Consider the following 57,671-nt stretch of genomic DNA (forward strand, 5'->3'; position numbering starts at 1 on the left):
TAAACGAGCACCCATATTTCAGTTACCTCAGTAGATGCATTCTCCGTATTTACTTATCTTTACATAATTAGGTTTTTTCGCACCTACCTACTTACCCCTGAATGGAAGATGCTGCTGAATGGACGGCAACCAAGCTTGAACCTTGGAGTACGGGCAACTGTAGGGGTTCGATTCCTCCATCTTCCTCTTTTTCCACCTGAAGCCGAAAAGCGAGGCGCTGTGCTGATAACACAGAAATAGGAGGGGCAGTACCTCCCTGGTGGATTTATATCTAGTGTTGGTGTTACAAAGCTTGCGATGTAATACGATCGCACTTGCTCATTTCTTTTTCAAATTAACTAGGGTGGTTGGCATACCGGCTGTGCAGCGGGCTTTTAACTCGCAGAAATAGGTTCGACCCCTATACCACCCACTAAACAATTAAAAATTTAAAATTTAAAATTCAAAATTAAGAAATGCAATCTTAGTTAGCCTTTTGGCAATTGCTAATATGTAGCTTGAATGCAAGTTGGGTTATGAATAGCAACTAGCGATCGCTAGTTCAGAATGTTGCAATAGTATATCTTTATCCAGAGCACTTACGGGATATTGCGGTGTTACTGCCAGTAGTTTCTCAATTCTTTCTCTGGCTGCTTCTACGACTGCTTCATCTAAGCTACCGTTACTGAGCGAATCAGCAAAATCCTCAGCAATCCGATAAGTTCTTTCAATAGATGATGAATTAATATTACGCGAAACAATAAACAAGTCACAGCCTGCATTAAATGACCGCGCCACAGTACCAGCTTTCATAAACATATCTGAGATCGCTTTCATATCCAAATCATCAGATACAACTACTCCCTCAAAGCCAAGTTCCTTTCTAAGTATGGTTTTGAGGATAGCCTGGGAAAGCGTTCCTGGTACATCAGGATCTATCTTGGGAAATAAGATATGGACAGTCATAATCAAAGGAATCTGTACTTCGATTAAAGCTCTGAAGGGTATGAGTTCTCGAAGTCGCAGGTCTTCTAGAGTTAAATTCAGTATTGGTAACTCAATGTGAGAGTCTTTGCTGGTGTCTCCATGTCCGGGGAAGTGTTTAGCGCATCCCAAAATTCCTGAATCTCGAAGTCCAAGGTAGTAATCACGGGCACCCTGAGTAGCAGTTTCGGAAGTGTTACCAAAGGCGCGAGGCCCAATCACGGGGTTGTCGGGATGGGAAAAAATATCTGCTACAGGTGCCCAAGATAAATTTATTCCCAGTGATTTTAGTTCTACCGATGTGGCTTTTGCTACTTCATAAGCGTGGGATCGCAGTAAAAAAGCATGAGGAAAGCGGGTAATTGGCGGTGGTGTACGAATGACACGACCTCCTTCATGATCGAGAGTCATGAACATAGAATCACGTTCAGTATATTCTCGTATCTGTTTATTCAAATCCTTGAAACTTTCCAGCCAAACCTGATATGGGGTGCCATCCAAAAAGTTCTTAGCAAAAAAGATTGCCCCAATCGGTTTTAATTCATTGAGTGCGCGTTTATCGTCATCGCTTAATGTCGTGCCGGAAATACCTAAAATTAAGTGATGTCCAAAGCGCCTTAGCTCCTGCGATACACCCATAATCTTTTACCTATTAAGTTGTGCGGTAAACAACTTGGTTGTTCAATTTAGAGGACATAAACATTTATCCTACACCCTTATAGGGAAAGGAAAGTTTTCTTTAAGTAATGCCTCAAACATTTCCTGAGAGCAAATACACAAATTAGCAAAGAAATCAACTACTTTAAGACAACTTTTAAAAATAGCTATTTTCAGTCAAAGGAAATACTTTTGTTTCCCTAAATCACTTGCATGTAAATATAGATAAAGCGCACACCGCAAAGCTATTGCCAACAATGGTATTGGCAATTTGCTTGGGCAAGTGCGCGTAGGTAAAATTCCCTTTGGCAAAAGTTTTTTGGGGAAGCGATCGCACAATAACTGCCAAATGTAACGGATTGCAACGTATAATGAGAACGATAAAACGGTTAAGAAATATTGAAGAGCAGTAGGGTTACATGCGAGTAGCGATCGCGGGAGCGGGACTAGCAGGACTTTCCTGCGCGAAATATCTTACAGACGCAGGTCACACACCCATTGTCTTGGAACGTCGAGACGTTCTAGGCGGTAAAGTGGCCGCATGGAAAGATGCTGATGGAGACTGGTACGAAACAGGTCTGCACATCTTTTTTGGCGCATATCCCAATATGTTGCAGTTATTCAAAGAACTGGATATTGAAGATCGATTGCAGTGGAAAGAACACACAATGATCTTCAACCAACCAGATGCACCAGGTACTTACAGCCGCTTTGATTTCCCAGATTTGCCGGCACCAATTAATGGTATAGTGGCAATTCTGCGAAACAACGACATGCTGACATGGACAGAAAAAATCCGCTTTGGCATCGGATTATTGCCGGCCATGATTCAGGGGCAAAAGTACGTTGAAGAAATGGACAAATATTCCTGGACAGATTGGCTGCGTAAACAGAATATTCCAGAACGGGTCAATAAAGAAGTTTTTATTGCCATGGCCAAGTCACTGAATTTCATCGGGCCAGATGAAATTTCAGCAACCATTCTTTTAACTGCCCTCAATCGTTTCCTCCAGGAAAAAAAAGGCTCGAAAATGGCCTTTCTGGATGGTTCGCCAACAGAACGATTGTGTCAGCCGATAGTAGATTACATCACCGAACGCGGTGGAGAAGTCCGCTTGAATGCCCCTTTAAAAGAAATTTTGCTAAACGCCGATGGTAGCGTCAAAGGATACTTGATGCGGGGGTTGAATGGAGACGAAGATGAAGTTTTCACGGCGGATTTGTATGTATCTGCCATGCCTGTTGACCCTCTGAAGGTAATTTTGCCAGCACCTTGGAAAGAAATGGAGTTTTTCCAAAAGCTAGATGGGTTAGAAGGCGTGCCTGTGATTAACGTGCATTTGTGGTTCGATCGTAAACTTACGCAAATTGATCACTTGCTATTCTCGCGATCGCCCCTCCTAAGCGTTTATGCTGATATGAGCAATACCTGCCGTGAATACGCCAACCCCGAACGCTCGATGCTGGAATTAGTTCTGGCCCCGGCAAAAGATTGGATTGCCAAATCCGATGAGGAGATTGTGGCTGCCACTATTGCCGAGTTAGAAAAACTCTTCCCCGACCACTTTGGGGGAGACAATCCAGCAACATTGCTGAAATCTCATGTGGTGAAAACGCCCCGTTCAGTTTACAAAGCGACCCCTGGTCGTCAACAGTACCGTCCCTCGCAAACAACCCCCATTAGTAACTTCTATCTCAGCGGGGATTACACCATGCAACGCTACCTAGCCAGTATGGAAGGTGCCGTACTTTCTGGTAAGCTGACAGCGCAGGCGATTTCTGAGGCCCTCCCGGTAGCAAATTCCTCAAACCTGCAAACGCTCACCCGACCGCCCGCAACGAATGCTGCAACTGCCTGATTCCCCGCCGCGCATGAAAACGCTGGTCTCTGTAGACGAGTCATACAAACTTTGTCGGCATCTCACAGCAAAGTATGCCAAGACTTTTTACCTGGGTACTTTGCTGATGAGTCCGGTAAAACGTCAATCTATTTGGTCAATTTACGCTTGGTGTCGCCGTACAGATGAATTGGTGGATGGCCCCGCATCTGCTATTACCACGCCAGAAACCCTAGACCTATGGGAACAGCAGCTGGAATCGATTTTTGCGGGGCGTCCATTAGAAAATTACGATGTAGCTTTAGTTGATACCCTCCAGCGCTTTCCGATGGACATTCAGCCATTTCGGGATATGATTGCCGGTCAGCGTATGGACTTATATCGCAGTCGTTATGAAACCTTTGAGGATTTATACCTCTACTGTTACCGCGTTGCTGGCACTGTTGGCTTAATGTCAACATCAGTTATGGGTGTGGATAACACCATATATGCAGCACCGTGGCAACAGAACAAACAACCTTATGTTCCCATAGAAGAAGCGATCGCTCTCGGAATTGCCAATCAACTCACCAACATCCTGCGGGATGTGGGAGAAGATGCCAAACGGGGACGGATTTACATTCCCCTTGAAGACTTGGCAAAATTCAATTATACCGAGCAAGACTTCTTCAAAGGTGTGGTAGACGATCGTTGGCGGGCATTGATGCGCTTTCAAATTGACCGCGCCCGCCAATTTTACACCACATCCGACCAGGGAATTACTTATTTAGCATCCGATGCCCGTTGGCCTGTGTGGGCAGCATCAATGCTGTACGGTCAAATTTTGGAGGCGATTGAACGCAACGATTACGATGTATTCAGTCAGCGAGCTTTCGTTCCCCAGTGGAAAAAGTTACGCACCTTGCCCGTAGCTTGGATGCGATCGCAAGTCCTTTAAGAAATTAGTCATTTGTCCCTAGTCCTTAGTCCTCAGTGTTTTATAAATAACCAAAGACTAATCACAAATGACCAATGACAAATGACTATTGACTCTTACTGCCAAGTCTGGTAACATTGATATTCGTGAGTCAGGAGAGGTGGCTGAGTGGTCGAAAGCGGCAGATTGCTAATCTGTTGTACGGCAGGCAACTCCGTACCGAGGGTTCGAATCCCTCCCTCTCCGTTTTTCAGCTTTTGATACACGGAGAATATTCTGTGTACAAAAAAAATTACTAATATCGGCGTAAATATTTCTACTCCCAAAGATGGATGATATGATTTATCCTTTGGAGTCTTGATAAGATCCAGCTAAGTTACAAACCTAGTTTGGATCTTATTTTTAGGCTCCTAAATATCTGAGGAGTGAGAGTAATTTATGATAAAAATTAGTGCCGCCTTAAGTTTAAGTATAGCTACCCTTGCGGCTGGGTTTCTACTTGGGGCTTGTAGTGATAACAGTAACCCCAACGGCACAGCTAACAACGGAAGTACCGCTACCCCAGCGACAAACTCAACTACTACAAGCAGTGCTAAAGGACTAAAAATTGGTTCTCTGTTACCGACGACAGGCGACTTGGCTTCTGTAGGACAGCAGATGCTAGGTTCCATCCCTTTACTGGTCGATACGGTTAACGCTTGCGGTGGGGTGAATGGCGAATCAGTTACCTTGGTGCAAGTAGACGACCAAACCGACCCGAAAGCTGGAGCTGCTGGTATGACTAAACTAGCAACTTTAGATAAAGTAGCAGGTGTAGTTGGTTCCTTTGCCAGTAGCGTTTCTAGTGCAGCAGTCTCCATTGCCACCCCGAATAAAGTAATGCTGGTTTCTCCTGGTAGTACCAGTCCCGTCTTTACCGACAAGGCTCAAAAAGGCGACTATAAAGGCTTTTGGGCACGTACAGCTCCCCCCGATACCTACCAAGCACTAGCTTTAGCCCAACTTGCCAGAAAAAAAGGTTTCAAGCGAGTTTCTACAGTCGTAATTAATAATGACTATGGCGTAGGCTTTGAAAAAGCATTCGTGCAAACTTTTGAAAAATTGGGTGGAACTATAGTTAATAAAGATAAACCTGTGCGCTACGACCCAAAAGCCCAGACATTTGATACAGAAGCGGCTGCTGCTTTTGCTGGGAAGCCAGATGCAGTTCTGGCTGTACTCTATGCCGAAACTGGTAGTCTGTTCTTGAAAGCCGCTTATCAGCAAGGTGTGGCGAAGGGAGTACAGATTCTGCTGACAGATGGGGTAAAATCTCCTACTTTTCCCGAACAAGTTGGCAAAGGCGGTGATGGTAAATATATTTTAACAGGAGCGATCGGTACAGTACCGGGTTCCGATGGTAAAGCATTAGAAGCTTTCAACAAGCTGTGGAAGGATAAAAAAGGTGGTGCGCCAGGGGAATACGCTCCTCAAGCTTGGGATGCAGCAGCTTTATTGACATTGGCGGCGCAAGCTGCTAAAGAAAATACAGGCGTTGGCATAGCCAGCAAAATCCGGGAAGTTGCTGATGGGCCTGGCACAGAAGTTAGCGATGTCTGCGAGGGACTGAAGTTACTTAAAGATGGTAAAAAGATTAACTACCAAGGAGCCAGCGGCAACGTAGATGTTGATGCTAACGGCGATGTCGTCGGTGTGTACGATGTTTGGACAGTAGGAGATGATGGCACAATCAAGGTGATTGACAAAGTTACCCCTAAGTAGAAACTTAGGAGTTAGGAGTGATGAGTTATAAATTTAATCAATTGAATCTTAATAACTCCTAACTCCTAACTCCTAACTCTTAACTATTTAATCCCACTGAAGTTGTAACCAACTCCTAACAACAAGCCCACATCAGTTTGATCGAAAAAACCGGCATTGATAGCAGCTGTTGCCGTAAATTGAGAAGTTAGAGGCACATCAATGCCACCAGTCACCAAAAAGGCAAATTTTGAATCATCACCAGTTTTGTAAGCTGCACCCACTCCGACGTAAGGTGCGATCGCTAATGGTTCGCTAAAAGCATCTGCTGATTTAAAGGTAAAATCGTAGGTGATCGGAAGTAGAACTGTGGTGTTGTCCCCAAATATGGCTGAGGGTCGCACTGATATAGAATTTGTCAGTCCGATTTTGCTGACTACTGCAAAGTTACCATCGCCCAAAGATGTGTCACCACCATTCAAACCAATGTTAGCCGCGACGCCAAGATAGCTACTACCACCACTGGTAGTTCTACCTAAATCAATATCAGATTGCGCCACTCTTATAGCAGATGGTTGAGCAGTTGTTTGAGAAGTCGGTTGTACAGGTTCAGAGGTGAGGGTTGCAGATGAGGTCGCCACTGTGCCTGGAAAGGGTATGGGTGTTACATTGGCGTTTTCCTGTATCGCAGTGTTGGGCGATTGCTCTACCTTAGTTAAATTTGTGACTGTAAAAGTTTCAGTTGTTTCTGTAGAGAGATTTTGGCTAAACTCGTTGGGAGACGCTACGGTTGCGGAAGGTTCAGTTAATGGCTGATTGCTCGACTTGTTTACTGTCTGGGCGCTTGCAGATAAACCGCTACTCAGGAATGTAAGAGCAGCTAAACTTGGCAACCAAAAAACACCTTTACGAAGAAAAATAGTATTCACGTTCACTCCTAAAACAATGTTGCCACGAAAAATAAAGATTTTTGTTGATTTAAGTCAACAAATTTGGGCAATATTCAAAATTTAACATCAAAAAATCGGTTTTTGCATTCTGACTTTACTTGATTTCTCTAGTTAATATTTACTAAAAAAAAATTAAATTTTATAGCAATCCTGAATCACTCATGAGAAACAAGAATACTCAACAACTTTTACAAAATCGGGGATTTGTGAGTTGCAATTTTCACAAATTAAATAGAATTGATATATTTATTTTAAATATCCTTAATTTGATAGATGACAAATAGTCTCTTTGCTTAAAACTAAGATAGTGTTTGTTAAGGAGGCGATCGCGACCTCTCCTAATGCAGAGAAGAAGTTTTTTAGCATAGTTGTCTTACCGCCAAAGGCAGCTAAATTGTGAAGTGATATTACGAAGCTTGCAAAAATATTTAGAAATTGCCTAGAAGGCAAACATAGTTCTAACGTAGAACCTATTAGGAGAGACTGGAGGCAAATGTGATGAGCGAAAATAATATTCAAAAGTATCGGTTTGTCTGTACCCTGACTTTCGGTGATATCTACGGCCAAATAATTGTTTGGTTGATTACGATTACCTTAAGTTTGGCATCAGCTTTGGCACTGATGGGTGCCAAGCGGCCCGTATACGCTTTAGCAACAGCGGGTCTCGTCGTTCTGCTATCGCTACCTTTCTTGTTGTTTGCGTTTGTCACTACCTTGTTAAATCATATTGAAGTTAGTCCTGTAGGGCCGGGAACCAAAATGGAACCTATACCAGGTAATGTATCTCAACAACAACCTGTACAAGCAACTAGCTAAAGAGTTAGGAGTTATGAGTTATGAGTTATAAGTCACTCTATTTGTGCCATAACTCTTTGTTTTTAACTTTTCACTCCTAATTTAAAAATTTGTTATAACGTCCCTGTCTGTAGGCAGGGAATTTTTTTGTAGAGATGCTACTGTTACAACGCACTAGCTGATTAATCACCTCTCTACAATAGAACAGCAGTGGTTTGCAATCAGGGGGCTAATTATGCTGGAACACGATGTGATTATTGTCGGGGGTGGATTGGCGGGATGTCGCGCTGCTGTAGAAATTGCCCGCACTGACCCTAGTTTAAATATTGCTGTGGTTGCCAAAACTCACCCAATTCGTTCTCACTCGGTTGCGGCTCAAGGTGGTATGGCTGCATCGCTGAAAAATGTTGATTCAGAGGATAGCTGGGAAGCACACGCTTTTGATACTGTCAAGGGTTCTGATTACTTGGCAGACCAAGATGCCGTAGCAATTCTCACCCAAGAAGCGCCAGGTGTGGTGATTGACTTGGAACATCTCGGCGTTTTGTTCTCTCGCTTACCCGATGGGCGCATTGCCCAAAGGGCTTTTGGCGGACATTCTCACAACCGCACTTGCTACGCCGCTGACAAAACCGGTCACGCGATTTTGCACGAATTGGTTAACAATTTGCGGCGTTATGGGGTGCAAGTTTATGAAGAGTGGTACGTGATGCGTCTCATTTTGGAAGAAAATGAGGCCAAGGGTGTGGTCATGTTCCATCTTTTGGATGGACATATAGAGGTGGTGCGGGCAAAGGCAGTGATGTTTGCCACAGGGGGCTATGGTCGCGTTTATAACACTACTTCTAATGATTACGCGTCTTCGGGTGATGGTTTGGCAATGACTGCGATCGCAGGTTTACCCCTCGAAGATATGGAATTTGTCCAGTTTCATCCCACTGGTTTATATCCGGTAGGGGTGCTGATTTCAGAAGCAGTACGGGGAGAAGGGGCGTATCTAATTAATAGTGAAGGCGATCGCTTTATGGCGAATTATGCACCCAGTCGCATGGAACTAGCTCCTCGTGATATTACCTCACGAGCGATCGCTTACGAAATTCGCGCTGGACGTGGTATTCATCTCAATGGCAGTGCTGGTGGCCCCTTTGTCTATCTGGATTTGCGCCATCTAGGCAAAGAAAAAATTATGAGTCGCGTTCCCTTCTGCTGGGAAGAAGCCCATCGTTTGGTAGGTGTTGATGCGGTAACTCAACCGATGCCAGTCCGTCCGACAATTCACTATTGTATGGGTGGTATCCCAGTTAACACCGATGGGCAAGTCCGCAGTAGTGGTGATGGTTTAGTTGATGCTTTCTTTGCTGCGGGTGAAACATCTTGTGTTTCTGTACATGGTGCAAATCGTTTGGGGAGTAATTCCCTGCTGGAGTGTGTAGTTTATGGTAAAAGAACTGGAGCTGCGATCGCCAAATTTGTGCAAAAACGTAAGTTACCCTCTGTAGATGAGCAACGGTATGTAACAGAAGCCCAGCAACAAATTCAATCTTTGCTAGAACAACCAGGACAGTACCGCATTAACCAAGTCCGTGAAGCTTTTCAGGATTGTATGACTGAGTTCTGTGGTGTTTTCCGCACTGAGGCATTAATGACTGAAGGTTTGCAGAAACTAGAGGAAATACAACAGCGATATCCACAAATTTATTTAGATGACAAAGGTAGTTGCTGGAATACGGAACTTGTAGAAGCCTTAGAATTGCGAAGTTTGATGGTAGTGGGACAGACTATTTTGGCATCAGCCCTAAATCGCCAAGAAAGTCGTGGCGCTCATTTCCGCGAAGATTATTCCGAGCGAGATGATGCTAACTTTCTCAAACATACAATGGCTTACTATTCTCCAGCAGGAATTGATATTCAATATCGACCGGTGGCGATTACTATGTTTGAGCCAAAAGAGCGGAAGTATTAGTAAAGTATGAACTATGAAGGATAAAATACCATATCCTTCATAGCTTTACGTGTACAAATCCAGCATAGTTGAATCACTGAATAATAATTTTATGTTGTAATTTACTGCCTAATTTTTAACTATTCAAACCAGATGTTAAAAAATACAAGTAAGTTTGTAGGAGAAAAACAATCTACATTTATTTTTGTAAAAACTCTAGAATGATATATTTCAAAGCGGCATAATTATTTTATATATTGTTATCTAATACCATTTTGAACGCCAAATTAATTATGCTTTCAGAAAATATTGTCAAATTAAAGCAGAAAATAAACTCATTAGGTGCTTCATATCCTTTAGATGAAGTGAAACCAGATTTTGTTGATAAAGTTCAATTAGAATCAAATAATGATGATTACTTCAAATGTATTTTTAAGAAGATGTCTGGCTTGATAAATAAATGTGCTACACGTATTAGTAACTATAAATCTATAACTGAATTAAAAAGCGAAGATTATGAACGGATAAATGAATTAAAAAATTTGTACTCAGAGGCTTATATTTATTCAAAGCTAAAATCCTGGTTGGCTATTGAAAAAGTTCCAGAAACTTTACAGAGAACACCAGACTTCAAAGTTACATTTCGTGGTTCGCCCATTTATATCGAGATTAAATCTTTAAATATGGCTGATGGCCAACTTAAGCATATAGAAATTATGGATAAAGTATCTAAAATGAAAATTGATTTAGAAACACAGAAAAAAAGCGGTAAAGCAATTGCTATATCAGAAACAATTATTCAACCATACTATAAATCGGGTAATCCTTATAACGCTAAATCTACAAAAATGATGATCGAAACTCTCATAGATAAAATTACGAACAACCTGAAACAAGAACAATTCAATCAAGGTGATACTTTGCTTTTGGTAGATATTGCTACTCAACTACCTGTTCCTCATCCTGAAAGCGCAATTCGTGAAAATTATGAGATACATAGCAATAAAGTGAGCGGGGTTTTGTGGCATACAGCATTTGGTATTATGAATAGCACAATTTATCCATTTCCTGCACTTGAGGATGATTCTGAAACTGAATATCTAAGTTCAGAAGGTATTTTGAATACTCATCCTTATATTAAAGGGTTGATCTTTCATATTGATGAAAATTTTTATGCCTTAGCTAAATCAGCAGACGAGAATCTTAGAGCGATTGAACTCATTTCTTATCTGTGTCCTAAAACTACCGTGTTAAGTCTACACAGTCAGTAGATTAACTCAAGGAACAACGAAATCCAACGTTATTACCGTTGGTATTTGTGAGAAACGAGCGCATTACACCCTAAAATCACACCTACAGAATGTAGGATTTAGAAGTAAGTGCGAAGATATTTTCTGTATGCAGTAAAATTCTGACTATAAAAACAAGATTTTTATTTAAAATATGATGGATTCACAAACTTGGTATATTGTCAAGCGTTCTGCTGGAAACTGCGAAATTATCGCCAGCGACCAAGTTGGCGATGATAATCTAGAAATTATAGAACAGTGGGGGCCTTTTAGTTCGCAAGAAGAAGCGATCGCTCGACGTGTCGGACTTATTAGGGCTGGAAAGTGCAAACCAGTTTAAGTTAGTAGTTAGAAGTTAACAGTGATGGACTTTATTCCTAACTCCTCACTATTCACTCCTAACTTTATTCCTAACTCTTCATTTTTCTGCTGTAGGTGTCCCCTGAGCAGCAATTTTTTTACCTATCACTTCCACCGCTTTAGCGAATTGAGGGTCTGCAAGAGTCGCAAGTTTGTCGCGTTCGTGGAGCCACAAATCTTCCATCTGCTTTTTGCTCAAATCCACCTTCACATCTGGCGAAATGCCTTTGTGATTGATATCTGTACCATTGGGAGTATAGTAATGAGCAATTGTCACCGCTAATCCTGAGCCATCTTCCAGGGGACGCACCGATTGCACTAGTCCCTTACCAAAGGTTTGAGTACCGACCAAAGTAGCACGCTTATTATCTTGCAAAGCCCCTGAGAGGATTTCACTAGCACTAGCTGAACCTTTATCTACCAGCACCACCAATGGTTTAGTTGTCAAGGCTCGTCCGTTTGCCTCTTCCTTTTCTGCCTCACCTTGGCGTTCAACAGTGGAGACAATCTTACCTTTATCTATCCACATCCGGGCAATATCCACGCTGGAGAACAGTAACCCGCCTGGATTACCACGCAGATCGAGAATATATCCAGCGACCTTTTTGCTTTCTAAATTTTTGATGGCGGTTTGCATTTCTTTACCAGCATTGGCACTGAACTGGTTCAAGCGGATGTAACCAAGATTTCCTGCTGGGGTTTTCTTTTCAGAAAACTTAACTGGATGGATTTCAATTCGCGCCCGTTTGATATCAAACTGTTTTGTCTTACGGTCGCGCAAAATTGTCAAGCTGACTTGAGATCCTGCTGCACCTCTGATTAAGGATACTGCCTGATTAGTATCCATCCCCTTAGTATCTTTGCCGTCAATTTTGAGAATGATATCTTTTGCCAAAACACCAGCTTTAAAGGCTGGTGTATCTTCGATTGGTGCAATTACAACCAATTGCTTGGTTTTTTCATCCTGGCTAATCGTGATGCCAATACCTGTCAATTCTCCAGAGGTATCCACTTGCATATTCTTGAATTCCTCTGGACTCATAAACCGAGTGTATGGGTCATCTAGCTTTTTGAGCATTTCCCGAATGGACTTATACGCATCTTGCGGATTACTGTAGGACTTGCTCAAGTATTCCTTACGAACAGCCTGCCAATCTACCTGATTAAAAGTACCGTCTACATATTGGCGTTGAACAATTTGCCAAACTTCATCTACTAGTTCTTTGGGACTTGCTTTAAATAAAGCCTGACCTCGCGAATGAATGCCAAGGCTAGTAACAGCGATCGTGGAGAGTGTCACTGCCGTAGCACCCAAAACAAGCCTACTTTTTGTAATCACCATAATGACAGCTGCGTCAGAGGGAAAATATATAGTCAGTATGCTCAATCTAACACAGGCTACCACTGTACAGACCGAGTATCTATCCTTAATTTAAACAAAATACTTGACAATCCGGCGAACTTGATGGCTAAAAGATACAAAGTTTTTGGGTATGGGGCATAAGAGGCAGAGGAGCAGAGGTGCAAAGGGGCAGAGGAGAAAAAACTTACTGCAACTTCTCCTCTGCTCCCTTACTCCCCTGCTCCCTTACTCCCCTGCTCCCCTGCTCCCCTGCTCCCTTTAAGGTTCTACCCAGCGTTCATCTGCCTTAATGAGGTTAATTAATTCCTCTACACCTTTATCTTCTGGGACTTTTTTAATTTCTTCTCTACCACGGTACAAAGAAATATAACCAGGTGTTTTGCCAACATACCCATAGTCGGCATCTGCCATTTCTCCGGGGCCATTGACAATACAACCCATAACTGCAATGTCTAGCCCAGTTAAGTGTTTAGTAGCTTCCCGGACTTTGTGCAGCACTTCTTCTAGATTAAACAAAGTGCGTCCACAGGAAGGACAAGCGACGTATTCCACCATCGTTTTTCGCAATCCCAAAGCTTGGAGAATGCTGTAGCAGACGGGGATTTCTTTTTCTGGTGCTTCTGTCAGTGAGACGCGGATTGTATCGCCAATGCCATCAGCAAGTAACGTGGCAATACCAGCTGTAGATTTAATTCGCCCGTATTCGCCATCACCGGCTTCTGTAACACCTAAATGTAATGGGTAATCCATACCCAGCTCATCCATGCGCTTGGCGATGAGGCGATAGGCGGCTACCATCACCGGGACTCGTGAGGCTTTCATGGAAATTACCAAGTTGCGGAAATCTAAAGATTCACAGATGCGGATGAATTCTATGGCAGATTCCACCATTCCTTCGGGCGTGTCACCGTAAGTAAATAGCATTCTCTCAGCAAGGGAACCGTGATTTACCCCGATTCGCATCGATTTACCTTGATCGCGCAAAGAAACTACTAGAGGTTCTAAGGTTTCGCGGATTTTATCGCCAATTTCGTCAAATTCGCTTTTAGTATATTCAGTTCGATTGATGTTTGGCTTTTCAAACACATACAAGCCTGGATTAATCCGCACTTTCTCTATATGCTTGGCAACTTCCACGGCGATTTTCAGCCCATTGTGATGGACATCAGCCACAATTGGCACGTCTTGGTAAGTTTTAATTAATTTTTGTTTAATTTCTCCTAAAGCTTTAGCATGAGCCATACTTGGCACTGTGACGCGGACAATTTCGCAGCCAATTTCGTGCAGACGACGAATACCAGCTACAGAACCATCTATATCAAGAGTGTCTTCGTTAATCATTGACTGCACCACAACGGGGTAGCCGCCGCCAATAGTGACATTTCCTACCTTTACGGGACGGGTTTTACGCCGCTTGATGGTTGTATCAAAGGTGGCTTGAGGTGATGTGATGCTTGAAGTGTTTACTGTGGGCAGAGTTTGCATAACCTGATTCGGTAAATTTGCTGTTGCTCAAATATCAGATTTAATAAATCTCTGTTTCCCAGATTGCCACAGCTAGGGCTTTTTTGGACGATTACTATAGAAAAAAATGGAAAATAATACAGGCAAAGAAATAAAGAGCATTTGAAGAGTTTTGCTCATTTGTAAAGATATTTTGCTTAAAAATCCTTTTAATTGAGTAGCTGGAGTGCGATCGCGCAACGTTCAGTAGGAAAGCTTAAGGAAGCGATCGCCTTATTACTGAGTTATCAATATTACTTATAATCTAGGAACTCCATGACCCAATCTGCAATACTTGTAATTCACTCAATTCCTGATAGTGCAGCTTTAATTACAACTGTACTCTGTGAGTATCCAATTCCTAAGCCTCATAGGTGTAAGCGATGGAAATTAATACAAATGGTGAATAAATTATTGATCGTCATCATCAAAAGTTAATTCGTCACTATCTAAATCTAATATATAATCAATTTTTTCAGGATCTTCAACGTTATGTAGTTGATTTTCTTCAATTCTCTTTTCTGGCATGATAGTGTTGCAGAAAATAGCGCCCTGCAAGTCTGTATATCTCAAATAAGTATCTCGCAAGTCTGTATTTGTGAGGTTAGCATTCCTTAAGTCTGTGTGTATTAAGTTAGCACCTCTTAAATTACTGCCACTCAGATTTACACCTTGCAAGTCAAGATTCCTGAGATTACAACCGCTAAAATCTAGTCTACTTAAGTCAGCACCGGGATATATGCGAATTACACCTGGTGGATCATTTGCTGCTGTGTCTTTAAAACCACGAGAATTATAGTAAATAGCGTCAGTTAAATTTGCTTTACAGTTATTTATTTCATTGGTATCATCAACATATAAAACAGTACGCTTAAGATAAACTTTTTTCAAGTAATGCTTAAATTCGACTACAAACCAACTATCAATATTTGCTTTTTCCCAGTTAGTATCACTGAGATTTACACCCTGCAAACCGATTTCTCTTAATAGAGCTTGACTCAAATCAGCACCAGTTAAATTAGAACCTATAAAAGATGACTGAAATGCATCCATAGCTCTTAAGTTAGCACCTGTTAAATTGCATTCATCAATGCGAGTATGATCTAGGTTTACTCCACTTAGGTTAGCTTCTTGCAAATTGCTAGAAATGATGTCAGCATAGCCTAAATTGACATTACTTAAATTCGCCTTGCTGAGGTTGACACCATACAACTCAACACCTTTTAGTTTGACACTACTTAGGTCAACTCCTGAAAAATCTCTCTCACCTGCGGCATAGCGTTTGAGTAATTCATCTCGATTCATAAGAGCGATAACTTCGTTAAGCTTTGCTAACGCTAAATTTATTTAATAATACAAATATACTATTAAGGAAGGAAAATGAGGAGCGATCATGCTAGAAAAAACATCTACATTCCAGAAAGCCATAGAAGCAGTAGAAGCATTAGATCCAGAAGCTCAGGCTATTCTTGTAGATATTATCCAAAAGCGCCTTAAACAACAGCGAAGGGATGACTTATTAAAGGCGGTTGCAGAAGCTCGTGAAGCCTATGAGAAAGGGGAAGTACGTAGTGGAACTGTTGCTGATTTAATGGCGGAGTTAGATGATTGATGCAGCTGCTATGGAGTGCAAGATTTATTTGAGATTTTAAGCGTTTAGCCCATCGAAATCCAGAATTACGCTCTGTAGTTGAGCAAAGATTACAACAACTTGCTGAAGATCCGTTTTACCCTAGCTTGCGTACTCATAAACTTAAAGGTGATTTATTGGGTACATGGGCTTGTTCCATAGACTACAGCAATCGGATTCTATTTGAGTTTGTTCCTCATCCCGATTCTGGGGAATTAGTGATTTCTTTGTTGACTTTAGGTTCTCATGATGATGTTTACTGAGGTAACACTAGACTTAAAAAAATTTGGGAATTGAAATCATAGATGTTATTACAGAATAAAAGCGGCTGTAATTATGAACACCCAAATAACACCCCAACTAGCAATTCCCCCGCACTTTAACTCAGAGAAAGTCGGCGAAGTCTGGCGCGTACCTTACCAAGAACGTGCCGCTGAAGCTGAAATCTGGGCAAAACAACACGATATCAAACCAGCATCTTTAGATAAAACTCGTATTTGCTTGCTGTTAATTGATGTCCAAAACACCTTCTGCATCCCTGGATTTGAATTATTTGTAGGTGGAAAATCTGGGAAAGGGGCGGTGGATGATAATGTCAGATTATGTGAGTTTATTTATCGCAACTTGGGAATAATCACGAAAATTGTACCAACTCTAGATACTCACACAGCAACGCAAATCTTCCATCCAATCTTTTGGGTAAACGCTGCCGGAGAACATCCCACTCCAGCAGCGACTAGCATCACACCAGCAGACATCGAACAAGGTATCTGGAAAGTTAACCCAGCAGTTGCTAACAGTGTTACTAATGGGGATTATGAATTATTAGAAAAACACGCTTACCATTACCTTAAAAAACTAAGTCAAGACGGTAAATATCCCCTCACTGTTTGGCCTTATCATTCTATGTTGGGCGGTATCGGTCATGCTCTAGTTTCATCGGTAGAAGAAGCGATATTTTTCCACGGCATTGCGCGTCAGAGTCAAACGCAATTTGAAATCAAAGGTGAAAATCCTTTAACAGAAAACTATTCCATCTTACGTCCAGAAGTGTTGGAAGATTTTGAGCAACGTCCACTCGCTCAAAAGAACACGCGCCTGATTAAACAACTTTTAGAATATGATGCAGTAATTATTGGTGGTCAAGCTAAAAGTCACTGTGTCGCTTGGACAATTGACGATTTATTAACAGAAATTAAACAAATAGATGCTACCCTGACGAAAAAAATCTATTTGATAGAAGATTCCACTTCTCCTGTTGTTGTCCCCGGTGTTGTGGACTACACAGAACAGGCAGATGCAGCATTTACAAGGTTTGCAGAGGCAGGAATGCACATCGTAAAATCTAACGAATCCATAGCATTTTTTTAACGCAAAGGATCGCAAAGGTTTCGTAGAGGAACACAGAGATTTCCTTTACGTTCCTCTGCGCTTCCCTTTGCGTCCCTCTGCGTTTAAAAACAAACCTCATTTCTTCAAATAACCTTTGGGATCTTGCGCTACCCAACCCAGAGATGAGCTAGAACGCACTTCAAAATGGAGATGCGGTTGAGCGGATGTTGGTTTTCCACTGATGCCTACTGTTCCTAGTAAGTCTCCTTTTTTCACTTGTTGACCAACAGTGACTTTGATACTGTCAAGCTGGGCGTAGCGGCTTTGAAGTCCCCCACTGTGGTTAATAATGACCAATTTGCCATAAGAACCTTGATCGCTGGCAAAGGCTACAGTTCCAGGGGCGATCGCTAGCACATTAGTACCAACTGGTGATAATAAGTCAACACCACTGTGGAAGAAAACTTCACCTGTCGCAGGATTAATTTGCCAGCCGTAAGCTAATCCCACATTTGCCACTTGTGCTAAGGGATATCCAGACAAAGATGCACGGTTTGGTGTACCTGTATCAGTAGGTAAAGGCGACTTAGTTACAACACCATTAGGCGACCAATTTACCCCCGGAACAAACACAACTCTAGGGTTTTGTTGGCAGCCATTCACCTCAAAAAGGCTATCAGCCCGAACTTTGTATTGTGCCGCCACTTGTCGCCAAGTTTCACCGCGAGGCACTTCGACTACAATCCCATTGTAGGGAGGAATCTGAAGCACACTACCAACGGCGGCAGCTGCACCGTTCTGCAAAGCTGGATTCATGCCAATAATAGTTGTCGGAATGAGATTGTAGCGCTGCGCTATACTCTCCAAAGTTTCGCCACGAAGAACTTTATGGCGTTGGAAGCGAGATAGGGCTGGAGTTGAGCAACCACCCACAGCAGCGTTAGCACTGTTTGAGTTTGAGTATGGCAGTATGCTTACTAGGCCCAAGGCGCTAACTAAGCTACAGAGAAATAGTTGACGAAAGGGTAAAGTCATGTATAAAGGTCAATAGCGCATTAACTTTAGATTTTAGATGGGAAGAATGGGGATTGGGGGAGATGAGGAAGATGAGGGGGACAAGAAGATAAACAAAACTCCTAACTCTTAACTCCTAACTCAGCACTCCTAACGCCCAATCCCTAATTTCTCGTAAATTGATCTGTCCACTTGCCGTTCGCTTGACTACACTTAGAAATTAGCAACTGCATTGCTGTTCTTGAGCAAAACAATTATGAAGTTATCCTTAAAGCAACTGGCGGTTTATGTGTTTTTACTGGTAATTGGCGGTAGTGCAGGTTTGTTTGGCAGTCGCTATCTCCTGCCACAAAATCGCTCATTCCAACAGCTAAAAAATGTAACAATGGCTTCGCCTCCAGAATCCGTAGTTCCGAATTCTCCTAACGGAGCTATTGGGGCTACTGGGGGCGATAACGTGAATTTTATTGCGACGGCAGTGCAAAAAGTTGGCCCGGCTGTAGTGCGAATTAATGCCACTCGCAAAGTAGCCAATCCCATCTCTGACGCTTTGAAAAATCCCCTCTTGCGGCGATTCTTTGGAGAGGATGACCAACCAATTCCTCAAGAACGCATTGAGCGCGGTACAGGATCGGGATTTATTTTGAGCGAAGATGGGGAATTACTCACCAACGCTCATGTAGTGGCAGATACAGATACAGTACAAGTTACCCTCAAAGATGGTCGGAGTCTAGAGGGTAAGGTGGTAGGAGTTGATTCAGTAACAGATGTGGCGGTGGTAAAAATAAAAGCGAATGATTTGCCGACAGTAAAACTGGGCAATTCGCAAAACCTGATCCCAGGACAATGGGCGATCGCTATTGGCAATCCCCTGGGTTTAGATAATACTGTTACTATCGGCATCATCAGTGCTACCGATCGCACTAGCACTCAAGTTGGTGTCCCAGATAAACGAGTCAGCTTTATCCAAACTGATGCCGCAATTAATCCTGGTAATTCTGGTGGCCCCTTATTAAACGCCCAAGGCGAAGTGATTGGTATTAATACTGCTATCCGCGCTGATGCTCAAGGACTTGGTTTCGCCATCCCCATTGAAACCGCCGCCCGCATCGCTAATGAACTTTTTACTAAAGGGCGTGTAGAACATCCCTTCTTGGGTGTTGAAATGGCAGACCTTTCTCCCATCAGAAAACAGCAGATTAATCAAGAAAATCAACTAAACATTCAGCAAGATGCTGGAATTGTGATTAAAGGAGTCACAGATGATTCCCCAGCCAAGCGTGGAGGACTGCTTCCTGGAGACGTGATTCAAAAATTTAATGGGAAACCAGTCAAAACTTCAGCCCAAGTTCAGAGGCTGGTAGAGTCTAGCAAAGTTGGAGACATAATAGCGCTCGAAGTCAACCGCAGCGGTAAAGTTCAAACCTTCAAAGTACAATCAGGAGCTTATCCTGAAAAGAAGTAGTCAAAATAATTCGTAATTCCTAGAGAGCGTCATTCCGAATTACGAATTAGTAATCAATTATTTGGTCAATAGTTCCAGAATGTTTGACTACTGACTATTAATTATTGGCCATTAGACAAATGCTCTAACTGCATTCTTTGTTCCATCTGGCGCAGAAAATACCCTGTCATCATGGCTGATGCTAGAAGCCCAGCTAAGTTTTCCCGATCTGTTGTGATTTGCACGTTGAAATTTTCCGCGGGGAGCATTCCTACTAGCCCTTGGACATTTTGCGAGATGATTTGTTTAATTTCGGGGCTGGCGGACTGAGCAACCCTAGCTAAAACATCAGGAGACTGATGCTGTAGATATTTGAGTAACTGATTAGGGTATTCCTCAGAGTGGTCGGAAAGAAGTTGATTAGGGTGTTCCTCAGAGTTGTCATTCAAAAAGTCAGGATTAAACACCATTGGCAGTTTTATTTAGCTTAATTGCTAACTCTACTCTAAACCATAGTACAAGGCTAGCGCATTCACCACAGGTATAAGTCAAGAGGAAATGAGTGTGATTAGGGGAGAGATGACAGATGACAGGTTATAGGGAATAATCTGCACGCTGTAACCTGTACCCTATTCCCTTCTTTACTCTCCACTCGCCACTGCCTTTAGTTCTAGTTCTAGTTCTAATTGTTCTTCCTTCTGACTGGTAGAAAGTATTTGTGGGAGTTGTTCGATTTGGAAATACTGATGGAATTTCGGCGTTACTTGGAGTGAGTAGGAGCGAGAATCGCTGTCTCGGCGCTTGCGGATGAAACCAAGTTCGACCAGTTCTGGAACGTGTTGATATACTCCCGAACCGCGCAGGTTAATCAAGTCGCTCTGAAGTATGGGACTATTAAGAGCGATCGCGGCCAAAGTCCGTAATGCACCTACACCCAATTCCACTGGTATCATCGTTTGCACTAGATCGTGAAAGTCAGATCGGAGTTGCAAACTATAACCATCTGGGGTTTCTATTACCTCTAAAGCGCTATCTCGGTGGGCATAATTGTCCATGAGTTCAATTATGCCTTCTTTGACAGTGGCGCGATCGCACGCGGCATACTCGGCGATTTCGCCGAGCGACAAGGGTTTACCCTTTAAATAGAGAATTGCTTCTATCTTCGTCGCTGTGGCTGTAATCATTTAGTCATTAGTCGTTAGTCATTGGTTATTAGTCATTGGTCATTAGTACATGACAACTAACAATCAACAAGTGTGTGGAATTATATCGTAAATTGTCAAAGTATTTTTTTAAATTTTCAAATTTGGAATTGGGATTAGGGGAGAGGTGACAGGTGACAGGTTACAGGAAATATATCTGTAACCTGTAACCTGTACCCTATTCCCTTCTCAAAAGCCTCTACTTGTGAGAATAAATTCTGCGATCGCTAAATCTTGTGGAGTGGTCACTTTTAAATTTGTCTCCTCTCCCTCGACAATTCGGACTTCGATGCCGCACTTTTCAAATAAGGCGGCGTCGTCAGTTACTTCCCAACCTTGACGGACTCCTTCAGCATGGCACTGTTTCAACAACTTGACATCAAATCCTTGGGGAGTTTGTGCCGCCCATAGTTGTCGTCTGTCGGGTGTATCTTGAATTATGCCTTGTTCATCAACAACTTTGATGGTGTCTTTGACGGGTACACCAGCAATTAAACCGGGACAGTGGCGAATGGCCTCGGCACAAGAGTTAAATAAATCTGGTGTGGCTAGGCATCTAGCACCATCGTGAATCAACACTTGTTCTGCGGCTACTGGCAGAGATTGTAAGCCATTGTAAACAGATTCTTGGCGGGTGGAGCCACCTGGAATCAATTCCACTGGTTTAGTCAGCTTCAGATCGGCGAGAATTGCATTTAACTCTGGCCAATCGCTAGACTGAGAAATAATCCCGATCCAACTGATTGTACTGGCGGCTTCTGCGGCTAATAGAGTCCAGGCAATAATTGGTTGCGATCGCACTTTTAGCAGGAGTTTATTGCGGTTACTACCCATTCTTTTTCCGATTCCCGCAGCTGGAATTAGTAAATACACAGAATTCCTCAATCTTTAAGCTATATATTTTCCCCTAAAATAGGGAGCGAGTAAGCGTCAATAAATATTATGCGAGTAGTAGCCCTTGTACCTGGCGGAATTGGCGACCAAGTTCTCTTCTTTCCGACTCTAGATGACCTGAAGCGCCATTACCCTAACGCTCAGATAGATGTCTTTGTTGAACCCCGGTCAAAGGCTGCCTACCGAGTGAGCAAGTCAGTTCACGAGGTGCTGAACTTTGATTTTAATGACCGTAACAGTCTGGCAGATTGGGGTAATTTAGTAGGGACGATTCGCGATCGCGAATACGATGTTGCCATTGCTGTTAAGCAAAATTGGTTGGTGGGTCTTTTACTCTGGTTGACGGGAATTCCTATACGTATTGGCTATCAAGGCAAAGGAGCGGGTTTTCTAACCCACGCTGTGCCATTTAAAGCATCCCAATATGCGGCGGCAGTTTACCATGACTTGCTGCAACCGTTGGAAATAAATAGCCCTGTCCCAGAGTTAGCAGTAAATGTGCCAAAACCAGATATTGAGTGGGCACAAAAGGAACAAAAACGTTTAGGGGTTCATGAAACAGGCTATATCTTGATTCATGGCGGTTCTGGCCAGTTATCCCAGGCTAAAGAACTGGATAAAATCTACCCTGTCGAGAATTGGCAGCAAATTATTCAAGCCTTCCAACAAAAGCAGCCGGATTTACCTGTGGTTGTTATTAAGGGAGTTGATGATGAGCAGTTTGTGCGATCGCTTCTGGAGTCTTCTCCAGATATCAAGGTGACTGCCCCAGATGATATTGGTAAGTTAACTGCCATAATTGCCGGGGCAAATTTGATGTTATCGACTGATAGCGCGCCATTACAACTAAGTGTTGCAGTTCAAACCTATACCATTGCCATCTTGGGCCCCAGCGATCCAGCTAAGTTGTTGCCGAAAAACGATAAATTCCTGGCTATTGAATCCCTCACGGGAAAAACGGCGGATATTTCACCAAACGCAGTTTTAGAGAAAATTTGGGGTGGCTAAACCAGTAGTTTTTCCCAATTTCTCCAATCAGTCTATTGGATATCCAATCTAGTTATGCGTTTGTTGAATGACCGCAAAACCTGGACGTGACAGTTAGATTTTGCGGTTATTCAGTAGTGAAGAAGGATACAAAATTCAGAATTCAGAATTCTGAATTCTGTCATCAGAATCAAGATGCTCTCTACGAGACGCTGCGCTATCCTCCAGTCGCTTAACGTTCTCCTGAATTCTTTCTTGTTAAAATATCCCAAAAAAAGCATCATCTAATTCATAACCCAGCATTTGGGCCATGGACTTTAGGCGCGAGAGGCTAGGGATGTCCTGTTGTTTGAGCCAATCGCCTAAGATAAAGATTTTATGCATCAAAAATATCTCTAAGGCTTCAGGATTGTACTGAATACCTTCTTGGGAACTAAACTGGTGTGGTACAAGCATGGCGGCATAACGAGCAAATTCTCCAGCTTTCCAATCTAATAAAAATGGCAACCAGGGGTATTTGGCATCTAGGCGCACAAACCACAGGCGCACCTCTGGAATTTCTGAGAGTTCTCGTGGATCGCCAGGTTCGAGATTGTAATTGATATCAAAGCGTAGCTGCTGTTCATGGGATATAACCCCATCTTGCAGCAGTTTTTCAATCACCGTTGACGCAGGCGACAAATCCAGATTGTTAATGAAGTCATTATTGAGTGCGATCGCAATTGTCATTGATTCAGCAGCCACTTTCTTGATGCTCAACTGTAGGATCGAGAATATACAGTAGCAGCTTTCAGGGATTGACGCTACATTGACTTTTAATAGCACAAAGTTTTCTTTACAAATCAATTAGTATTTACTGATACTTTTTTGCTGATAATTTCGTCAACCTATACAAGGTTTAGACACAAGTCTGAACTGCTTAAATTTATTTGATACTTTTACTTAATTTTCGCTATTTATAACAAATATACATCCAGTTACTAGCCCTGATATGAGCCACTGGCTATCGCCACTCACTTCACCGATTTTTACTAAAATTAAATATTACTTTGATCGTTGCTATAATTACTCGCCTTTAACTAAATAATTACTACACGATTAATATGGTACGCCATTAGAATTAGCCTACTTGGGTAAGGCAATGCCTGCCCCAAGGTGGACATTTACAGCAAATTTAAGTTAAAGTTGTAATGAGTTTGTTTTAGATTAAGGTCTGACAAAGTAGCCGTCAACAAGCAAAAAAATCATTATCGCCACCTGTCACTTCCACAGCATCAAAAGCCAAAACATAAGTGCAGGTAAAACAGCAGCGTGCAATATCATTGCATATATTAAATAACCAATAAACATTTAGATGGGAAAATTCCCTCAACAGTTAACAAGCTGTAATATGCAAAAACAAACAATTACTACAAGACCAATTCGTTCTTTAGAAGATGCACTTGAGCGCTGTCAAATCCTGGGTATGCGCGTCAGTCGTCAGCGTCGTTTTATTCTGGAATTACTTTGGCAAGCAAATGAACATCTTGCTGCAAGAGAGATTTACGATCGCTTGAACCAACAAGGCAAAGAGATCGGCCATACCTCTGTTTATCAAAATTTAGAAGCATTATCCAGTCAAGGCATCATTGAGTGTATTGAACGCTGTGATGGGCGTTTGTACGGCAATATCAGTGACTCTCACAGTCATATAAACTGTGTGGATACAAATCAAATTCTTGATGTTCATGTGGAACTACCAGAAGATTTGATCCGCAAAATTGAAGAAGAAACAGGAGTGCGGATTACTGAGTACAGTATTAACTTTTTTGGCTACCGCAATCCGCAGGAGGGATAGTGGGGAGCAGGGGAGCAGGGGAGCAGGGGAGCAGGGGAGCAGGGGAGCAGGGGAGCAAAGAAAAAGTTGCAGTAAGTTTTCCCCTCTGCCCCTTTGCACCTCTGCCTATTGTGTCCAATGTCCAATGCCCAATGCCCTATTCCCTATTCACCAATCGAATTAATTACCAAAAACTGTCTCATCATCGGCATCATCATCATCTAAATCTACTGACAAAATTGCGCCTTCACAGCTTTCAATTAGTCCGATCGCAGGGGTTTTGTTCCAATTGACGTTTGTGTTTGGGGTGATTTTCACGGTGTTTAAGAAGGGTTGCTGCGATCGCAAATGTTTTAGTTTTTGAAACATTTCTTTAGAGAACATGGCTCCATTATCAGCGGCCAATTTTTTGTCAGTCGCAGCAACGATGGCGTCAAATAAGCAGGCGTTGGTGAGATCGGCAGAATTAAGATTTGTCCCCATCAGGTTTGCCTGTTGCAGGTTTGCGCCTGTGAGGTTTGCCTGTTGTAGGTTTGCGCCTGTGAGGTTGGCGTTTTGTAAGTTCGCACCTGCGAGGTTAGCCTGTTGCAAATTGGCTCCAGCCAAATTCGCCCCTGTTAACTCCGCATTAGATAAATTTGTTTGCTCAAGACTCACCCCAGTTAACATCACTTGCGATAAAGAGGCTCCCGATAAATTGAGTCCAGACAGAGACTTGATTCGGGTTGCAAAAGCGCTTTTATGCAAAACCGTTGTTCTAGCAATTAGCACACTCAGCACCTCTGGGTTGAATTCTGTTAAATTGACTGGATTCCCACAAGGCCAAAATGGAATTTTTGTTTCTCGGTAGCAAGCACAAAGCAATAAAAACACATTCAGTCCCACCGCAGCATTCACCTGTTCAACATTCACAGGGTTTTGCAGTGCGTGAAAATTAGTCAAAGCGTTGTGGGCTATCCCCTCATCTAACCAACGTCCTTGACAGTAAGCACGCCAGAAAGATAATAGACGTTGAAACAAAACTTCAAACGAAAATTTGTGTTTTTGCTGGCGACGCAATCCGGCGATCGCTAGTTCTTCAATTTCTTGGCTAAGTATCCCGTAACCTAGTAAATTATAAATATTCTGGGCTACGCTACTGGGATCGAGTACAAAAGTGGGCGTACCATAAGCCTCATCTTGGTACTGAGTCAGAAGTTTAAGTTGGGCAGCAATAGCATCTGCACAAAGAGATTCTCCTAACTTGAGATGCGAAAACTCAATTAAACTACTTTTTGCTGCGCTTTCTATATCCCAAATTTTAAAATAAAACGCTGGTAAAGAATTAAATTCACCAGCCACATTAATTTGATGACGTTGCGAGTGTAAAATTTTGAGAGCGATCGCTTGCATCTGCTCAACTAAATCTTGGGGATGACGATTAGCGAGTAAATTAGCGATCGCTTCTGGAGTCCGATGAATATGAGCCGTTCCTGAACGTAGTAGCATCGTCTTGATCCCACCAATTAGCGGATAACCCAACAACCATCTACTCAGGCGATGATGAATTTCCCATAACAGAAAAGACTTTTGGGTATTAGCTGCTAACTGCAATAGTTCATCATCTAGCAATCCCTCGCGGTGCAAGAGGCCCAACAAATGCAGCATTAGGGGTTGACGGATAAGGGGAGATAATTCGCTTAACTTTGATTGGCTGTTAAATAACCCTGCCTGTTTTAATAATGTAAAGAAATTTTGAGCAATGGGTAATGATTGCACTTTTGCCCACTGTTGAAACCATTGCTTGAATTCGTCCACATCCAATGGCTGAATAATAATTCGCCTCAACAATAGCGGTAGTTCCGAGACGATTTCTGGTAAAGTCGTTGAACGACTTGTCAACACAATTTTGTGGCGGTGCTGAGATTGAAAGTTCAGTAATTGCTGAATAAAAATTGCTTGTGCCCCGATCCTATGAGCAGAATGGGGTAATTCATCCAAACCATCCAGCAGCAACAGACAAGGGAGATTTTCTTGCTCTAACCAAGTTGAAAGATTGACACCAAAGGCAGAATTTAGGGTTTCGATTAAAGTTTTACCATATTGTACATCTCGCAACCTAATTACTATAGGCATCCAAGTAGGGTACAATTCTTGTGCTACCTCTGCTGCCCAAAGTTGGCAAAAACTAGTTTTTCCATAACCCGGTTCTGACTCAATGACAGCGATTGTTTCTAAATCAGTTAGCTGTTGCTGTGCCCATGTTTTTAAGTCAACTGGTTTAACAGTTTTTTTATCCTGCTCAGAAATATTTTCCTCTATTGGTAAGCCTTTTTGTGCCACATAGATATCCTTAAGAGCAAAGGATTCCATCAGCAAAGGGATACTGAGGTTTTTAATCAAACTTGCACGGTAATGTTCTCGGTGCAAATCAATTTTTTCACTGACTGTAGAACCAACTTCTGGGGTGATGAAACTGGGAGATAATGAAATCCCCAAACGGAAAAATTTTTGCAGTTGGGCTAAAGGTGCAGCATTCTCGGTGACGACTACCAATATGTCACCAGGAAGTGAGTTGACTAAACGCTGTGTTAGAAGTTTCGCTTCTAGTTCCTCTGCACCATTGGCAACTAACCAAGCGATAGCAGCATTATTTATTTGTTGCACCAGTAATGAATCTGCAACCGAAGACAGTGCTTGTTCTGCTTGAGTATCAGTCAATTTACCTGGGCTGAGGGTTTTCAATAATCCTTGTAATTGCGAATCTTCGAGGATGAATTTACCCACCTCTTCTTTAAGTGTGTGTGGTTGTATGGGTATAATTGCCCGGTCTAACCACGGTTTTTTTAAGCTTGCTTCCTGCTCTAGAATTGCCTGCAAACCTTGGAGATAGGCAATTTGAAACGCTAGCCACGTTCCTTCGTTACGTTTTAACGGTTTTTTTTGGCTGAGGCTACGCAAAAGTTTTTCTGTCAACAACGAAATGACACTGATTTCTTCCCAAACAATACTTAAGGGCAGTTCTAAAACCTCTACCAAGGTACAGATATCAAAAGGCATCAGGCTTTTGAGTTCCATATCCTGAACAATACGGTAGGCAATACCTGCCAATTGCCCCTCAGAAAACTCTCTGATTTGATTGATTGCGATATGGCGTTCTGCCAACCAGTGCCGAATACTCAAGTTCATTTAATCACACAGTGAAAGCTGTTTATGGCAATTACGATCGATTTATCAGTTTGCGAAAACAGGTGACAATGGGGAAGACAAAGTTTTGTATAAAAGTTGTTTTCTGATTGGTAAAAAACAGTGCCGATCTAATTGAGTGGATTATGAGCGATCGCCCTTTAAAATTATTGTTAATCGACCAAGACCCGATTTTTCGTTTGGGATTACGGGTAGCTTTAGAAGCGATTCCTAACCTGGAAGCGATCGCAGTTGTAGAAACTGACACCGTTGCCTTGAAAATTTTAGCAGAAATTGCTGAAAAAGACCCTAACCAAGTAAATTTGGTAGTTTTAGAATTCGGTAATGGTCGTACCACCAGTCAACAGCTAGGTTTACAATTCTGTCGGCAACTTAGAGGCTTATATCCCAACCTACCAATCCTACTTCTCAGTTCTATTCAAGAACAAGGAATGCTATTGGCGGCGAAATCTGTTGGTGTAAATGGCTACTGCCCCAAAGGTACACCACTTCCTGAGTTAGTCGCCGCCATGCAAGAAGTTGCAGATGGTGGTTCTTACTGGTTGCAGGACACAGAAGCAATCACAACTCCTAACTCCTCACTCCTAACTCCTAACTCCTTTCCTCTCCCTTTCTCTAAACTGCGAAATAATTTACGTTTGTCAGGAATTGCTAACATTGATGCTACCCTAGCCGCAGTAACAGCACAATTACAAGTTCCCGGACTGCCAGTACTAGATCGAGCAATTCTAGCTGGACAGCGGCGAGAACTGCTAGCGGCTCGTTGGTTGCTAAATCGGTTGTTGATTTTACCACAAGAAAGGCAAGAGGAACAGATTCCGGTTGCTGATGAGCCGCCTGTGACTCCTTCATTAAGCATTCAACAAAGACAAACCCTATCACCTTTACTTAGTCCGGGAACCCTACAATCTGCCTTGTTTACATCTTGCGTTACTAAACTTCAATTTCCTTTAATAAATCTCACAGATATACCTTTAGAAATTGATATCTTTCGTGAAGATAAAAAACGTGAATTACTTTATCTGATCCTACAAAAATTGTCCGAGCAGTTAGATCAGTTGCGTGCTTCTCAAATAGAGATAAATCAATTATATGAGTTAAAAAATACCTTAATACGCGATTTATGGCAAGTAGGGATAATAGAATTTTTTGGGAAGTTTTCTCGGATAAAAGTAGCTAATCAAAATATAGAAGTTGTTAAGTTGTTGCTACGAAATACAGAGGTTGTGCAAAGAGATATTCTTCAAAAAATCCCGCTATTTTGTGAGTTGTATTCTTATCTTTTATTTCAAACAGAATTGAACATTGATAATAGTTCATATCCAGTAGTTAGCCCTGAAGCCAAGTCTCAAGCACTGATGCTTTTAGAGAACTTATTGATTCAAGTAGCGAATGGAGTAGTGCAACCACTGTTAAATTATTTAGCAGATGTAGAAGAGATTAAGCAAAACTTTTATGGACGCCAATTGATTTCTACAAGAGAAATTGAACGATTTAGAAATGATTTATCGTGGAAATATAGATTAAAAAATTATATAAACGAGCCAAAAGCAGTTTTTGAAAGTCGTTATGAGCTATTTGTAATTGCGCCTCGTGGCATTGCCACTACTTCAGTTTATGCCCCTCGAAATCAGGAGTTAGTAAAACTTTCCAATATTCCCTTAATAGTGACATTGCTCCTAGAATTTAGTGATGCGATCGCACCGCGTTTAAAATCACTATTAGCTGTTTTCGGTAGCGGTATAGTTTTTATCCTTACCCAAATAGTTGGTCGGGGTTTAGGTTTAATCGGTCGTGGTATTCTTCAAGGTATTGGTAGCGTTTCGTCAGTAGAAAAGAACTTTAGACGAAATAGCGATCGACCTAAGTGAACCAGCAACGCAGACGGGCAGCTTTCTGTAGTTCTTTTCCCAATGACAAATGACAAATGACAAATGACAAATGATTTTATCGGGCTAGCAATTTCTTATGTTTACGCTATCAGTCTGCTTGTGATTGGCGAGGGACTACGTAGGCTATTTGGTGTAAAGCCGGATTTGACCCGCAAGGTAATCCATATTGGTGCAGGGATGTGGGCTTTCGGAGTCCTGTTACTGTTTAAGAATTGGGAAATCGGAATTATACCTTTTGCAACCTTTATCGGACTGAACTACTTGTTTTACCGCTACCGAATCATCGGCGCAATGGATACCCAAGATAGCTCACCCGGCACAGTTTATTTCGCTATCTCAGTGACACTGCTGTTCGGGCTACTGTGGCGACCAGATGGGCCAGTAGATAGCGTTGCGATCGCTGTAGCTGGGATAATGGCAATGACCTGGGGTGACGCACTAGCAGCATTAATCGGTAAACGTTTTGGGCAACATAAATACCAAGTGGGAAGTTCTGTACGCTCCTGGGAAGGTTCAGCAGTAATGTTTATAGCAAGTACAGTAGTAATTTTCTTGGTGCTGTTACTGCTACCTGGTTCGTCGCTGAGTCCCCTAGCAACGCCTTTAAGTTTAGGTTGGGCCTTTTTGACGGCAGTAGTAACTGCTACTTTCGCAACTCTAGCAGAGGCAGTCTCGCCCCACGGCACAGATAATCTCAGCGTACCTCTAACAGCGGCGGGAGTAGTTTGGATTTTCATGCAAATTTTTAAGGCACTCCCAATTACTTCGTTCCCTGTCTAAGACTAGAATTGCAGTCGCTCACAAAGATTCTCAATAAAAACAGCTATTTCACTGCGATGTCTGCGGCGGGCTATGACGTTCGACGGCTCACTAACGTTGCGCTATCGGTATCGCACTATTAAATCGGTAATTTATACCTTTAATTTTTAGCACCTAACTTTGGAGTACTGCTCCTTCATACTACAATACTACTATTTTGAAGTTGGCAGTGTTTGTAAACACAAGATATCTGTGATCCAGAACACATATTTGTTGATAGAGACAACTATATGATCTTCCCCACATGGACATACAGCAAGAATACATCTTGTAACTTGATTTCCATCTTCTTTCTATTAACTCCAGCGATATACCGTTATGCTTCCTTTTCTGATTGAGCAGGAATTGTCAAAGCATACCTGAAAGGATTTCCCACAATTGAAGAAGGCAGAAGCCTGTAAGTATCAATCAAAACTTTAGTTGTGGGTGATTGCCCACTACTAGAACAAAATTGTGTCGAGATATGTAACGCCAGACACAAAGCATCTTTGCTTCAATCTCATGCTTTTAAGCGTGGGATTAAAGCAAAATTGCCTTCATACCTCGTACCTTCTGGCTTCTGAATGCATTTTTCATCAAAAAACAACTCTAGCAACATAGGTACATTCAATATGAACTTTAAACAATTTGGTGTATTACTCTCTATATCTACAATTCTTGGACTCAACGCGATCGCGACCAAGGCTTTGGCTCAAGAGCCTAGTATTACTTTTGGAGATGCACTCGCGTCTGGCGGATGTAGTGTTGACGAGCAGCTTCCTGGAGAGGATGGTAGAAGCTTATCGATCGTCTTGGATAACTTTAGTGCATTCAGTGGTGACCGTAAAAGGTGTATTTTACGCGTTCAAACTTTTATTCCGAGTGGTTTCATCGTCCAAGATGTACAAGTACTGTACCAAGGAACTACTGATATTGATAGAGGGAGTAAAGGTACCAGCTTAAACAGAACTTATAGCTTTAGTGGTGGTGCTCTTGGTCAAGCCGTAGCTCCCTCTAAAACTACCAAGTTTACAGGGAGTAAGGCATTTGCGGAGCAAGATAACATTACTGTTGTAGCTGCTACAGGTTTATGTAGTGGTGGTGGGCAAGGACTATTAGGTATTAATCTGATTGCACAATCCTCACGAGGAAGTTCTATTTTCGTTGATACAGCCGATATCAATGCTGGGGATGTGATACTTCGTTTTGACCTAAAGCGTTGCTAGTAGGTGCTTTTAGCGATTCAGGGGATAGATGGTGATACACCGCACCAAATTCAAAATTTAGTGGTCTTCAATGAGTGGTGGGTCTAAATCCCTCACTCATTGAATCTACCAAATGTATTCTTCTTTAAAATTACAAATTTCTGTTGATGGAGAGGAAGTTATGTTGAGATTGAGTGATGCACGTAATTTTTTCATATTAATGTGCTTGTTTTTTTTCTGTTATGGTGCCAATTCATCTAGCACTGCTGCTCCAGTAAACAACCAGCCACGATTTTCGGTTAATAGAGGATGTAATATAAGCTTCAATCCGCAAATAAATCAGTTTACGCTTCGCGCTCCTATAACTGTAAAGGCACAATCGTCAAGGGCTAGATGTATCGTTAGAATTGATACCTCTAATACTCAAAAGCAATTTAGGCTTGTGCCTTTAGCTTTAAAAGGTGTAGTAAAGAAAGCACCAGCACGAGTAGCTATCACATCATTTTTACTTGGCGATAAAGCAACACCATATCAAATAACATATGGAAGTGCTATAAATTTTGATTTGACCAAGAAAATACTTCCAACTAACTATACAACTACAGGAAAAAGTATTTTAGGCATTAATTTAGTATTAACAACAACCGGAGGAGAATTAGAGTTGACAGATTTAAAATTTGCACTTCAACAAAAATAATAAGCTCAATTTTGAGGGATGCTCCCCAATTCTGATGACGTTGCGTTTGCAATCAAGGTGCTGTCAATATTGGCAAAGGCAGTGTCCTTGTGGAAGTGAGTAATGATATAGGACTCATATCTGATTTTTGAACAAGATTTCAGATAAAACCTTGATAAAACAAGCTTTTCAATCTCAGGATGTTTTCAGAAATCAAATCGGAGTCCTATATCAGTACCTTGTTTAAGTTTTTATAGTGACAATTCCGTGTGTAAGTGCTAATTCCAATTGCGGCAAAAATGGAAGAAGCCTTCTAAAAACTCTTGCAAAGGAATATTGGTATTTAACTTTTGCTTACTCCACTCTCTTGCAGTTCGTTCCAAAATTTCTGAGAAACTGGGATAGGTAGGAGATAAATTTGCTAGATGTTTGACTTTAATTTTTTGTGATATTGCCAAGGCAATCAAATTAATTAATTCTCCAGCTTCTGCCCCCAATATAGAAGCTCCCAAAATTTCCCCATTGCGTAGCACAATTAATTTACACATACCAATGGTTTCATCCCGAAGTTGGGCTGCTGCCACTGTTTTAAAATATTGTCGCAAAACTAAAACTTCATCTCGACGAAATTGGCGTTTTGCCTGTGCCTCTGTCAAACCCACTTGCGCCAGCATCGGCACAGAAAATATCGCCCAAGGAATTGAAGGATAATTTACTCGTAACCTGGGAAAAAATAGCGCATTGTTCAAGGCAATTTTTGCTTCATAATTAGCGATATTGGCAAAGTCGTAACCACCAATTACATCACCACAAGCATAAATGCGGTGGTTAGTGGTTTGTAGTTTATCATTTACCACTAAGCTACGCCGATGCCATTTCACACCTACTGTTGCCAAATTTAGGGATTCAAGATTCGGCTGTTGTCCAGTCGCCACTAAAATTTCATCAGTTTCAATAGCCTTATCTCCTGCTTGAATCCACTTTTTATTTTCAATTAGCCTCACCTGAGTTACTGGTTTTTCAGTGAGGACGCGCACACCTTCGACTTCCAACTGCGCCTGAAGCAATATGGCTATCTCAGGGTCTAGATATGGAAGAACATAAGGATGCTTGATTACCAGCGTCACAGTGCAACCAAACCTTGCTAAAGTTTGAGCAATTTCAATGCTTTGGGGAATTCCACCGATAATTACCCAATTTTTGGGTAATGTCGTTCCCTGGAAAGATTGCCAAATATTAGAAAGAGTTAGATAGCCAGTGGCTTGTAATCCTTCAATCTCAGGAATTTCTGGACGCGAACCACTAGCCAGCAAATAAGTACGGGCGCGTAGTAGGCGATTGTTAACGGCAAAAGCCAATTGGGGTGAAGATTGAAATTGACCACTGCCAACGATGACATCGACTCCCTGTGCGGCTAGGATGGCTGGGGAATGATGTTCTTGGAGATTTGAGGCGACGCATTGAGCATACAGCATCGCTTCTTGCCATGCCATAGAGATATGGCATTCTTCTGGGGTATCAGTGTGTGTGGCATGAATACCAAAACCAGCCGCATCCTTCAACTTCTGCGCTAGTTTACCAATTTCGGTAAGAGCATGGTGATGAGTAAACCCGTAGTCTACTTTGGGTTGTACCAGGGCAACTGTAGCACGTAGTTGGGTTGCAGCAAGTGCAGCATAGTATCCAGCAAGGCTGCCACCAATAATTACAACATCGTAGTCAACGGTCACGTGAATTTAGATTAGAGTTAGGAGTTAAGAGTTAAGAGTTAGGAATTAAAAATTAAGAGTTAGGAATTAGCAGTTAAGAATTAAAATCCTTTTTTAACTTATAACTCCTAACTTATAACTTATAACTCCTAACTCTCTTTTAGCGCTGTTAGTAAGCGTTGGTTATCGGACTCTTCACGTACAGCAACCCGGAAAAAGCGATCGCCTAGTTCTTTAAAACTAAGGCAATCGCGGATTAAAATCTGGTGATACTTGAGTAATTGTTGCTGTAACTGGGAAGTAGATTCTTGGGACTCAACCAGTAAAAAGTTAGCAGCACTTGCTTGGGGTTGAAATTTTGGGATTTCAGCTAAACCCTGAAACAGTTGGTTTCGTGCAGGTGGTAGCCATGCCCAGGTTTGCTGCTGAAACTCCGTATCCTGGAGTGCTGCAATTGCCGCTGCTGCCGCTAGCGTGTTTACAGGCCAAGGATCTCGCCATAGCTGCCATTTAACTAGGCAGTCAGGATGTGCGATCGCATATCCTAATCGCAGTCCTGGGAGACTGTAAAATTTGGTCAGCGATCGCAATACTACTAAATTTGGATATTCCTGCACCACCGGAATCAGGCTTTGTTCCTCATTAGGCGGCACGAAATCCATAAATGCTTCATCCACCACAACCAAAGCAAATTGCTCCAGGTAGGGCAAAATAGAGTCCCGTGTAAATAGTTTTCCGGTTGGGTTGTGCGGATTATTCAGCAATAGTCCTTTGTCCTTTGTCCTCTGTCCTTTGTCAAGGAATAATGACCAATGGGCAGTGACCCTTCGGGTTCGCAGTTGCTCATGGGGGAAACCCCCAGACGCTCGCGGACTCGCTAACGCTGCGCTATCGCCCTTGGCGTCTCCCCTTGGGAGAAGATGGCACTGGCTCACCAATGATAAAGGACACTCCAGCACATTAGCGTTGTACGCTGCCAAGGTTCGGTAGTAGTCGCCAAAGGCTGGAGTGATTAAAATTGTCGCGGCTAATTGAGCTAATTCCCTACCGATTAAAGTAAGTAATTCTGCGGAGCCGTTACCCGGCAGAATCCACTCAAACGGCAATTGATGGAAGTGACTGAGAGCTAGTCTCAGTTCACTATAATTTGGGTCTGGATAGTGCTTAAGATTACCAATTTGGGACTTAATAGCAGCGATCGCGCTATTTGGAGGCCCCAACGGGCTGATGCTAGCAGAAAAATCCAGAATAGCATCAGGGGGACAGCCAGCCAGTGCTGCTGCCCAGGCTAAATTTCCCCCGTGTGCAGGTTGCCGCATTAAAAAAGGGTTCCCGAAGACAGAACCTATGCTTTTGGGGGTGCTACCTTTTCTCTAAAAAGTTTTCCTGCGGAGAAAGCAGGAACCCTCGTCGCTGGAATTTCCATTTTTTCATTTGTTTTCGGGTTGCGACCTTCACGGGCTTTACGTTCCCGTGATTCAAATGAGCCAAATCCCACCAATGTCACCTTATCACCAGAGGAAACCGCTTCAATAATCGTTTCCAAAGCGGCAGTTAAGACTGCATCCGCTTGTTTCTTGGTAACACTAGCCTTTTCAGCTACGGCATCAACTAATTCACCTTTGTTCATGTCAAACTCCTGAAGGTTTACTTGAGATTTTTTACGGATGTAAATTCATACATCTGTACGGGAATCTTTGTTCGCAGAAATACAAAAATCATCCTTTGGGAGTATTTTTACTCAAAACGGCTGTACATCCCATCGGCTCGACTTTTCAATGAATCATTCTAAGGTGTTGTAGCCTGATGTGGATAGATGAAACCATTAATTTATATAGATTTCAGGATTTTTTGTAATTTTAGAGTACTTATTCCACTAAAAACCACCCCAAAAGTAGGAAAAAATACCTAGTAAATCCCGCAATTGCCAAGAAAACAGGGAGTGGGGAGGTGGGAGATGGTCAATGTTTGTTGGCATTCATTACCGATGTTGAAGAGTTATTGCTGAGATTAAGCAATTTTTATGGAAATTGAAGGCTCAGATTCCCGATTTCTCTAAAAAGTCGGAGATTTTACTCACTTTTCATCTGATGTGGAAAATCCAATGCGAAATTTAACCCCATAGCAAGCTTCTTTAGTAGGGAATGGGCAAAAGTTAAAGCTTCTCCGCTACAAAGCTATTCATTAGTCACATCTTTCTTAACATTTATGGTGGCGATGCCTACGGCGGTAAACTACGCTGCCACAACTTCTTCTGGTACGTTTATTACGTGTAGCTTGCTTCGACCTAGTATTATGACGAACGCAGGCACTCAACAAACCCTTGTAAGAATAAATGCTGAAACCCCTTGAGTCTGTGGCTGTTGAATATCCGCGCATTCATGCCAAGTGATGTCAATCCCTAACAGAAATTTTTTGTTGCACCCAAGCCCGAAAAGCACGGGTAGTAGCAATTTCCCCATTCTTTTTAGCTTCTTGAATAAACCGAGGAATCTCCTTCACCGACACAGACGCAAAAGTAGGGCTGGTTTGAACTTCTGAATATTGTCCACCTGCAACCGTGTAAACTCTCAACACACTGCCGTTATAACGCCAAAATTCGGGAACTCCCATTGCAGCATAAAGCCTCAGCTTGTCTATTGCAGACCTGGAATATTCCACCTCGAGTAACAGGTCTGGGGGTGGGTCGATAGCTATATCAATATTTTCTTTATCTCGAACTAGGGCTTCATTTTGAATGTAGTAGCTACTGTCTGGCTCGGCTCCCTTCTCTAAATCATCTCGCGTTAAAGTTAGCGAACCAGTGCGTTTAATTTCCCAGCCCAACTCTTCGCACAATACACCAACAAAAACTTCTATTAAGCGATTTGAGTTTTCGTGTGGCATTTGTGGGGTCACAATTTCTATCGTTCCATTGTCATAAGCAAATCGGGAGTTTCGCTCTGAACCCATTTCAGCCAGCATGGTTTTAAATGTCTGCCAAGTGATGCTTTGCAGTACAACCCTATTTTCTGCGGATGTTGTTATCGCCACCATAGTTTAGTTCTCCGCAACAAACCTTTTCCGGTACTGTACCCCTTAATATTACAGTTAAGGCTGAACGGCAATCGAGCCAAGTTCTGTGAACAAGAAGATCCCCAACTTCTTAAAGAAGTTGGGGATCTGAGCCTTTAGCAAAGGTGACTCACTTACTCATTATCTTTAATTACCTGCCAGGAACCTTCAACCCACGACGCTCAAGGATTTGCCGCACTTCAGGGCTAGGGGCGTAGTTATAGCCGTAGGAGGAGTTCTCAGAGTCGTCCATAATCTGAGGTGTAAGCAAGACAATTACCTCTTGACGCTGGTTCTGTCGGTTTGTACTTCTAAATAGCGAACCAATCAGTGGGAGATCGCCTAAGATAGGAATTTTGGAGACAGCTGTCCGGTCTTGGTCTTGAATAATACCACTTAGGATTAGTGTCTGACCATCTCGTAAGCGAATTAAGCCAGAAGTAAGGGAGCGCTCAGACACTAAAATGATTTGTCCATTTCCTGTATCTTGTGAGGCGGAAGGAGCGCTGACAGTAGGAGCAACCGATAGAGAAACGAACCCGTTATCGTCAATCCGCTCAATTTTTACACTCAAAGTTAAGCCAACTTTTTGTTTCTCAATTGTTCTTTCTGTCCTAGAACCACCAGAAGTATCCGTTGTTTCCAGGGTTATATTTCCCACTACTTCTTGAGTCAGATTCACCAGAGCCTGTTGACCTTCTTGGACAATTAAGGTTGGGTCGGTCAAAATTTTGGCGTTGCCATTTGTAACCTGAGCCTTCAAACTAGCGAGAAGACTTTTGGTAAACCGATATGGTGATGTAATAGTGCTAGCGACATTATTGATGATCGGTGTACTAGTCAAGCTATTTCTTGCTTCAGCACTAGTAGCTGGTCTAGCACCGCCAAAATTCAGAGAGGCGACACCACCATCATTGCTAAAGTAATTGTTACCAACCCCAAAAGAAAAGCTAGTGTTGTAATCCTGAATGTTCGAGAGGTTGACATCAATAATCTTGACGTTGACTACCACTTGACGACGGCGGATATCAAGCTGAGTTAGTTGAGCCATCGCAATCTCAATCAGTCTAGGAGGGCCAATTAAGGTCAGGGAATTGGTGCGCTCGTCTCCTAATGCCTGTAAACCTCTTAATAATGGGCTAGAGTCTTTAAAATCAACGCGTAGAGGTTGAACTTGGGTTTCTGTAGTCGTCTGAGTTTGGGTGATGGGAGCAGCCGCATTACCCACAGCTATGGCACTAACGCTAGTAACTTGTCGTTCGCGGCTGACGGCACTTTCTGCTCCCAAGGCGACCAAAAAATTCAGGGCGACTCCTACCGTGACCTGATTGAGTCGCATACTACGCATAACCATGTCACGGGTCGCATTAGGTAGTTTGGCTCCGACAAAAACTGTACGACCGCTGCGGTTAGCTTCTAAACCACTCAGGCGCAAAACGTAGTTAAATACATCTTGCACTGGCTCATTTTCTATATCTAGCGAGATTGTTTGAGAAACTGCTGGTGCATTAGCACCGCCACCTGCCTGTCCTCCACCAGCTTGCTCACCTCCGACGTAAGCCAAGTTCAAACCAGCAGCACGAGCAAGCAATGATAAAACCTCACGTACTGGGGCATCTCGCAGTACTAGACGAGGCACACGTTCCTGAGTTGCTAAGTCAACGGTGCTAGGAGAAGCATCGGTAGCCGAAATAGCAATATCTCCCACTGGTGGGGCGACGGCTCGAGGTAAGAACGGTGGAGCCTGACTTAGAGGTTGACCTGGTCCAGCAGCTTGTGCAGGTTGTCCGTCAATGGTGACTTGCGGGTTAGGAACAAGAACACCTGGATTTTGACCAGGTTGGGCTGGAGTCGTAACAGGTGGTGCTGTGGATGTTGGGGCTGTTGGGGCTGTTGGCATTGGCACTGATGCTGTAGTACCTGTTGAAGGGCTAAAGCTGAGTGTAATTCCATTTGGCGATCGCATCACAGGTTGACTGCCAGGTGCATCGTTGCTGCCAGTTACCGTCACCCGAATACTATTAGCATCAAGCTGACTAACCTCAACAGATGCAATTCCTGGTGCTGGGTTATCTTGACGAAAACTATTACCTTGTGGTAATCGTAATTGAGTGTTGATAACATCAGCGACTAAAGCCTTGCCTCTTTTCGTAGTGAAAACTTGGGGGCGCGACCCAGAAGAAGTTTTCAAAGCAACGCTAATTCCACCATTAACTGGATTTAACTTGACATCAGTAACTTGACTAATTTGTGCCAAAACTGGTTGAGCCGCCAAAAATACAAAAGCGGCAGTACCTAAAATAAAACTATTACCGTGAAGCTGTTTCACAGTTCATTCCTCACCTTATAAAACCCTGTTTACATACAATTTTGATTAGGCGGTTAGAAACCGCACGCCAATTGCTTATGGGGAAACCCCATTGGCGCTAGCCTCTTCCTGTGTGAGAAGACAGCGCTTTGACTACACGAGACTTTACCCACCTACCCTGCAAAAACGCCAACGGCGAACGTGAGTTTCAAAACCCTCAATTATTTCCTTAGTCTGCGGGAAGGTTTGTCTACGCTTGTGTAGCCGCTAATTCTATTCGTCCTAGCTCTAATGTGACTACTTTTTCGGGGCAGCTTTCGCTGCTGCGGCTATTTCTTCTGGACTAAGTGGCATCAATACCTGTAACTGGAATGATGTATTAATCGCTGCTGGGCCTACCTGCATCGGCGTTTTATCTAATGGGGATCTTGTCTCTGCTGGAGCCAAAGTTGCTTGATAATCTTTAACTATTAACAAAGGCTGTAACCGCTCAATGTTACGAATTATCGATTGTGTTTGTTCATAAGTTGCTGTAATTTCAGCGCTGATAGTACTGCGTTGCAGCTTGCCGTCAACCCCTAGTCCTAGACTTCCATCGACAATCGGTTCTGGTTTTTGGGAAATCGGCACATATTTTTTCAGTTTGGCTCTTACTGCATTAATAGAAGTTGCACTATTGCCAGACTCAATTAAGCGGTTCAAATCCAACAGTAATGTATCTAAGGTTTTTTCGTTAGCAAATAAACTTAAAACCTGAACTTTTTGCTGCTTTGCCTGTGCTAGTTCGTCTTTAACTTTGTCAATCTGTTTGATATTGGCTTTTTTTTGCTCAATTTGCCCTTGCAGTTCAGTGCTTTTGGCTTGCTGCTGCTGATAGCTTTCCCAAGCTGGCATCAGCAGGTTTAATAATATATAACCTGCTCCCGCTAAACCGATTACCCCCACTAAGATCCCAATAATTTTTGGTGTGAAAGCAATACCAAATACCACAGGTGAGGCTGGTGTTGCCTGATCGAATTCCCCACCTTGTTCGGCAAAATTTAAATCATCACTCAGCGTCATTTTGAAATGACTCCTGTTTGTTGCATATTACGAATTCGAGTTACTAACCCCACTGTGCCTTTTTTTTCTAACTCTCGAATTAATTCCGACGCTGGAACGTCGTTCATGCTCGATTGAATAGTGTATTTAACTACTTGAGGTGGCTTAATAATTACATCATTAGAAGATTGACTCGCACTTGCTGTTAAGGGAGCCTCTACTAACGTTGCTGTGAGAATTCTGGTTTCTGTGGGCTTCAAAAACTGAGATTGTTGTAAACTCAATAAGAAATCATTGACATCATTAAAGGAACGAGCCAATCCGTTAATTTCTAATCCCCCGGCGGGATTATTTGGTGGCTGACCTGCTGCTACTGCAATGGGTGGAATTTGCTTGATGTTCTCGATTTGCACTGCCGTTGGGATGCGATCGCGCAAATCTTGCAGCATTGCTGACCAAGGACGAATCTGGTCAAATACAGTTACTAAAGCTTGGGTTTCCCCTTTAATTGCGTTTGCCTCGGCTTTGATTTTGTTAATATTTCCTATTTCTGTATCTAACCTCTTGCTTTCTTGATCTAATTGTGCAATCTGACCATCTAATTCAACAATCTTCCCTTGCAGCAACCACCAACTAACTCCTAATAAAGCCGGAAGACCTATACCTACTGCAACTCCCACATACAGTAGTGTCAAATCCCCCGTAGGAAATTTTAGACCTATTCCTCCCTTTCTCTCTGGCTTTTTCTGGAATGCTGGCCGGTCTTTAAGAAAGTTAACATCTAGGCTGTACATTTTGTTACACCTCCCGCATTCCTAGACCAAGTACAATCGCCAAGCCAGAGCGTTGTACCTGTGGATATTTATCAGTGTCAACTTCCAAAGATAAAGACCCGATTGGATCTATTTGGGTAGTTGGCAAACTCAATCGTTGAGTAAAAAATTCATCTAGCTGTTGAAGTCCACCTCCTGGCCCAGCTAATAAAATCTGCGCTACCTCCAAATTTTCACTTTGATTCAGATAAAAATCGATGGAACGGCGCAGTTCATCCGTTAGTTCTCCCAAGACTCTCAATATGGCAGCCATGCCAGGATCGAGTTCGGTAACGCCAGTTTTACCACCGTCTATGGGAGTTGCAGGAATAAGCATTCCGTGTAACAGTTCCATATCTCGTGATGTAGGTAAGCTCATTGCCCTTGCTAAGGCAGTTTGCATTTGATAAGTCCCGATTGGGACTGTGCGCGAAAATTGCGGCACTCCGTTAACGATGATGGCTATTTCTGTACTGTCAAACTCGATATCAACTAGTACTGCTGCTTCTTGCGGCCCAAATTGTCGCAGTTGTTCGCGAATAGTCCGAATTAGAGCAAAACTGTTAATTTCTAAAACATCAATTTGTAATCCTGCCTGCTCGAATGTACTTATATAGGTATCCGTTATCTCCTTGCGGGTGGCAACTAGGAGTACGTGTACTTTTTCAATGCCATCTTCATCTACAAAATACCCAAGTTTCTGATAATCTACATCAGCCTCTTCACGAGGATAAGGTAAATACAAACCTGCTTCATGGTTCAGCACCATTTCTCGCAGTTCTTTATCGTCTAACTCTGCTGGCACTGGTATAATCCGAACGATAGAATCTCGTCCTGGTACACCAGTAGCAACGTGAGAAGTTTTGATTTTGCTCTCAGCTAGCGCTTGTTGGATTAATTGCGCCATTGCTGGAGGGTCGCTGATTTGACCATCGACAACTATCCCTTCTGGAACTGCTACCGATGTATAGATTTCTAGTTTCAAGCCTTGACCCTGCTTGCGTAGCTGAACAACATTCACCCGTTCGGGAGCAAGTTCAATGCCTACCCCTTTTTTCGATTTGCCAAACAGACTATTGAAGCTTTTTACCACAGTTGTGCCCGCTGGACTGCTAAATTGAAAATTTAAATTTGTTGCAGTAAAGGCGTTATATATTACGTCTTTACGGGTAATTTATTTAGCCTATAATCTCAACAATTCTGTCTAAGCTTTTCACACCGATCAAGCGTAAAAATACTGGGAAAATGATTCAATTGCGAAAATTTAAACAACTTGTTGCTTTTGTACTGCTTGGCTTATTAACCAGTTGGATTGTAAGTTGCAGTACAGGTAATGTTAATACAAGTACAAAACAAGCTACTTCAGGAGTGGGAACTGTTGAGTTTTGGACAATGCAACTCCAACCTCAATTTACCGACTACTTCAAAAGCCTAATTGCGAATTTTGAATCGCAAAATCCAGGTATAAAGATTAACTGGGTTGATGTACCTTGGGCAGCAATGGAGAACAAAATATTAACAGCTGTCTCCGCAAAAACGCCACCTGATGTAGTTAACTTGAATCCGGGTTTTGCTTCTCAACTTGCCGGACGAAATGCTTGGTTAGATTTAGATGCGAAAGTCCCGAATAATGTACGTTCCTCCTATCTGCCGAATATCTGGAAAGCAAGTACGCTTAATGGCAAGAGTTTTGGGATTCCCTGGTATCTCACCACACGGTTAACCATTTATAACACTGATTTATTAAAACAGGCAGGTATCAATAAAGTCCCTGCAACCTACGCAGAATTGGCACAAGCCGCGCAACAAATTAAAGATAAGACGGGTAAGTATGCCTTTTTTGTGACTTTCGTACCGCAAGATTCTGGTGAAGTGCTGGAATCTTTCGTGCAAATGGGAGTCACCTTAATAGATGCTGAGGGTAAAGCCGCGTTTAATTCAGCACCAGGGAAAGCCGCGTTTCAGTATTGGGTAGATTTGTATAAAAAAGGTTTGCTTCCTAAAGAGGCTTTAACCCAAGGACATCGCCACGCGATCGATTTATACCAATCTGGAGAGACGGCGTTTCTAGCTTCTGGGCCAGAGTTCCTGAAAACGATCGCTAATAATGCCCCGAAAATTGCTCAAGCTTCAGAAATAGCACCTCAACTCACTGGTAACACAGGTAAGAAAAATGTCGCGGTGATGAACATAGTTATTCCCCGCGATAGCAAACAACCAGATGGCGCTGTGAAGTTTGCTTTATTTGTCACCAATGACGAAAATCAGTTAGCCTTTGCTAAAGCTGCAAATGTCCTACCTTCTACAATCAAAGCATTGTCTGATACTTACTTTAAAGATGTTCCAGCTAATGCTTCAACAATAGAAAAAGCACGAGTTATGAGTGCTGAAGAACTGCCAAAGGCAGAAATATTGACCCCTACCTTGAAGGATTTTAATAAACTGCAAAAGGCAGTTTACGAGAACTTGCAAGCAGCAATGTTAGGCGAGAAAACTGTAGATAAAGCTGTAGAAGATGCGGCGCAAGAGTGGAATCAGAGGTAAATTCGTAATTCGTAATTCGTAATTCGTAATTATGATTTATGAAATATATTGGTGGTTGCTAAAAATTCACCGATTAAATAAAGGGAACCACACAAAACGATTAAATCTTCTGTGGTAGCGGTTGTAGTGGCGGCTGCTAGTGCTGTAAATAAATCTGGATGGATTTGGCGATCGCTTAATTCGGGACAGAGGCTGTAAGCTAGATTTGATAAGTAGTCTAAATCCGCAGAAGTTCTACCGGGCCAGGGTTCTACTGGTATTGGCACTAAATAAAGGCGATCGCCTGGTCGCAGTAATGCGGTAAAAATATCAGTATGATCCTTATCGGCAAACATTCCCATAACCCAATTTATGGGTTTGGGGTTAACTACATCTAAGCTATCAACATATTGGCGGAGAACTTGGGCGGCGGCGGTATTATGAGCGCCATCAAGTAATAATTTATGATTTTTCCAAGTAGTCCATTGCATCCGCCCCGGCCATTTAGTTTTGGCCATACCCTTAGTTATGGCTTCTTCTGAAATCTGCCAACCCTGTTGTTGGAGAATTTCTAAAGCGGCTAAAGCTAAAGCTGAATTAGTTAACTGAATTTGTCCCGCTAACGGTAATGGATATTTAATTAATTTAGAATTTTGAATTGTTTCATACTCTGCCCATCGTGTAGCGATTTCACGGGAAGGTTGAGGTGTAAAAAGTGGGCATTGTAATTCTAAGGCACGCGATCGCACCACTTTGTCTGCCTCTGGTGGTAATGGCCCAACCACAACGGGACATCCAGGTTTGAGAATACCTGCTTTTTCTCTAGCAATATCAGCAAGGGTAGGGCCAAGTTGCTGCCAGTGTTCCCGGCTAATGGAAGTAATGAGCGTAACCAAAGGTTCCAAGCAGACATTGGTTGCATCTAAGCGCCCTCCTAGTCCGACTTCTACCACAGCCACATCAACTTGTTGCTGGGCAAAATATAACCAAGCAGCTGCCGTAATTACTTCAAACTGAGTTGCCGATTCGTCATCAGGGCGAATAACCGCTTGGACTTTTTCTAATAATTGACTCAATTCCTCAGAGGAAATTGGCTGTTCATTCAGACAAATACGTTCCGTCCAATCAACTAAATGGGGTGAAGTGTAGCGTCCTGTACGATAACCAGCCTCAGTAAGTACCGAGGAAAGATAGGCACAGACTGAACCTTTGCCATTAGTGCCAGCAACATGAATAACCGGGACTTGGTGATGGGGATTGCCGAGATTTGCCAATAGATTGACAATGCGATCGAGTCCCAAATGGACACCAAAGCGTTGCAGCGGTTGTATTACAGAATCGATATTCAAGGAATGGGAGTGGGGAGTAAGGAGTAGAGATAAGGGGACAAGGGGACAAGGTGAATAATCAATGCCCACTTCTCGATGAGAGGCTGCGTCAACGGCTTCTCTACGAGACGCTACGCGTTAGCGGAGCTTTCGCTTTAGCGATACGCTCAGTACAAGTGCCCCGTGCCCCATACCCGATTAATGAATTTAAGCTTCTCTATCCAAAAAGCCTTGAATTTGTCTTAAAGCCGCAGCGCCAATATTAAACACTGCCCAGCTAGCGGCAATGGCAACTGGTGCTAAAACGATCGCTATACGAAAATCGATATCCATATCTAGAACCCCTCTCTTAAGTAGAAATTAAAGTTTTGTCAACAGCTCTCATTTTTATTTTTAGCTGAAGTGGGCAATTTTTCCAAATATAAATGTAAAGAATGTTTAATTTATGGAGTATTGAGCATTGGTTATTGGGCATAAGAGGCAGAGGTGCAAAGAGGCAGAGAGTAAAAACTGACTGCGACTTCTCCCCTTCTCCCCTGCTCCCCACTTCCTACTCTCTAAGCCTTGCTAAAACCAATATCAGTACCCTTACCAGCATGAACTAAAGCTAACTTTTGGTAACGTTTAGCGTGTTCAATCAGTTCTGCGGCTTCAACATCTGTTACTTGACGTAACACTTTACCAGGAATACCGACAATTAGGGACAAAGGCGGTACATTTTTAGTTACCACTGCGCCAGCACCAATAATGCTACCAGCGCCAACTCGTACCCCGTCTAAAATCACTGCGCCAATGCCAATCAAACTTCCACGCTCAATGTAGGCAGAATGTACTACAGCACGATGCCCGACGGTAACATGATCTTCTAAAATTGTTGGAAAACCAGCATCACCATGTAAAATTGCACCATCCTGAATATTTGTGCATTCGCCAATTTCAATCCGTTCTACATCTCCCCTCACCACTGCTCCATACCAAATGCTCACTCCTGTTGCTATATTTACCGAACCCATAACAACAGCATTGGCTGCAATGAAGGCAGCTTGAGAAAAATCAGGAGATGTCCAGTAAGAAGCGGTAGACACGATAGAATATGAATATGGTACCCAGGAACACTGGAGAAACTCCAACCTTTGAGGCTGGTTGCACAACCAGGATATCACAGCGTCAAGCCTCTACGCTGAGGAAAACACTAGTGAACAATGTTCCTGCCGCAACACCGTGTCTATGCAGCAGCGAGCAAGTAACTCAAAGTGGTTGAACCGAAGTGTATAATCCAACCCACTAGTGCTGGTGAAGACAAAACTATGTTTGTACGCACTTCATGATGAATCCAGGTTTGCAGTACCCGATGTTTGGGCCGGAAATACAGTGTCCCCATTGTCGCCAGACTATTCCGGCGTTGACACTCACAGATACCTATTTGTGTCCGCGTCATGGCGCGTTTGAAGCTAATCCTAAAAATGGAGAGTTAATCCATTTGCAATCGGGGCGTCATTGGCGGAGGTGGAATAATGAATGGTATAGACAACATACTCATCCTGATGGTATCCGCTTTGAAATTCACGAAGCATTAGATAAGCTCTATACCCAAGGTTTTCGAGCAACACGAGTGATTATTGCTCGACGCTATCAGGAATTGATGAGTGGCTATTTAGAACGCAGCACGCCTTGGCGTTCTGGACAACCAGAAGCTACAGCTGCGCGTTTGTACGGTTTACCCGTGGAGTTTAGCCCCGATACTTCAGATGATGCCTGTTGGGAAGTGATTAATTTTGACTTGGAAAAAGAGCCTGGTGTCCCTGTACGCTACCCTTATTTCAGGTTGTTTGAATAATGGTCATTTGTCATTAGTCATTTGTCATTAGTGAATAACAAAGGACAAATGACTAAGGACTAAGGACTAAGGACTGATATGCACCACGCCTCTATTCGGACTGCGAATATTCATCGAGCGATCGCTTTCTACGAACTTTTAGGGTTTACAATCTCAGAACGCTTTACCACAGGCTACACCTTAGCTTGCTGGATGGAAGGATTGGGCGGCAGAATTGAACTGATCCAAATTCCCGAACCAAAACCAGCCCCAGATGCGTTTGCTGATGAGCATTATGTAGGGTATTATCATCTCTCGTTCGATTTAACTGAGATGACACCAGATTTACCTAGCTGGTTGACAAATTTGCAAGAACGTGTATTGCTGGCTGCTGAGAGTCAACCCGAAGGATTAGAACCGTTGAAGGTGCTTTTAGAACCGACACAACAGCAAATCGGCGATCGCATTTACGAAGTAGCTTTCATCGCCGATACCGATGGTTTACCTTTGGAATTCATTCGGATTTTAGCAAAACTCCCATAACTTAGCTTTTTTATTAGCTTTGTTGCTAATATATTGTTTTTCTGTATTGTTACTGAAGTCACAGATTTTTTTGCCAGATTAAAGTGTAGTCACTCACAAAAACAATTATGTAACTTAATTTACAGATAAATCTGCTAAATACATGTACGGATTTGCTAAATTTTATTCTAAATTTTATAAATATCCCTTACCGTTATTACTTTTAAGTTTATGGCTACTAGCTGTTTTTTTGTTGAGCGATCGACCTTCTCATAGCCAACATCCTGTTATATCTACTAACAAAGAAAAATATCAGTCAACCTTGCTAGCAAAAAGAATAATGCCCTCAACACTGACAGAAAATGTCCGCAAGACAGTGCTGGAAAATGGTCTAACTGTCCTGACAAAGGAAGTGCATACTGCGCCAGTGGTGACGGTGCAGGTGTGGTACAAGGTTGGCTCGCGTAACGAAGAACCGGGCGTGAATGGCATTGCCCACCAATTGGAACACATGATGTTTAAAGGTACAAAAAACCGTCCAATTCAATTTGGACGTTTATTTAGTGCTTTAGGTAGTGATTCCAATGCTTTCACCAGCTACGATCAAACTGCATATTACGGTACTGTGGAACGAAACAAGCTGAAAGCGCTCTTGGTGCTGGAAGCAGACAGAATGCGAAATTCCCAGATTGAGCCGGAGCAATTAGCCAGTGAAAAGCGGGTAGTAATTTCGGAGTTGCAAGGTTACGAAAACAGTCCAGAATATCGCCTCAACCGCGCTGTCATGCAAGCGGTGTTTCCCAATCATGCTTATGGGTTGCCTGTAGGTGGCACTAAAGCTGATGTCGAGAAGTTTGAAGTTGAGCAGGTAGAAAAATATTACCGCAATTTTTACAGTCCCGATAATGCTGTCTTAGTGATTGTTGGAGATTTTCAAACTGCAAATACTCTTGAAACAATTAAAGAAGTGTTTGGCAAATTACCGAGGCAGGAAGCAGGAGGCAGGGGGCAGGGGAGCAGGGGGAGCAGAGGAGCAGAGGAGCAGAGGAGCAGAGGGGAAAGTCTTTACTCCTCGTCTCCCATCGTCTTGCGAGAACCGGGAGCAGGGCGGCTATTACAAGTTGTGTATCCGCTACCGGATGCAAATCAACCGGATGTGCCGGCGCTGGATGTGATGGATTACATCTTGACAGAGGGACGGAATTCTAGACTTTATCAGGCATTGGTGGAATCAGGTTTAGCTAGTGAAGTTACAGCATCCGTCACCAGTTTGCGAGAATCTGGCTGGTATGAAGTGTTGGTAACGGCTGGAGCTAAACAAGATTTGAAAAAAATTGACTCAATGTTGAGTAGTGCGATCGCCAATGTAGCAGAAAAAGGTGTGACATCTGAGGAAGTAGAACGAGCCAAAACTCAATTAGCAGCAGATGTAATTTTGAGTAACCGTGATATCACCTCTCAAGCAATGCGATTGGGCACTGATGAGACAACTGTTGGTGATTATCGCTACACAGATCGCTATTTGGCAGCTGTTCGTCTGGTGAAGCCGACGGATGTTGTTGCTGTCATTAACAAATACTTGACAAAAGAAGCGCGGACAGTAGGCTTTTTTGAACCAACCCAGAAGCAGATAACAGAAGTTGCTGACAAACCAGACTCAGCCCAAACTACAGAAAATTTCTCTCCTGGCGTACCCGTGCTTTTTTCTGAGGTGATGAAATACTTACCACCTGTGGATTTGGCTACAGATGCGTTGCTTGCCGTCGAAGACATCGCCCAAGTCTTACCCCAGGAATTTAAATTGACTAACGGATTGCGGATATTACTGTTACCCGATCGCAGTACTCCCACCGTTACCTTGAGCGGTTATATTCAAGCTGGGACAGAATTCGATCCAGAGAACAAAGCTGGATTAGCTGCTTTTGTGGCAGATAATTTGCTAAATGGTACTAAGAGCCAGGATGTTTTAACTATTGCTAAAGTCTTAGGAGAACGAGGGGCAAGTCTAGACTTTCAAACCTACCGCGAAGGCGTGCATATCGAAGGTGATAGTTTAGCAGATGATTTGCCGATACTCCTAGAGATATTAGCAGATGTTGTAAAAAATAGTACCTTCCCAGCCAAAGAGTTAGAACTGCATCGCCAACAAACTTTAACTGATTTGCAACAGGAATTAGATGAGCCATCAGAAGTAGCCAGAAGAGTATTTGTTCAGTCAATTTATCCGAAAAAACACCCCTTACATACCTTTCCCACAGAGGAGAGTTTACAGCAGATTCAGCGCCAGGATGTGATTGATTTCAAAACTAAACATTATCGCCCAGATACAACAGTGCTAGCGCTGGTGGGAGATTTCGATCTAGACAAAGTGCGATCGCTGATTAAAAATAAGTTTGGAGACTGGGAAGTTAGCGGCCAAGCACCCACATTAAAATATCCCCCGGTGGCAATACCGGAGAAAATCGTCAGTGTCAACCCAGTTTTACCAGATAAAGCCCAAGCTGTAACTTATATGGGTTACACAGGCATTAACCGTTACGATCCTCGATTTCATGCAGCTTTTGTACTGAACCAGATTTTAGGAGGCGATACCTTATCTAGTAGACTAGGTGCAGAAGTGCGCGATCGCCAAGGTTTGAGCTATGGAATTTATAGCTCCTTCCAAGCTGGGAAGAATGTAGGGACATTTTTGATAGAAATGCAAACTAGTCCTGAAGATAGCAGTAAAGCGATCGCTAGTACCCGCCAAATTCTACAGCAAATCCATCAACAAGGCGTCACGGCACTGGAAGTCGAAACAGCTAAACGCACCCTCATCAGCAACTACAACGTTTCCCTGGCAAATCCAGAGGAATTAACAGATAGAATTCTGATGAATGAGGTGTATGGACTAGATAAAGTAGAATTGCACTCCTTCACTGATAAAATCCAGAAAGTCACTCTTGCCCAAGTTAATCAGGCGGCTCATGAGTTACTCCACCCAGATCAAATTGTAGTCGTTACTGCTGGGCCATCTGTGTTAGTAGAGAAAAGTATTAGGTAGAGATAAGGCACTGGGCATGGATAATATAAAGAATAGGTAAAGTGGTTTTTCCCGCTACCTATTCATTCTTCCTGCTCATCAGCATTGCCTTTTGAGAATTAGTGATGAAAATTTATAACTGTTTTTACGAAATTGTAATTAAATCCCTTAGTTTCACAATTCCTGGTTGGGTACAAATATTACGGCGTAACTACGTGATATTAACGTTACTCCTCGCTCTAAATTTCATTGCTGCTACTCCAGCAATGGCGGCGAATTTGTCTGGCGATTTCCTCAAGCAACCAGCTACAGAAATTACAATTAACTTGGGTAATACGGCTAATGAACTCAAGTTTGAGCCAAATCATTTGGAATTTGAGGTTGGTAAACGCTATCAACTACAGCTTAATAATCCCAGCCAACTGAAGCACTATTTTACTGCTAAAGATTTTGCCGCCTCAATTCATTACAATTTAAGACCAAACTGTACTAACTCCCATAGTGTTAAATTATAGATATTATTTCTCAATTAATCTAGAGAAAGCATTCATACTTCAGCGTCAAAGCCACCAGTAATTATTAATTTCCCATGAACATTTTCAGTAACTTACTTTCTCAAGCTACTCAACCAGCACCAGCGAAAAAACAGCGCCGAGGAATTGAAATTAAATCGCCGCGTGAAATTGAAATCATGCGGCAATCATCGGCAATTGTCGCAACTGTCCTAAAAGAAATTTCCGAGCTAGTAAAGCCAGGAATGACAACAGCTGATTTGGATGCTTTTGCAGAAAAACGCATCCGCGAAATGGGTGCAACACCAAGTTTTAAAGGATATCACGGTTTTCCAGGTTCTATCTGCTCCAGCATTAATAATGAAGCAGTACATGGCATTCCTAGCCCCAAAAAAGTGATTCGCGTCGGGGATGTATTAAAAGTAGATACAGGTGCTTATTACCAAGGCTTTCATGGTGATTCTTGCATTTCAATTGCTGTCGGTGAAGTGACGCCAGAAGCTACTAAATTAATTCGTGTAGCAGAAGAAGCTTTATATAAAGGCATTGAGCAAGTAAAGGCTGGTGTATACCTGCTTGACTTAGCTGGAGCAATTGAAGATCATGTGAAATCTAACGGCTTTAGTATAGTTGAAGAATTTACTGGACACGGTGTCGGTCGTAACCTGCATGAAGAACCTTCAGTATTCAACTACCGTACTCGTGAGATGCCAAATGTGAAACTCCGGGCAGGGATGACGCTGGCAATTGAGCCAATTTTAAACGCGGGTTCTAGACACACGCGGACATTATCTGACCGTTGGACAGCAGTCACTATGGATAATTCTTTGTCGGCTCAGTTTGAGCATACAGTTTTGGTGACAGAGACTGGTTATGAGATTTTGACTGACCGTTCTAAGCTGTAATTGTCAGTTGTAATTATCTGTTGTTGAGAGAGGTAAAGCGTTGAAAGAGGGCGATTTACCTCTTTACTTTTTTAACGCAATTTGTCAAATATTCAATAACTGCTATATAGTAATCCTATCTAATTTTTCACAAATGATTTAGGACTGCTGATTAGTCGCTGCATAATTAGTTTTGTAAATAGAAAGCATCTCTTTAGCTTCGACAGAGACAGACGTACTCTCTGGAATAGCTTGTAATAAATTAATTGCTTGCTGCCATTTATCTTGTGCTTGCTGCCGACTTAGTTGTGAATGAGGTGAATTTTGAACAAATAAATTAGCTTCTGTTGCTAGCTTGTGGGCTGATTCTAAGTTTCCTACAGCTTTCTTTTCAATTAGCACTCTTTGGCTGATAGATTTATAGTTAATTTGATAGTAAGCTAATTTCTTCTTTGCCCGGTCATAAACTGATGTTTTAGCAGGAATGTTATCTAATAAAATTATTGCCTGATACCATTTAGTTTCTGCTTGTTGCCAGACTTTTAGAGGATGCGGTGGCTTTTGAACTAGAGAAGCAGCCTCCATACCAAGTTTTTGAGCAGATTTAAAGTTGTTGATGGTACTTGTTTCTTGAGTTAAACTTAGATTTTGCTCTCTAATTTTCAAACCAGCAAAAGTTAAGATTAATAAACTTGAACCGATAATCAAAGCTGAACTTACTATTTTTGGTGTTGAAAACTTTGTTAATATTCCTACTTTCTGGCTACTGATTGCTTCTTTACTACTTTCCTCTTCAATCTTTTTCAGGGCTTCTTCTCCCTGTTGAGCTAAAGTATTAGCCTTAATAATTAAAGCAGCAATTTCCTCTTGGAAATAATCACAATCATTGAGAATATTTGTCAATTCTTGAAATTTTCCCTCACTCGATATGATTAATTCGTGGTCATCATCTAACCACTCTAAAGCGAAACCAGATTTACCATAAAAAGCTGAGACACCTAATAAAATATTTAATAAGCTGCGACTATTTTTAATAGTATCAAAAATATAATTTAGTTTTTGCTGTAACTGTAATAGTTGTTTTTGATAATCTCTAATTTTTTCAATTTGATGTCGTAAAATATTAGCTTTACCCAAGGCTAAGTCAATTTTTAAGCCGTCATTAAGTGTTTGAAATTCATTTGATGTACTTAAATTAATAATATTAGAATTTAGTTGATTTACTAATTTAAGATCGCTAAGAATATCAGCGGCTATTGCTTGTAAAAAATAATCCCATTCAATCCAAGCATCAATTTTTAATTGTAAATCAGCCAATGAAATTTTAGTTTCTGAGTTTCCAAACTTTTCTGCGATCGCTGGCTCAACTAATCCCAAATTAGGTATAAATAAAGTAGCTGCGCTCAATCGAGGAATTGTAGCGATCGCAGAATTATTGATACGCTCAAATCTCAATTCATGAGCGATTAATTTTTTAATATTTCGTAGCTGTTCCTGAGCATCATTGATCGGGATAATTTGTTCCACGATCTCATTAGAATCGCCAATAGTCAGTTTTAAATTCTGAATTAGTGTTGGCAATTCACTAACAAGTATTTCTAGGTTAGCCATAAATACCCCTTAGGGATTTGTCGAAAGTTTATGCGGAACAATTAAAATGGCTTGAGTAAGAATACAACCACGCCTATTGCATCTGAGCATCCTAAACAAGTCACAAATCTTAGGAACTATAAAATTTATAGTTCCCGGAAATCCTGCTAAAGTAACAATTTCAGTTTAAAAATCCCAGAGAAAGACAAAATTACCCATTCACTAACCTATGAATGAAGTTGATTTAGCATTTACCCCAGCACTAGAGTTGGCGCAATTAATTCGTCGCCGGGAAATATCACCGCTAGAGTTGGTAGAAATATATTTAGAACGAATTGGGCAATTAAATCCTCAATTAGGAAGTTATTTTACGGTGACGGCAGAATTAGCGATCGCAGATGCCAAAGCCAAAACAGAATTATTAACAACTACCTCAGAACTACCGCCATTTTTTGGCGTGCCGATTTCCATTAAAGACCTCAATGCTGTAGCAGGTGTTACCTGTACTTATGGAAATCCAGCATTACTGAACAATATCCCTAACTATGATGATGGTGTTGTAACGAGAATTAAGCAAGCTGGATTTACTATTCTTGGTAAAACAGCCACTTCCGAATTAGGTTCTTTTCCCTACAGCGAACCTATGGGTTTTCCTCCAGCGAGAAATCCGTGGAATTTAGAATACACCCCTGGCGGTTCCAGTGGTGGCGCGGCGGCGGCGGTAGCAGCTGGACTGTGTGCGATCGCTCAAGGTTCTGATGGCGGTGGTTCAATTCGGGGGCCTGCGGCTTGTTGTGGTTTAGTGGGAATTAAACCATCCAGAGGCAGAGTGAGTAAAGCACCCGTAGGCGAACGCCTCGCTGGAATTGCCGTCAACGGGCCAATCGCCCGGACTGTTGCTGATGCTGCTGCCCTTTTGGATGCCATATCTGGTTACATGACAGGCGATCCTTACTGGTTGCCAGATCCCGAACCATCATTTCTCGCTGCAACTGGGACAAAACTTGGTGCTTTGCGAATTGCTTTTGACACTAGCATTTCTCCATTGGGAGAAGCTGACGCCAACTGTCAGCAAGGTGTCCGCCAAACAGTGCAGTTATTAGAAAAACTCGGCCACCACGTTGAACAGAAATCCCCGGATTTCAGTGCTTTAGTTGAACCATTTCAAATCGTCTGGCAAGCTGGGGTAGCCGCATCGGGACTTCCTGTTGAAGCTTTGCAGCCATTGAATCGCTGGCTATTTGCACGTACAGGTTCCGTTGGAGAATACCTGCAAGCAGTTTCCCAAATGCAGGTAGTGGCACGGCAGATTGTGGCGTTTTTCGATACCGTGGATGTGCTGGTATTGCCAGTTTATCTACATTCACCTATCCGCGTTGGAGAATGGGCTTCGCTGAGTCCAGAAGAGACATTCCAAAATATTATTGAGTGGGTTGCCCCTTGTCCGCCTGCGAATGCAACTGGACAACCTGCGATCGCTATTCCTGTAGGCTTTGATAGTAAGGGTTTACCCATCAGTGTGCAGCTAATTGGTAAACCTGCTGCTGAAGCCACAATCATCAGCCTAGCAGCACAATTAGAAGCGGCTAATCCTTGGATTCATCATCGTCCAGCCTTTGCAATATCAAGCTAATCGTGCAGGCATCCCTAGAACAACTTTCGCAAATTATCGTGTTTGCAGGTTTAGAAACAGCAGAGAAGATCGGTTTGCAACTTTACACTCAGGTACAAGGCTATCGCAAAGGAGAGATTATTCTCCATGAAGGCGATCGCTTACCAGCAAAACTCTATGCTGTTGTCAGTGGATCGATTCAAGTTACCAAAACAGCAACAACGGGGAAAGAAACAATTCTCCGCGCCTTAGCTGCTGGGGAAATTTTTGCGGCTCCTGCTTTGTTAGGAAATGGCATTTCTCCGGCAACTGTCACTGCTGAATCTGATTGTGAAATTCTCACTGTAGAGCGTGATGCTTTATTAAAAGCTATTGGAGAAAATCCTGAAATTGCCTTAAGAATGCTGATGATTTTTAACAGTCGGATTCAGCAATTACATGAAACAGTCCACGGATTAGTTTCTGAAAGAGCGATTGTTCGCCTTGCGAGATTGATTAAATATTTTGCTGTTGAATCTGGAACTGAATCTAGTCCACAAGGCAAGTGTTTAAAAGTCAAATTATCTTATTATCGGATGGCTCGAAGTAGCGGCATTACTTACGAAGAATGCGTGCGATTAATTAAAAGTCTCAAACTAGTAATTGCTTATCGCCGGGGTGGGACGATTACGATCCTTGATGTTGAGAAATTAGATGCGATCGCATCTGGAGATATAGATTAGTCGGGGCGCATAGCTAGCTCATTGGTATCAACTTAACGCTAAACCTGCTTGGAAATTGAGGATAGTATTGGTCATTTGTGCGACCCTCTGAACTTGTCTTATTCTCAATTTCTCAGCAATTTATGATATTGTCTCTGAGAGGATGTTTGAAAAGTCCTGTTGTTCGTAGCAAAAAGTTTTAGATCCCCCTAAATCCCCCGATAAATTGGGGGACTTTAAGAAGTTTTCCCCCCTTTTTAAGGGGGGCTAGGGGGGATCAATAAGTGCCTAAAATTACACCTAACCACTTTTCAAACAACCTCTGAGGTAGCTCATAGAAGCAGTATTACTTTGCTTTCCATTCGCGGTCAAGGATAGCGTAAAGAAAGTTGTCGTACCATCTGCCTTTGATTAACTCTTTTTCCCGCAGATGACCTTCACGACGCATACGAATTTTTTCTAATACCCTTATAGAAGCAACATTCTCTGAAACACACCAAGACCAGATACGATGCATTCTCAATTCTTCAAAGCCAAACTTTAAAATTGCCTGTGCTGCTTCTGTTGCATAACCTTGTCCCCAATATTGAGTATTTAGTTCATAGCCGATATTTGCTTCCCGCATTTCCGAGTCATTTACACGAATACCACAATTACCAATAAGCTGATTTTCTTCCTTAAGGATAATAGCTAACTGAAACTTAGTCCGAGGCTGCTCTTTTTGCTGATTGATAAACATCTGGATAAACTCGCAAACATCGTTCTTTGTGCGTTGTGTCCAGTAGTTATAATGCAAATACAAAGGATCGGATTGATAGGCAAAAACCGCCTGCAAATCTGTCTCTACAAAATCACGCATTAGCAAGCGGTGTGTTTCTAATATCATGTCTTTTTTTATAGACAAGTTCTACCACATCTACGTTAGCCAGTAGAATAATTGGCGTTGCTGAATTCAGGTATGAAAATGATTTGGCATGATTTCAAAATCTTTGTAAAAACGTTACATGGCAACGTCTTAACACCCAGATTCATACATTGAATTAGCAACGCCGAATAATTAAGTTGCTCGATCGATTTTTTGCACTTCTTCGTCAGATAGTTTCACGTTGATAGCATGTGTTGAGTCTTCAATGCTGGAAACCCTGCTAGCACCAGGAATAGGCAAAATAGCGGGCGATTTGGAACGCAACCACGCTAGAACGATATTATACACCGACACGCCTTTTTCTTTAGCTAACTTAGCGATCGCAGAAATATCCTGCAAATCCTGATGGCGACGCCTACCACCAAATGGACTCCAAGGTAAAAAGGTCAATCCTTGCTGTTCGCAATACTTCAACACGCTATCATTTTCTGGCTGTCGTTGCCAAGGACTGTATTGATTCTGCACCGAGACAATATCCACCACATCCCGCGCCCGCTTAATTTGTTCAACGGAAAAGTTAGAAACTCCCACAAACCGGATCAAACCAGCCTCTACTGCTTCTTTAACTGCTGCAAGAGATTCTTCAATAGTGTAATTAGTATCGGGAGAATGATATTGCCATACATCAATGGGTTTAGCACCACCCAACGCCTCAAAACTGGCTCGAATTGTTTGGCGCAAATGTTCTGGGTTGCCGTTGCTTGTCCAGTTGCCATTGGGACGCATCAACCCGCCCTTAGTGGCTACAATCACTTGGCTAACATCGCCTTTGTAATTACTAATTGCTTTGTGAATTAGCTGCTCATTGTGGTGCTTATCGGACTCATCTTTGCAGTAAGAATCGGCAGTGTCAATAAATGTAATACCCAAATCCAAGGCACGATGAATAACTTGGATTGATTCCGATTCAGGAGGGCGAT

Annotated in this window: 48 protein-coding genes, 3 tRNA genes and 1 pseudogene (1 of these 52 running past the window's edge); 27 read left to right on the forward strand and 25 right to left on the reverse strand. The window is 42.4% G+C overall.

Features of this window, described 5'->3' with window-relative positions:
• The first annotated feature begins 103 nt into the window (after positions 1 to 103).
• Positions 104 to 186 (forward strand) — tRNA-Ser (locus V7K84_RS19890).
• A 155-nt stretch (positions 187 to 341) separates the two neighbouring features.
• Positions 342 to 412, forward strand: a tRNA-Lys gene (locus V7K84_RS19895).
• Between the two features lie 101 nt (positions 413 to 513).
• Here the strand turns inward: V7K84_RS19895 and V7K84_RS19900 are convergent.
• Positions 514 to 1,602, reverse strand: coding sequence for a glycoside hydrolase family 3 protein (locus tag V7K84_RS19900; RefSeq protein WP_334840525.1), 1,089 nt, complete (start codon positions 1,600 to 1,602; stop codon positions 514 to 516).
• A 437-nt stretch (positions 1,603 to 2,039) separates the two neighbouring features.
• Here V7K84_RS19900 and pds point away from each other — a divergent pair, with 437 nt between their 5' ends.
• The 4 genes from pds to V7K84_RS19920 all read left to right on the forward strand — a co-directional run bounded on the left by pds (position 2,040) and on the right by V7K84_RS19920 (position 6,135).
• Positions 2,040 to 3,479, forward strand: coding sequence for a 15-cis-phytoene desaturase (gene pds / locus V7K84_RS19905; protein WP_334840528.1), 1,440 nt, complete (start codon positions 2,040 to 2,042; stop codon positions 3,477 to 3,479).
• Positions 3,463 to 4,395, forward strand: coding sequence for a 15-cis-phytoene synthase CrtB (crtB, locus tag V7K84_RS19910; protein ID WP_334840530.1), 933 nt, complete (start codon positions 3,463 to 3,465; stop codon positions 4,393 to 4,395). The genes pds and crtB overlap by 17 nt, the downstream gene beginning before the upstream one ends.
• Before the next feature lie 133 nt (positions 4,396 to 4,528).
• Positions 4,529 to 4,620, forward strand: a tRNA-Ser gene (locus tag V7K84_RS19915).
• A gap of 192 nt (positions 4,621 to 4,812) precedes the next feature.
• On the forward strand, positions 4,813 to 6,135 hold the full coding sequence (locus V7K84_RS19920; RefSeq protein WP_334840532.1) for an ABC transporter substrate-binding protein: 1,323 nt from the start codon (positions 4,813 to 4,815) through the stop codon (positions 6,133 to 6,135).
• An 83-nt stretch (positions 6,136 to 6,218) separates the two neighbouring features.
• Here the strand turns inward: V7K84_RS19920 and V7K84_RS19925 are convergent, their stop codons facing one another.
• On the reverse strand, positions 6,219 to 7,043 hold the full coding sequence (locus V7K84_RS19925) for a hypothetical protein (RefSeq protein WP_334840533.1): 825 nt from the start codon (positions 7,041 to 7,043) through the stop codon (positions 6,219 to 6,221).
• A gap of 519 nt (positions 7,044 to 7,562) precedes the next feature.
• Between V7K84_RS19925 and V7K84_RS19930 the strand changes: the two genes are divergently transcribed.
• The 4 genes from V7K84_RS19930 (at position 7,563) to V7K84_RS19945 (ending at position 11,430) form a co-directional block, all read left to right on the forward strand.
• Positions 7,563 to 7,880 carry a hypothetical protein gene (locus tag V7K84_RS19930; protein ID WP_099102821.1) on the forward strand — a complete coding sequence of 106 codons (318 nt, stop codon included), beginning with the start codon at positions 7,563 to 7,565 and terminating at the stop codon, positions 7,878 to 7,880.
• A gap of 214 nt (positions 7,881 to 8,094) precedes the next feature.
• Entirely contained in the window at positions 8,095 to 9,822 is a 1,728-nt protein-coding gene (locus V7K84_RS19935; protein WP_334840535.1) for a succinate dehydrogenase/fumarate reductase flavoprotein subunit, read from the forward strand.
• A 254-nt stretch (positions 9,823 to 10,076) separates the two neighbouring features.
• Positions 10,077 to 11,072, forward strand: coding sequence for a hypothetical protein (locus V7K84_RS19940; protein ID WP_334840536.1), 996 nt, complete (start codon positions 10,077 to 10,079; stop codon positions 11,070 to 11,072).
• A 172-nt stretch (positions 11,073 to 11,244) separates the two neighbouring features.
• The gene (locus V7K84_RS19945; protein ID WP_334840539.1) at positions 11,245 to 11,430 is read left to right on the forward strand and encodes a DDE transposase family protein; all 186 of its coding nucleotides are present in this window, start codon (positions 11,245 to 11,247) and stop codon (positions 11,428 to 11,430) included.
• A 78-nt stretch (positions 11,431 to 11,508) separates the two neighbouring features.
• On the opposite strand, the gene ctpC is transcribed toward V7K84_RS19945, so the two are convergent.
• The 3 genes from ctpC to V7K84_RS19960 form a co-directional block, all read right to left on the reverse strand.
• A complete protein-coding gene (gene ctpC, locus V7K84_RS19950; protein WP_334840540.1) occupies positions 11,509 to 12,792 on the reverse strand; it encodes a carboxyl-terminal processing protease CtpC in 1,284 nt (427 codons plus the stop codon).
• 279 nt (positions 12,793 to 13,071) lie between these two features.
• On the reverse strand, positions 13,072 to 14,298 hold the full coding sequence (ispG, locus tag V7K84_RS19955; protein WP_322660193.1) for a (E)-4-hydroxy-3-methylbut-2-enyl-diphosphate synthase: 1,227 nt from the start codon (positions 14,296 to 14,298) through the stop codon (positions 13,072 to 13,074).
• Between the two features lie 429 nt (positions 14,299 to 14,727).
• Positions 14,728 to 15,621 carry a pentapeptide repeat-containing protein gene (locus V7K84_RS19960; RefSeq protein WP_334840544.1) on the reverse strand — a complete coding sequence of 298 codons (894 nt, stop codon included), beginning with the start codon at positions 15,619 to 15,621 and terminating at the stop codon, positions 14,728 to 14,730.
• 88 nt (positions 15,622 to 15,709) lie between these two features.
• On the opposite strand from V7K84_RS19960, the gene V7K84_RS19965 reads away from it, so the two are divergent.
• On the forward strand, positions 15,710 to 15,928 hold the full coding sequence (locus V7K84_RS19965) for a hypothetical protein (protein ID WP_334704929.1): 219 nt from the start codon (positions 15,710 to 15,712) through the stop codon (positions 15,926 to 15,928).
• A gap of 354 nt (positions 15,929 to 16,282) precedes the next feature.
• Entirely contained in the window at positions 16,283 to 17,317 is a 1,035-nt protein-coding gene (locus V7K84_RS19970) for an isochorismatase (RefSeq protein ID WP_334840546.1), read from the forward strand.
• Positions 17,318 to 17,413: 96 nt separating this feature from the next.
• On the opposite strand, the gene V7K84_RS19975 is transcribed toward V7K84_RS19970, so the two are convergent.
• Entirely contained in the window at positions 17,414 to 18,313 is a 900-nt protein-coding gene (locus V7K84_RS19975) for a LysM peptidoglycan-binding domain-containing M23 family metallopeptidase (protein WP_334840547.1), read from the reverse strand.
• A 235-nt stretch (positions 18,314 to 18,548) separates the two neighbouring features.
• Here V7K84_RS19975 and V7K84_RS19980 point away from each other — a divergent pair, with 235 nt between their 5' ends.
• On the forward strand, positions 18,549 to 19,757 hold the full coding sequence (locus V7K84_RS19980) for an HhoA/HhoB/HtrA family serine endopeptidase (RefSeq protein ID WP_334840549.1): 1,209 nt from the start codon (positions 18,549 to 18,551) through the stop codon (positions 19,755 to 19,757).
• A 101-nt stretch (positions 19,758 to 19,858) separates the two neighbouring features.
• Here V7K84_RS19980 and V7K84_RS19985 read toward each other — a convergent pair whose 3' ends face one another.
• The 3 genes from V7K84_RS19985 to ispD all read right to left on the reverse strand — a co-directional run bounded on the left by V7K84_RS19985 (position 19,859) and on the right by ispD (position 21,811).
• Positions 19,859 to 20,206: a DUF760 domain-containing protein gene (locus V7K84_RS19985; protein ID WP_094347414.1), complete on the reverse strand. Its 348-nt coding sequence runs from the start codon at positions 20,204 to 20,206 to the stop codon at positions 19,859 to 19,861.
• 171 nt (positions 20,207 to 20,377) lie between these two features.
• Complete coding sequence (scpB, locus tag V7K84_RS19990) at positions 20,378 to 20,920, reverse strand: SMC-Scp complex subunit ScpB (RefSeq protein WP_094347413.1); 543 nt, start codon at positions 20,918 to 20,920, stop codon at positions 20,378 to 20,380.
• Between the two features lie 207 nt (positions 20,921 to 21,127).
• Positions 21,128 to 21,811: a 2-C-methyl-D-erythritol 4-phosphate cytidylyltransferase gene (gene ispD / locus V7K84_RS19995; protein WP_334840551.1), complete on the reverse strand. Its 684-nt coding sequence runs from the start codon at positions 21,809 to 21,811 to the stop codon at positions 21,128 to 21,130.
• A gap of 69 nt (positions 21,812 to 21,880) precedes the next feature.
• Between ispD and V7K84_RS20000 the strand changes: the two genes are divergently transcribed.
• Positions 21,881 to 22,840, forward strand: coding sequence for a glycosyltransferase family 9 protein (locus V7K84_RS20000; protein WP_334840553.1), 960 nt, complete (start codon positions 21,881 to 21,883; stop codon positions 22,838 to 22,840).
• Between the two features lie 237 nt (positions 22,841 to 23,077).
• Here V7K84_RS20000 and V7K84_RS20005 read toward each other — a convergent pair whose 3' ends face one another.
• Entirely contained in the window at positions 23,078 to 23,548 is a 471-nt protein-coding gene (locus tag V7K84_RS20005) for a CRR6 family NdhI maturation factor (protein WP_322660441.1), read from the reverse strand.
• 661 nt (positions 23,549 to 24,209) lie between these two features.
• Between V7K84_RS20005 and V7K84_RS20010 the strand changes: the two genes are divergently transcribed.
• The gene (locus V7K84_RS20010; RefSeq protein ID WP_334815878.1) at positions 24,210 to 24,656 is read left to right on the forward strand and encodes a Fur family transcriptional regulator; all 447 of its coding nucleotides are present in this window, start codon (positions 24,210 to 24,212) and stop codon (positions 24,654 to 24,656) included.
• A gap of 159 nt (positions 24,657 to 24,815) precedes the next feature.
• On the opposite strand, the gene V7K84_RS20015 is transcribed toward V7K84_RS20010, so the two are convergent.
• Positions 24,816 to 27,803 (reverse strand): pentapeptide repeat-containing protein, encoded by a 2,988-nt coding sequence (locus V7K84_RS20015; protein ID WP_334840556.1) that lies wholly within the window; start codon positions 27,801 to 27,803, stop codon positions 24,816 to 24,818.
• A gap of 143 nt (positions 27,804 to 27,946) precedes the next feature.
• On the opposite strand from V7K84_RS20015, the gene V7K84_RS20020 reads away from it, so the two are divergent.
• The 4 genes from V7K84_RS20020 (at position 27,947) to V7K84_RS20035 (ending at position 32,413) form a co-directional block, all read left to right on the forward strand.
• Positions 27,947 to 29,692, forward strand: a complete 1,746-nt coding sequence (locus V7K84_RS20020) for a DUF3685 domain-containing protein (RefSeq protein ID WP_334840671.1) — start codon at positions 27,947 to 27,949, stop codon at positions 29,690 to 29,692.
• Between the two features lie 63 nt (positions 29,693 to 29,755).
• The gene (locus V7K84_RS20025; protein ID WP_334840557.1) at positions 29,756 to 30,493 is read left to right on the forward strand and encodes a diacylglycerol/polyprenol kinase family protein; all 738 of its coding nucleotides are present in this window, start codon (positions 29,756 to 29,758) and stop codon (positions 30,491 to 30,493) included.
• Positions 30,494 to 31,143: 650 nt separating this feature from the next.
• Positions 31,144 to 31,737, forward strand: a complete 594-nt coding sequence (locus V7K84_RS20030; RefSeq protein WP_334840558.1) for a DUF4360 domain-containing protein — start codon at positions 31,144 to 31,146, stop codon at positions 31,735 to 31,737.
• Positions 31,738 to 31,849: 112 nt separating this feature from the next.
• Positions 31,850 to 32,413, forward strand: coding sequence for a hypothetical protein (locus V7K84_RS20035; protein ID WP_334840559.1), 564 nt, complete (start codon positions 31,850 to 31,852; stop codon positions 32,411 to 32,413).
• Positions 32,414 to 32,670: 257 nt separating this feature from the next.
• Here the strand turns inward: V7K84_RS20035 and V7K84_RS20040 are convergent, their stop codons facing one another.
• The 8 genes from V7K84_RS20040 to pilM form a co-directional block, all read right to left on the reverse strand.
• A complete protein-coding gene (locus V7K84_RS20040) occupies positions 32,671 to 34,122 on the reverse strand; it encodes a dihydrolipoyl dehydrogenase family protein (RefSeq protein WP_334840561.1) in 1,452 nt (483 codons plus the stop codon).
• A 128-nt stretch (positions 34,123 to 34,250) separates the two neighbouring features.
• On the reverse strand, positions 34,251 to 35,420 hold the full coding sequence (cobD, locus tag V7K84_RS20045; RefSeq protein ID WP_334840563.1) for a threonine-phosphate decarboxylase CobD: 1,170 nt from the start codon (positions 35,418 to 35,420) through the stop codon (positions 34,251 to 34,253).
• 26 nt (positions 35,421 to 35,446) lie between these two features.
• Complete coding sequence (locus V7K84_RS20050) at positions 35,447 to 35,731, reverse strand: HU family DNA-binding protein (RefSeq protein ID WP_010998076.1); 285 nt, start codon at positions 35,729 to 35,731, stop codon at positions 35,447 to 35,449.
• A gap of 764 nt (positions 35,732 to 36,495) precedes the next feature.
• Positions 36,496 to 37,137: a Uma2 family endonuclease gene (locus tag V7K84_RS20055; protein WP_334840565.1), complete on the reverse strand. Its 642-nt coding sequence runs from the start codon at positions 37,135 to 37,137 to the stop codon at positions 36,496 to 36,498.
• A 169-nt stretch (positions 37,138 to 37,306) separates the two neighbouring features.
• Positions 37,307 to 39,484, reverse strand: a complete 2,178-nt coding sequence (locus V7K84_RS20060) for an AMIN domain-containing protein (RefSeq protein ID WP_334840566.1) — start codon at positions 39,482 to 39,484, stop codon at positions 37,307 to 37,309.
• 276 nt (positions 39,485 to 39,760) lie between these two features.
• Complete coding sequence (locus V7K84_RS20065) at positions 39,761 to 40,525, reverse strand: pilus assembly protein PilO (protein WP_334840567.1); 765 nt, start codon at positions 40,523 to 40,525, stop codon at positions 39,761 to 39,763.
• Complete coding sequence (locus V7K84_RS20070) at positions 40,522 to 41,298, reverse strand: PilN domain-containing protein (RefSeq protein ID WP_334840569.1); 777 nt, start codon at positions 41,296 to 41,298, stop codon at positions 40,522 to 40,524. The genes V7K84_RS20065 and V7K84_RS20070 overlap by 4 nt, the downstream gene beginning before the upstream one ends.
• 4 nt (positions 41,299 to 41,302) lie before the next feature.
• Positions 41,303 to 42,409, reverse strand: coding sequence for a type IV pilus biogenesis protein PilM (pilM, locus tag V7K84_RS20075; RefSeq protein WP_334840571.1), 1,107 nt, complete (start codon positions 42,407 to 42,409; stop codon positions 41,303 to 41,305).
• Between the two features lie 152 nt (positions 42,410 to 42,561).
• Here pilM and V7K84_RS20080 point away from each other — a divergent pair, with 152 nt between their 5' ends.
• Positions 42,562 to 43,860 carry an ABC transporter substrate-binding protein gene (locus V7K84_RS20080; RefSeq protein ID WP_334840573.1) on the forward strand — a complete coding sequence of 433 codons (1,299 nt, stop codon included), beginning with the start codon at positions 42,562 to 42,564 and terminating at the stop codon, positions 43,858 to 43,860.
• 29 nt (positions 43,861 to 43,889) lie between these two features.
• Here V7K84_RS20080 and V7K84_RS20085 read toward each other — a convergent pair whose 3' ends face one another.
• The 3 genes from V7K84_RS20085 to V7K84_RS20095 all read right to left on the reverse strand — a co-directional run bounded on the left by V7K84_RS20085 (position 43,890) and on the right by V7K84_RS20095 (position 46,252).
• Entirely contained in the window at positions 43,890 to 45,188 is a 1,299-nt protein-coding gene (locus V7K84_RS20085; protein WP_334840576.1) for a bifunctional folylpolyglutamate synthase/dihydrofolate synthase, read from the reverse strand.
• A gap of 186 nt (positions 45,189 to 45,374) precedes the next feature.
• A complete protein-coding gene (locus V7K84_RS20090; protein WP_292747505.1) occupies positions 45,375 to 45,500 on the reverse strand; it encodes a photosystem II protein Y in 126 nt (41 codons plus the stop codon).
• Positions 45,501 to 45,724: 224 nt separating this feature from the next.
• The gene (locus V7K84_RS20095; protein WP_334840578.1) at positions 45,725 to 46,252 is read right to left on the reverse strand and encodes a gamma carbonic anhydrase family protein; all 528 of its coding nucleotides are present in this window, start codon (positions 46,250 to 46,252) and stop codon (positions 45,725 to 45,727) included.
• 242 nt (positions 46,253 to 46,494) lie between these two features.
• Between V7K84_RS20095 and V7K84_RS20100 the strand changes: the two genes are divergently transcribed.
• The 5 genes and pseudogenes from V7K84_RS20100 (at position 46,495) to map (ending at position 51,944) form a co-directional block, all read left to right on the forward strand.
• Entirely contained in the window at positions 46,495 to 47,004 is a 510-nt protein-coding gene (locus V7K84_RS20100; protein ID WP_442939936.1) for a TIGR02652 family protein, read from the forward strand.
• Between the two features lie 78 nt (positions 47,005 to 47,082).
• Positions 47,083 to 47,526 (forward strand): VOC family protein, encoded by a 444-nt coding sequence (locus V7K84_RS20105; protein ID WP_334840579.1) that lies wholly within the window; start codon positions 47,083 to 47,085, stop codon positions 47,524 to 47,526.
• 142 nt (positions 47,527 to 47,668) lie between these two features.
• Positions 47,669 to 50,548: a M16 family metallopeptidase gene (locus V7K84_RS20110; RefSeq protein WP_334840582.1), complete on the forward strand. Its 2,880-nt coding sequence runs from the start codon at positions 47,669 to 47,671 to the stop codon at positions 50,546 to 50,548.
• A 104-nt stretch (positions 50,549 to 50,652) separates the two neighbouring features.
• A pseudogene (locus V7K84_RS20115) lies at positions 50,653 to 50,991 on the forward strand (copper-binding protein); the annotation flags it as partial.
• Positions 50,992 to 51,116: 125 nt separating this feature from the next.
• A complete protein-coding gene (map, locus tag V7K84_RS20120; protein WP_334840584.1) occupies positions 51,117 to 51,944 on the forward strand; it encodes a type I methionyl aminopeptidase in 828 nt (275 codons plus the stop codon).
• Between the two features lie 138 nt (positions 51,945 to 52,082).
• Here map and V7K84_RS20125 read toward each other — a convergent pair whose 3' ends face one another.
• Positions 52,083 to 53,534 carry a hypothetical protein gene (locus V7K84_RS20125; protein ID WP_334840586.1) on the reverse strand — a complete coding sequence of 484 codons (1,452 nt, stop codon included), beginning with the start codon at positions 53,532 to 53,534 and terminating at the stop codon, positions 52,083 to 52,085.
• Between the two features lie 208 nt (positions 53,535 to 53,742).
• Between V7K84_RS20125 and V7K84_RS20130 the strand changes: the two genes are divergently transcribed.
• On the forward strand, positions 53,743 to 55,146 hold the full coding sequence (locus V7K84_RS20130; protein WP_334840587.1) for an amidase: 1,404 nt from the start codon (positions 53,743 to 53,745) through the stop codon (positions 55,144 to 55,146).
• Between the two features lie 2 nt (positions 55,147 to 55,148).
• Positions 55,149 to 55,847 (forward strand): Crp/Fnr family transcriptional regulator, encoded by a 699-nt coding sequence (locus V7K84_RS20135; RefSeq protein WP_334840588.1) that lies wholly within the window; start codon positions 55,149 to 55,151, stop codon positions 55,845 to 55,847.
• 325 nt (positions 55,848 to 56,172) lie between these two features.
• On the opposite strand, the gene V7K84_RS20140 is transcribed toward V7K84_RS20135, so the two are convergent.
• Positions 56,173 to 56,712, reverse strand: a complete 540-nt coding sequence (locus tag V7K84_RS20140) for a GNAT family N-acetyltransferase (protein WP_334840589.1) — start codon at positions 56,710 to 56,712, stop codon at positions 56,173 to 56,175.
• Between the two features lie 171 nt (positions 56,713 to 56,883).
• Positions 56,884 to 57,671, reverse strand: partial view of an aldo/keto reductase gene (locus V7K84_RS20145; protein ID WP_334840590.1) — the 3' portion only. It continues 79 nt past the right edge of the window; only the last 788 of its 867 coding nucleotides appear in the window; its start codon lies off the right edge, out of view; the stop codon is at positions 56,884 to 56,886.

The sequence above is a fragment of the Nostoc sp. genome, assembly GCF_036917315.1.
Classification (GTDB): Bacteria; Cyanobacteriota; Cyanobacteriia; order Cyanobacteriales; family Nostocaceae; genus Nostoc.

What these genes read in the sequence shown, in the direction of transcription:
- V7K84_RS19900 (WP_334840525.1), bottom strand. Translation starts at nt 1,602, where the DNA reads ATGGGTGTATCGCAGGAGCTAAGGCGCTTTGGACATCACTTAATTTTA.
- pds (WP_334840528.1), top strand. Translation starts at nt 2,040, where the DNA reads ATGCGAGTAGCGATCGCGGGAGCGGGACTAGCAGGACTTTCCTGCGCG.
- crtB (WP_334840530.1), top strand. Translation starts at nt 3,463, where the DNA reads ATGCTGCAACTGCCTGATTCCCCGCCGCGCATGAAAACGCTGGTCTCT.
- V7K84_RS19920 (WP_334840532.1), top strand. Translation starts at nt 4,813, where the DNA reads ATGATAAAAATTAGTGCCGCCTTAAGTTTAAGTATAGCTACCCTTGCG.
- V7K84_RS19930 (WP_099102821.1), top strand. Translation starts at nt 7,563, where the DNA reads ATGAGCGAAAATAATATTCAAAAGTATCGGTTTGTCTGTACCCTGACT.
- V7K84_RS19935 (WP_334840535.1), top strand. Translation starts at nt 8,095, where the DNA reads ATGCTGGAACACGATGTGATTATTGTCGGGGGTGGATTGGCGGGATGT.
- V7K84_RS19945 (WP_334840539.1), top strand. Translation starts at nt 11,245, where the DNA reads ATGATGGATTCACAAACTTGGTATATTGTCAAGCGTTCTGCTGGAAAC.
- ctpC (WP_334840540.1), bottom strand. Translation starts at nt 12,792, where the DNA reads ATGGTGATTACAAAAAGTAGGCTTGTTTTGGGTGCTACGGCAGTGACA.
- ispG (WP_322660193.1), bottom strand. Translation starts at nt 14,298, where the DNA reads ATGCAAACTCTGCCCACAGTAAACACTTCAAGCATCACATCACCTCAA.
- V7K84_RS19960 (WP_334840544.1), bottom strand. Translation starts at nt 15,621, where the DNA reads ATGAATCGAGATGAATTACTCAAACGCTATGCCGCAGGTGAGAGAGAT.
- V7K84_RS19965 (WP_334704929.1), top strand. Translation starts at nt 15,710, where the DNA reads ATGCTAGAAAAAACATCTACATTCCAGAAAGCCATAGAAGCAGTAGAA.
- V7K84_RS19970 (WP_334840546.1), top strand. Translation starts at nt 16,283, where the DNA reads ATGAACACCCAAATAACACCCCAACTAGCAATTCCCCCGCACTTTAAC.
- V7K84_RS19975 (WP_334840547.1), bottom strand. Translation starts at nt 18,313, where the DNA reads ATGACTTTACCCTTTCGTCAACTATTTCTCTGTAGCTTAGTTAGCGCC.
- V7K84_RS19980 (WP_334840549.1), top strand. Translation starts at nt 18,549, where the DNA reads ATGAAGTTATCCTTAAAGCAACTGGCGGTTTATGTGTTTTTACTGGTA.
- V7K84_RS19985 (WP_094347414.1), bottom strand. Translation starts at nt 20,206, where the DNA reads ATGGTGTTTAATCCTGACTTTTTGAATGACAACTCTGAGGAACACCCT.
- scpB (WP_094347413.1), bottom strand. Translation starts at nt 20,920, where the DNA reads ATGATTACAGCCACAGCGACGAAGATAGAAGCAATTCTCTATTTAAAG.
- V7K84_RS20000 (WP_334840553.1), top strand. Translation starts at nt 21,881, where the DNA reads ATGCGAGTAGTAGCCCTTGTACCTGGCGGAATTGGCGACCAAGTTCTC.
- V7K84_RS20005 (WP_322660441.1), bottom strand. Translation starts at nt 23,548, where the DNA reads ATGACAATTGCGATCGCACTCAATAATGACTTCATTAACAATCTGGAT.
- V7K84_RS20010 (WP_334815878.1), top strand. Translation starts at nt 24,210, where the DNA reads ATGCAAAAACAAACAATTACTACAAGACCAATTCGTTCTTTAGAAGAT.
- V7K84_RS20015 (WP_334840556.1), bottom strand. Translation starts at nt 27,803, where the DNA reads ATGAACTTGAGTATTCGGCACTGGTTGGCAGAACGCCATATCGCAATC.
- V7K84_RS20020 (WP_334840671.1), top strand. Translation starts at nt 27,947, where the DNA reads ATGAGCGATCGCCCTTTAAAATTATTGTTAATCGACCAAGACCCGATT.
- V7K84_RS20025 (WP_334840557.1), top strand. Translation starts at nt 29,756, where the DNA reads ATGACAAATGATTTTATCGGGCTAGCAATTTCTTATGTTTACGCTATC.
- V7K84_RS20030 (WP_334840558.1), top strand. Translation starts at nt 31,144, where the DNA reads ATGAACTTTAAACAATTTGGTGTATTACTCTCTATATCTACAATTCTT.
- V7K84_RS20035 (WP_334840559.1), top strand. Translation starts at nt 31,850, where the DNA reads ATGTATTCTTCTTTAAAATTACAAATTTCTGTTGATGGAGAGGAAGTT.
- cobD (WP_334840563.1), bottom strand. Translation starts at nt 35,420, where the DNA reads ATGCGGCAACCTGCACACGGGGGAAATTTAGCCTGGGCAGCAGCACTG.
- V7K84_RS20050 (WP_010998076.1), bottom strand. Translation starts at nt 35,731, where the DNA reads ATGAACAAAGGTGAATTAGTTGATGCCGTAGCTGAAAAGGCTAGTGTT.
- V7K84_RS20055 (WP_334840565.1), bottom strand. Translation starts at nt 37,137, where the DNA reads ATGGTGGCGATAACAACATCCGCAGAAAATAGGGTTGTACTGCAAAGC.
- V7K84_RS20065 (WP_334840567.1), bottom strand. Translation starts at nt 40,525, where the DNA reads ATGACGCTGAGTGATGATTTAAATTTTGCCGAACAAGGTGGGGAATTC.
- V7K84_RS20070 (WP_334840569.1), bottom strand. Translation starts at nt 41,298, where the DNA reads ATGTACAGCCTAGATGTTAACTTTCTTAAAGACCGGCCAGCATTCCAG.
- V7K84_RS20080 (WP_334840573.1), top strand. Translation starts at nt 42,562, where the DNA reads ATGATTCAATTGCGAAAATTTAAACAACTTGTTGCTTTTGTACTGCTT.
- V7K84_RS20090 (WP_292747505.1), bottom strand. Translation starts at nt 45,500, where the DNA reads ATGGATATCGATTTTCGTATAGCGATCGTTTTAGCACCAGTTGCCATT.
- V7K84_RS20100 (WP_442939936.1), top strand. Translation starts at nt 46,495, where the DNA reads ATGAATCCAGGTTTGCAGTACCCGATGTTTGGGCCGGAAATACAGTGT.
- V7K84_RS20105 (WP_334840579.1), top strand. Translation starts at nt 47,083, where the DNA reads ATGCACCACGCCTCTATTCGGACTGCGAATATTCATCGAGCGATCGCT.
- V7K84_RS20110 (WP_334840582.1), top strand. Translation starts at nt 47,669, where the DNA reads ATGTACGGATTTGCTAAATTTTATTCTAAATTTTATAAATATCCCTTA.
- map (WP_334840584.1), top strand. Translation starts at nt 51,117, where the DNA reads ATGAACATTTTCAGTAACTTACTTTCTCAAGCTACTCAACCAGCACCA.
- V7K84_RS20125 (WP_334840586.1), bottom strand. Translation starts at nt 53,534, where the DNA reads ATGGCTAACCTAGAAATACTTGTTAGTGAATTGCCAACACTAATTCAG.
- V7K84_RS20130 (WP_334840587.1), top strand. Translation starts at nt 53,743, where the DNA reads ATGAATGAAGTTGATTTAGCATTTACCCCAGCACTAGAGTTGGCGCAA.
- V7K84_RS20140 (WP_334840589.1), bottom strand. Translation starts at nt 56,712, where the DNA reads ATGATATTAGAAACACACCGCTTGCTAATGCGTGATTTTGTAGAGACA.